At 69.5% G+C, this 57,235-nt stretch carries 53 protein-coding genes (2 of these 53 running past the window's edge); 12 read left to right on the plus strand and 41 right to left on the minus strand.

Annotation, left to right across the window (positions count from 1 at the left end; all coding sequences use genetic code 11):
• Positions 1-463 carry the 3' portion of a DUF4230 domain-containing protein gene (locus ABD830_RS13405; RefSeq protein WP_344987058.1) on the plus strand. It extends 209 nt beyond the left edge of the window, so 463 of the gene's 672 nt are visible here — the last part of the coding sequence; the start codon falls outside the window, past its left edge; it ends in the stop codon at positions 461-463.
• 161 nt (positions 464-624) lie between these two features.
• On the plus strand, positions 625-777 hold the full coding sequence (locus tag ABD830_RS13410; RefSeq protein ID WP_344987059.1) for a hypothetical protein: 153 nt from the start codon (positions 625-627) through the stop codon (positions 775-777).
• Positions 778-1,000: 223 nt separating this feature from the next.
• Here ABD830_RS13410 and ABD830_RS13415 read toward each other — a convergent pair whose 3' ends face one another.
• From ABD830_RS13415 to ABD830_RS13430, 4 genes are all read right to left on the minus strand, one after another.
• Positions 1,001-1,981: an NAD(P)-dependent alcohol dehydrogenase gene (locus ABD830_RS13415; RefSeq protein WP_344987060.1), complete on the minus strand. Its 981-nt coding sequence runs from the start codon at positions 1,979-1,981 to the stop codon at positions 1,001-1,003.
• Complete coding sequence (locus ABD830_RS13420) at positions 1,978-2,205, minus strand: helix-turn-helix transcriptional regulator (protein ID WP_344987061.1); 228 nt, start codon at positions 2,203-2,205, stop codon at positions 1,978-1,980. The genes ABD830_RS13415 and ABD830_RS13420 overlap by 4 nt, the downstream gene beginning before the upstream one ends.
• Positions 2,199-2,627 carry a hypothetical protein gene (locus ABD830_RS13425; protein WP_344987062.1) on the minus strand — a complete coding sequence of 143 codons (429 nt, stop codon included), beginning with the start codon at positions 2,625-2,627 and terminating at the stop codon, positions 2,199-2,201. Before ABD830_RS13425 ends, ABD830_RS13420 begins: the two co-directional genes overlap by 7 nt.
• A gap of 96 nt (positions 2,628-2,723) precedes the next feature.
• Positions 2,724-3,911, minus strand: a complete 1,188-nt coding sequence (locus ABD830_RS13430) for an acetyl-CoA C-acetyltransferase (RefSeq protein WP_344987063.1) — start codon at positions 3,909-3,911, stop codon at positions 2,724-2,726.
• Positions 3,912-3,995: 84 nt separating this feature from the next.
• Between ABD830_RS13430 and mce the strand changes: the two genes are divergently transcribed.
• The 3 genes from mce to ABD830_RS13445 all read left to right on the plus strand — a co-directional run bounded on the left by mce (position 3,996) and on the right by ABD830_RS13445 (position 7,148).
• A complete protein-coding gene (gene mce / locus ABD830_RS13435; protein WP_344987064.1) occupies positions 3,996-4,418 on the plus strand; it encodes a methylmalonyl-CoA epimerase in 423 nt (140 codons plus the stop codon).
• A 193-nt stretch (positions 4,419-4,611) separates the two neighbouring features.
• Positions 4,612-5,898, plus strand: a complete 1,287-nt coding sequence (locus tag ABD830_RS13440) for a DivIVA domain-containing protein (RefSeq protein WP_344987065.1) — start codon at positions 4,612-4,614, stop codon at positions 5,896-5,898.
• Between the two features lie 119 nt (positions 5,899-6,017).
• Positions 6,018-7,148 carry an AI-2E family transporter gene (locus tag ABD830_RS13445; RefSeq protein ID WP_344987066.1) on the plus strand — a complete coding sequence of 377 codons (1,131 nt, stop codon included), beginning with the start codon at positions 6,018-6,020 and terminating at the stop codon, positions 7,146-7,148.
• Positions 7,149-7,260: 112 nt separating this feature from the next.
• Here the strand turns inward: ABD830_RS13445 and ABD830_RS13450 are convergent, their stop codons facing one another.
• The 7 genes from ABD830_RS13450 to ABD830_RS13480 form a co-directional block, all read right to left on the minus strand.
• A complete protein-coding gene (locus tag ABD830_RS13450) occupies positions 7,261-8,046 on the minus strand; it encodes an alpha/beta fold hydrolase (RefSeq protein ID WP_344987067.1) in 786 nt (261 codons plus the stop codon).
• 111 nt (positions 8,047-8,157) lie between these two features.
• The gene (locus tag ABD830_RS13455) at positions 8,158-8,916 is read right to left on the minus strand and encodes an SDR family NAD(P)-dependent oxidoreductase (RefSeq protein WP_344987068.1); all 759 of its coding nucleotides are present in this window, start codon (positions 8,914-8,916) and stop codon (positions 8,158-8,160) included.
• 107 nt (positions 8,917-9,023) lie between these two features.
• On the minus strand, positions 9,024-15,323 hold the full coding sequence (locus tag ABD830_RS13460; protein ID WP_344987069.1) for an RHS repeat-associated core domain-containing protein: 6,300 nt from the start codon (positions 15,321-15,323) through the stop codon (positions 9,024-9,026).
• 64 nt (positions 15,324-15,387) lie between these two features.
• Positions 15,388-18,642 carry a LamG-like jellyroll fold domain-containing protein gene (locus tag ABD830_RS13465; RefSeq protein ID WP_344987070.1) on the minus strand — a complete coding sequence of 1,085 codons (3,255 nt, stop codon included), beginning with the start codon at positions 18,640-18,642 and terminating at the stop codon, positions 15,388-15,390.
• Positions 18,643-18,870: 228 nt separating this feature from the next.
• A complete protein-coding gene (locus ABD830_RS13470; RefSeq protein ID WP_344987071.1) occupies positions 18,871-19,578 on the minus strand; it encodes an alpha/beta hydrolase in 708 nt (235 codons plus the stop codon).
• A 100-nt stretch (positions 19,579-19,678) separates the two neighbouring features.
• Entirely contained in the window at positions 19,679-19,969 is a 291-nt protein-coding gene (locus ABD830_RS13475) for an ATP/GTP-binding protein (protein WP_344987072.1), read from the minus strand.
• Entirely contained in the window at positions 19,966-21,438 is a 1,473-nt protein-coding gene (locus ABD830_RS13480) for a 3-hydroxyacyl-CoA dehydrogenase family protein (protein ID WP_344987073.1), read from the minus strand. The genes ABD830_RS13475 and ABD830_RS13480 overlap by 4 nt, the downstream gene beginning before the upstream one ends.
• Positions 21,439-21,474: 36 nt before the next feature.
• On the opposite strand from ABD830_RS13480, the gene nucS reads away from it, so the two are divergent.
• The 3 genes from nucS to ABD830_RS13495 all read left to right on the plus strand — a co-directional run bounded on the left by nucS (position 21,475) and on the right by ABD830_RS13495 (position 24,452).
• Positions 21,475-22,137, plus strand: coding sequence for an endonuclease NucS (nucS, locus tag ABD830_RS13485; RefSeq protein WP_344987074.1), 663 nt, complete (start codon positions 21,475-21,477; stop codon positions 22,135-22,137).
• A gap of 155 nt (positions 22,138-22,292) precedes the next feature.
• A complete protein-coding gene (locus ABD830_RS13490) occupies positions 22,293-23,765 on the plus strand; it encodes an aldehyde dehydrogenase family protein (RefSeq protein ID WP_344987075.1) in 1,473 nt (490 codons plus the stop codon).
• Positions 23,766-23,828: 63 nt separating this feature from the next.
• Entirely contained in the window at positions 23,829-24,452 is a 624-nt protein-coding gene (locus tag ABD830_RS13495) for a TetR/AcrR family transcriptional regulator (protein ID WP_344987076.1), read from the plus strand.
• Between the two features lie 100 nt (positions 24,453-24,552).
• Here the strand turns inward: ABD830_RS13495 and ABD830_RS13500 are convergent, their stop codons facing one another.
• From ABD830_RS13500 to ABD830_RS13515, 4 genes are read right to left on the minus strand one after another with little or no spacing between them, the layout of a single operon-like run.
• Complete coding sequence (locus tag ABD830_RS13500) at positions 24,553-24,870, minus strand: STAS domain-containing protein (protein ID WP_344987077.1); 318 nt, start codon at positions 24,868-24,870, stop codon at positions 24,553-24,555.
• 57 nt (positions 24,871-24,927) lie between these two features.
• On the minus strand, positions 24,928-26,097 hold the full coding sequence (locus tag ABD830_RS13505) for a sensor histidine kinase (RefSeq protein WP_344987078.1): 1,170 nt from the start codon (positions 26,095-26,097) through the stop codon (positions 24,928-24,930).
• Complete coding sequence (locus tag ABD830_RS13510; protein ID WP_344987079.1) at positions 26,098-27,207, minus strand: ABC transporter permease; 1,110 nt, start codon at positions 27,205-27,207, stop codon at positions 26,098-26,100.
• The gene (locus ABD830_RS13515) at positions 27,204-28,103 is read right to left on the minus strand and encodes an ABC transporter ATP-binding protein (RefSeq protein ID WP_344987080.1); all 900 of its coding nucleotides are present in this window, start codon (positions 28,101-28,103) and stop codon (positions 27,204-27,206) included. The genes ABD830_RS13510 and ABD830_RS13515 overlap by 4 nt, the downstream gene beginning before the upstream one ends.
• A gap of 127 nt (positions 28,104-28,230) precedes the next feature.
• On the opposite strand from ABD830_RS13515, the gene ABD830_RS13520 reads away from it, so the two are divergent.
• Entirely contained in the window at positions 28,231-28,821 is a 591-nt protein-coding gene (locus ABD830_RS13520) for a cob(I)yrinic acid a,c-diamide adenosyltransferase (protein WP_344987081.1), read from the plus strand.
• Between the two features lie 8 nt (positions 28,822-28,829).
• Here the strand turns inward: ABD830_RS13520 and ABD830_RS13525 are convergent, their stop codons facing one another.
• From ABD830_RS13525 to thrC, 24 genes are all read right to left on the minus strand, one after another.
• Positions 28,830-29,207, minus strand: a complete 378-nt coding sequence (locus tag ABD830_RS13525; RefSeq protein WP_344987082.1) for a DUF2550 domain-containing protein — start codon at positions 29,205-29,207, stop codon at positions 28,830-28,832.
• A 116-nt stretch (positions 29,208-29,323) separates the two neighbouring features.
• Entirely contained in the window at positions 29,324-29,725 is a 402-nt protein-coding gene (locus tag ABD830_RS13530) for a F0F1 ATP synthase subunit epsilon (protein WP_344987083.1), read from the minus strand.
• Positions 29,726-29,791: 66 nt separating this feature from the next.
• Positions 29,792-31,240 carry a F0F1 ATP synthase subunit beta gene (atpD, locus tag ABD830_RS13535; protein WP_344987084.1) on the minus strand — a complete coding sequence of 483 codons (1,449 nt, stop codon included), beginning with the start codon at positions 31,238-31,240 and terminating at the stop codon, positions 29,792-29,794.
• Position 31,241: 1 nt separating this feature from the next.
• A complete protein-coding gene (locus tag ABD830_RS13540; RefSeq protein WP_344987085.1) occupies positions 31,242-32,144 on the minus strand; it encodes a F0F1 ATP synthase subunit gamma in 903 nt (300 codons plus the stop codon).
• 3 nt (positions 32,145-32,147) lie between these two features.
• A complete protein-coding gene (gene atpA, locus ABD830_RS13545; RefSeq protein WP_344987086.1) occupies positions 32,148-33,797 on the minus strand; it encodes a F0F1 ATP synthase subunit alpha in 1,650 nt (549 codons plus the stop codon).
• A gap of 23 nt (positions 33,798-33,820) precedes the next feature.
• Positions 33,821-34,630, minus strand: coding sequence for a F0F1 ATP synthase subunit delta (locus ABD830_RS13550; RefSeq protein ID WP_344987087.1), 810 nt, complete (start codon positions 34,628-34,630; stop codon positions 33,821-33,823).
• On the minus strand, positions 34,630-35,178 hold the full coding sequence (locus ABD830_RS13555) for a F0F1 ATP synthase subunit B (protein ID WP_344987677.1): 549 nt from the start codon (positions 35,176-35,178) through the stop codon (positions 34,630-34,632). The genes ABD830_RS13550 and ABD830_RS13555 overlap by 1 nt, the downstream gene beginning before the upstream one ends.
• A 34-nt stretch (positions 35,179-35,212) precedes the next feature.
• A complete protein-coding gene (gene atpE, locus ABD830_RS13560; protein WP_036327412.1) occupies positions 35,213-35,446 on the minus strand; it encodes an ATP synthase F0 subunit C in 234 nt (77 codons plus the stop codon).
• Between the two features lie 74 nt (positions 35,447-35,520).
• Positions 35,521-36,318 (minus strand): F0F1 ATP synthase subunit A, encoded by a 798-nt coding sequence (atpB, locus tag ABD830_RS13565; protein ID WP_344987088.1) that lies wholly within the window; start codon positions 36,316-36,318, stop codon positions 35,521-35,523.
• 67 nt (positions 36,319-36,385) lie between these two features.
• The gene (locus tag ABD830_RS13570; RefSeq protein ID WP_344987089.1) at positions 36,386-36,601 is read right to left on the minus strand and encodes an AtpZ/AtpI family protein; all 216 of its coding nucleotides are present in this window, start codon (positions 36,599-36,601) and stop codon (positions 36,386-36,388) included.
• A 66-nt stretch (positions 36,602-36,667) separates the two neighbouring features.
• Entirely contained in the window at positions 36,668-37,090 is a 423-nt protein-coding gene (locus tag ABD830_RS13575; protein ID WP_344987090.1) for a Cg1360 family ATP-synthase-associated protein, read from the minus strand.
• A gap of 130 nt (positions 37,091-37,220) precedes the next feature.
• On the minus strand, positions 37,221-38,510 hold the full coding sequence (locus tag ABD830_RS13580) for a glycosyltransferase family 4 protein (protein ID WP_344987091.1): 1,290 nt from the start codon (positions 38,508-38,510) through the stop codon (positions 37,221-37,223).
• Between the two features lie 57 nt (positions 38,511-38,567).
• Positions 38,568-39,833 (minus strand): serine hydroxymethyltransferase, encoded by a 1,266-nt coding sequence (locus ABD830_RS13585; protein ID WP_344987093.1) that lies wholly within the window; start codon positions 39,831-39,833, stop codon positions 38,568-38,570.
• A gap of 66 nt (positions 39,834-39,899) precedes the next feature.
• Complete coding sequence (locus ABD830_RS13590) at positions 39,900-40,274, minus strand: hypothetical protein (protein WP_344987094.1); 375 nt, start codon at positions 40,272-40,274, stop codon at positions 39,900-39,902.
• Entirely contained in the window at positions 40,274-41,851 is a 1,578-nt protein-coding gene (locus tag ABD830_RS13595) for a hypothetical protein (RefSeq protein ID WP_344987096.1), read from the minus strand. The genes ABD830_RS13590 and ABD830_RS13595 overlap by 1 nt, the downstream gene beginning before the upstream one ends.
• Before the next feature lie 89 nt (positions 41,852-41,940).
• Positions 41,941-42,588, minus strand: a complete 648-nt coding sequence (locus tag ABD830_RS13600; protein ID WP_344987097.1) for an L-threonylcarbamoyladenylate synthase — start codon at positions 42,586-42,588, stop codon at positions 41,941-41,943.
• Between the two features lie 33 nt (positions 42,589-42,621).
• On the minus strand, positions 42,622-43,476 hold the full coding sequence (prmC, locus tag ABD830_RS13605) for a peptide chain release factor N(5)-glutamine methyltransferase (RefSeq protein WP_344987098.1): 855 nt from the start codon (positions 43,474-43,476) through the stop codon (positions 42,622-42,624).
• Positions 43,473-44,525, minus strand: a complete 1,053-nt coding sequence (prfA, locus tag ABD830_RS13610) for a peptide chain release factor 1 (protein WP_344987100.1) — start codon at positions 44,523-44,525, stop codon at positions 43,473-43,475. Before prfA ends, prmC begins: the two co-directional genes overlap by 4 nt.
• 88 nt (positions 44,526-44,613) lie before the next feature.
• Positions 44,614-44,832 carry a 50S ribosomal protein L31 gene (gene rpmE, locus ABD830_RS13615; protein WP_043616312.1) on the minus strand — a complete coding sequence of 73 codons (219 nt, stop codon included), beginning with the start codon at positions 44,830-44,832 and terminating at the stop codon, positions 44,614-44,616.
• Positions 44,833-44,954: 122 nt separating this feature from the next.
• Entirely contained in the window at positions 44,955-45,590 is a 636-nt protein-coding gene (locus ABD830_RS13620) for a response regulator (RefSeq protein ID WP_344987102.1), read from the minus strand.
• 155 nt (positions 45,591-45,745) lie between these two features.
• Positions 45,746-47,011 carry a sensor histidine kinase gene (locus tag ABD830_RS13625; protein WP_344987103.1) on the minus strand — a complete coding sequence of 422 codons (1,266 nt, stop codon included), beginning with the start codon at positions 47,009-47,011 and terminating at the stop codon, positions 45,746-45,748.
• Between the two features lie 141 nt (positions 47,012-47,152).
• Positions 47,153-49,162, minus strand: a complete 2,010-nt coding sequence (gene rho, locus ABD830_RS13630; RefSeq protein WP_344987104.1) for a transcription termination factor Rho — start codon at positions 49,160-49,162, stop codon at positions 47,153-47,155.
• Positions 49,163-49,619: 457 nt separating this feature from the next.
• The gene (gene thrB / locus ABD830_RS13635) at positions 49,620-50,528 is read right to left on the minus strand and encodes a homoserine kinase (RefSeq protein ID WP_344987105.1); all 909 of its coding nucleotides are present in this window, start codon (positions 50,526-50,528) and stop codon (positions 49,620-49,622) included.
• Positions 50,529-50,550: 22 nt separating this feature from the next.
• Entirely contained in the window at positions 50,551-51,609 is a 1,059-nt protein-coding gene (thrC, locus tag ABD830_RS13640) for a threonine synthase (protein WP_344987106.1), read from the minus strand.
• A 240-nt stretch (positions 51,610-51,849) separates the two neighbouring features.
• Here thrC and ABD830_RS13645 point away from each other — a divergent pair, with 240 nt between their 5' ends.
• On the plus strand, positions 51,850-53,265 hold the full coding sequence (locus tag ABD830_RS13645; RefSeq protein WP_344987107.1) for a glycosyltransferase family 2 protein: 1,416 nt from the start codon (positions 51,850-51,852) through the stop codon (positions 53,263-53,265).
• Positions 53,266-53,345: 80 nt separating this feature from the next.
• Here ABD830_RS13645 and ABD830_RS13650 read toward each other — a convergent pair whose 3' ends face one another.
• A complete protein-coding gene (locus tag ABD830_RS13650) occupies positions 53,346-54,992 on the minus strand; it encodes a glycosyltransferase family 2 protein (protein ID WP_344987108.1) in 1,647 nt (548 codons plus the stop codon).
• The gene (locus tag ABD830_RS13655; RefSeq protein ID WP_344987109.1) at positions 54,989-56,062 is read right to left on the minus strand and encodes a glycosyltransferase family 2 protein; all 1,074 of its coding nucleotides are present in this window, start codon (positions 56,060-56,062) and stop codon (positions 54,989-54,991) included. The genes ABD830_RS13650 and ABD830_RS13655 overlap by 4 nt, the downstream gene beginning before the upstream one ends.
• 234 nt (positions 56,063-56,296) lie before the next feature.
• On the opposite strand from ABD830_RS13655, the gene ABD830_RS13660 reads away from it, so the two are divergent.
• Together ABD830_RS13660 and ABD830_RS13665 are read left to right on the plus strand one after the other, a co-directional pair.
• On the plus strand, positions 56,297-56,734 hold the full coding sequence (locus ABD830_RS13660) for a hypothetical protein (protein ID WP_344987110.1): 438 nt from the start codon (positions 56,297-56,299) through the stop codon (positions 56,732-56,734).
• On the plus strand, positions 56,731-57,235 hold the start of the coding sequence (locus tag ABD830_RS13665) for a glycosyltransferase family 2 protein (RefSeq protein ID WP_344987111.1). Its footprint extends 1,019 nt past the window's final position; 505 of the gene's 1,524 nt are visible here — the first part of the coding sequence; it begins with the start codon at positions 56,731-56,733; its stop codon lies beyond the right edge, outside the window. Before ABD830_RS13660 ends, ABD830_RS13665 begins: the two co-directional genes overlap by 4 nt.

The following is a 57,235-nucleotide window of genomic DNA, read 5'->3' on the forward strand; positions in this document are numbered from 1 at the left end:
CGCGACCGGGAACTTCCAGGTCGTCGTGGACCTGGAGAAGGACGCCAACTTCCTGCCCGACTCGATCAAGGGCACCCGCACGCTGTTCGTGGGTGCCGGCGGGGTGGACGCGTACGTGGACTTCTCCGGCCTGGCCACGAACGCGGTGACGGTCTCCGAGGACCGCACCCAGGCGACCGTGCGCCTGCCCCGGGCGCAACTGGAGAAGCCGAACCTGGACAACAGCCGGTCGTACGTGTACGCGCAGCAGCGCGGCCTGTTCGACCGGGTGCATGACTTCCTGTCCGGGTCGCCGAGCGATCAGCGTGAGCTGTACCTGCTGGCGGAGAAGAAGATCACCGAAGCGGCGGTCGCGAGCGACCTGCGCGCCCGCGCGGACGCCAACACCAAGGCGATGATGACGGGCCTGCTGAAATCGCTCGGTTTCACCAAGGTCACGGTGAAGTACACGGACGAGCCCTAGCTCCCTATGGGTGCCTTAGTGCCTCTGCGCACCCTCCTAAGGACCTCCCTATCTGCCCTTACGCCCTGAGATAGGGCATCCGCCCGATGTGTCGGGGAGGGCCTTAGGAGGAGTCTTAAGAGTGCAGGGAAGAAGAAGCACGAAACACAAGGGGCACTCGGATGAACGCCGAACTCGAATACTCCGTCATGCAGTACCGCGCCTCCGAACTCCGGCGGGCGGCCGCCGAGGAGCGGCGCGCGCGAGAGGCCGGCAAGGGCCTGCGGTCCGAGCGCCGTCACCGCTCGGTCCTCGCCAAGTTCCTCTCCTCATGACCTCCCACAAGCAGCCCGGCCGCAGCCTCCCTCGCGGCCGGGCTGAACAGCCCCCGTAAGGGGGCCGGCGTCACGGGTTCATGACGCGAGCGCCGCGATGCCCCGATCCCTTCCTGGTGGGACCGGGGCATCGCGCTATGCAAGGGCCAGATCACGCAGGACGGCCATCGCGCCCTCGCGCCACACCCAGTCCAGTGACCAGGACCTTCGCCATGCGGCGAGACTAACCGGCCGGTACGGTGATGACGGCTTTACCTCGCACCTGGCCGCGCAGCAGGAGACGGACGGCCTCAGGGGCCTCGCTCAGCGGGAAGGTCCTGTCGATGACGGGCGTGAACCGGCCGGCACCGGCGAGCTCCGCCAACTGCCGTAAGTCCGACTCCCGGGGGAACGCGAAGACCACGCGGAGCCGCCGGCGGGCGAAGGGCGCCAGCAGAGCGGTACGAAGCTGACGGTCCAGGCCCGACAGCCATCGCCCGCCGCCTTCGCCGCCGACGATGACCAGCGTTCCCCGAGGGGTCAGGGCGCGACGGAGACGGGACAGCGGGCGGTTGCCCGCCGTGTCGACGATGAGGTCGTAACGGCGTCGCCCGTCGGCGAAGTCCTCGCGCGTGTAGTCGACGACCTCCGCGGCGCCGATCGACCGTACGAGGTCCGCCTTCGCCGCGCTGCACACCCCGGTGACCTCCGCGCCGAACGCCTTGGCCAGCTGCACCGCGTACGTCCCCACTCCCCCGCCGGCCCCGATGACCAGGACCTGCTGTCCCGCCCGTACCCGTCCTTTGTCGCGCAGTGCCTGGAGGGCGGTGATGGCCGAGGTCGGGATGGCCGCCGCCGGCTCGAAGGCGAGGTTCTCCGGGATCGGCATGAGCCTGTCCTCGCGGGCGCACGCGTACTCGGCGAAAGCGCCGCCGCCACACGTGCCGAAGACGCGGTCGCCCGGCCGGAACCGGGTCACGTCCGCTCCCACCGACTCGACCGTGCCCGCGACGTCCGTGCCGAGCCCCCTGGTCTTGGGGGCGCGGAGTCCGATGGCGGGGCGCATCACGTACGGCACGCCTTCCATGAGATGCCAGACGCCCATGTCGAGGCCGGCCGCGTGCACGCGCACCAGGACGTCGCCCCGGCCGGGCTCCGGGCGCGCAGTGTCCACATATTTCAGGACGTCAGCGGGCCCATACGTGTCGCGAACGATCGCTTTCATGACGCTTCTCCGTCCGGATATTGGAACACGTCATCGAGCGGGGCCCCGAACACCCGCGCGATCTGGAACGCCATCTCGAGTGACGGCGAATAGCGGCCCTGCTCGATGGCGATGATGGTCTGGCGCGTCACCCCCACCCTCTCCGCCAGCTCCGCCTGCGTCATCTCACCGTGCGCGAACCGCAGGGCCCGGATCGAGTTGGTGACCTTGGTGGGCTTCACCATGACGGCAGGCCCCGGCGGTAGGCGACGATCTTCAGCACGGATCCGAGGACGCTCGACAGGACGAACGCCAGGTAGATCGCGTTCGCGATCCAGAAGTGGTCCACCTCGGCCATCGCCATCCCCAGGGCCGCGACGCCGCCCAGCACGAGGCACCACTGGCCGGTGTACTCGCCGTACCGATGGATCTCTCTGTCGCGCTGGTCCTTCTTGCCGACGTCCCTGGGGGAGGCCATCGAGACCGCGATGTTCAGCACGATCGTCACCGCGATCGCGCCTCCGATGCTCCACAGCAGCGTGGCCGCGTACGGCACGTCGGCGATGGGGATGCCCTGCGCCCTGCCCAGGATGATCACGACGTAGGCGCCGTAGGCGCAGGCCGAGACCACCGCCATGATCCACGCGCGTTTCTCTTCGGGTGCCATGGCTCGAATGTAAAACAACTCCGACTTGATGTCTAGAATTCTTTACATCACACGGCCGAAGAAGGGCGGCCGGATGACCGGCCGCCCGACAGACTCCTACCGCTTGGGGACGGTGATGAGCAGGGCGTCGCCCTGGCCGCCGCCGCCGCACAGGCCCGCGGCGCCGAGCCCGCCGCCCCTCCGCTGCAGCTCGTACGCCAGAGTCAGCACGATCCGCGCGCCCGACGCCCCGATCGGGTGGCCCAGGGCTATGCCGCCCCCGTTGACGTTCACCTTGTCGAGGGGGACGTCCAGCTCCTTGACGGACTGCAGGACCACGCTGGCGAAGGCCTCGTTGATCTCCACCAGGTCCAGGTCGCCGGCCGTCACGCCCTGCTTGGCCATCGCCTGCTTGATGGCGTTGGCCGGCTGGGACTGCAGGGAGGCGTCGGGGCCCGCGACGTTGCCGTGCCTGCCGATCTCGGCCAGCCACTCCAGGCCCAGCTCTTCCGCCTTGGACTTCGACATGACCACCACGGCGCACGCCCCGTCCGAGATCTGCGAGGCCGAGCCCGCCGTGATGGTGCCGTCCGCCGCGAAGGCCGGGCGGAGCCTGGCGAGGGTCTCCGGGGTCGTGTCGCCGCGTACGCCCTCGTCCTCGCGGACGATCAGCGGCTCGCCGCGGCGCTGCGGGATCTCCACGGGGACGATCTCGTCCTCGAAGACGCCGTTCTTGATGGCGGCGGCGGCCAGCTGGTGCGAGCGGGCCGACAGGGCGTCCTGCTCCTCGCGGCCGATGCCGAGCCGGGCGTTGTGGCGTTCCGTGGACTCCCCCATCGCGCACTGGTCGAACGCGCAGAACAGACCGTCGTGAGCCATCGAGTCCACGACGTCCGAGCCGCCGTACTTGACGCCCTTGCGCAGGCCCGGCAGGAGGTGGGGGGCGTTGGTCATGGACTCCATGCCGCCGGCCACCACGATGTCGAACTCGCCCGCGCGGATGAGCTGGTCGGCCAGGGCGATGGCGTCGAGGCCCGACAGGCACACCTTGTTGACGGTGATGGAGGGGACGGTCATCGGGATGCCCGCCTTGACGGCGGCCTGGCGGGAGGGGATCTGGCCGGCGCCGGCCTGGAGGACCTGGCCCATGATGACGTACTCGACCGCTTCCGGCGCCACTCCGGCGCGCTCCAGGGCCGCCTTGATGGCGATGCCCCCGAGCTCCACGGCCGGCAGCCCGGACAGGGATCCCAGCAGTTTGCCGATGGGAGTGCGAGCTCCGGCCACGATGACGGAACTGGACATGACAACGGCCTCCTACGCTCACGTCGGGTTCTTTGACACCATACCCACGAGTAGGCGGACGTCGGCTATGGAGGTGGACCACACATGTTCATGCGGATCGACCACATCGGGATCGCGTGCAGGAACCTCGAGGAGAAGATCGCGTTCTTCTCGGAGACGTTCGAGCTGACCGTCGTGGCCCGGGAGGTGAACGAGGAGCAGGGCGTCAAGGAGGCCATGCTGCACATCGCCGACGGCGAAGGCGGGGGCTCCTACATTCAGCTTCTGGAGCCTCTCTCAGACGACTCCCCCGTGGGAAAATTCCTGGCCAAGCGGGGGGAGGGCGTCCACCACGTGGCATTCGGCGTGCCCGACGTCGAGGACGCCATGGCTAAGATCAACGAGAAGGGTGTGAGGCTGCTGGACGAGCGTCCCAGGCACGGGTCGATGGGCTCGCAGATCGCGTTCCTGCACCCCAAGGACGTGGGAGGAATGCTGACGGAGTTGGTCCAGGCGGCCGAGCACTAGAAACGCCACAAAACACGCATATGTAACTAGTCACGCAGAAAGTTGGACGGGGCTTCGCAGGCGGCACCAGCGGAGTACGCTTGACCTTCCACCGGACATGGAGCCTGCCGCGAGGCACAGGCTCCTGGATCGGATGCCCCGAACCCCCCGTCCGGCCCGTGTAGCCGTCTCGACAACCCAGGATCGAGCCTCCATGCAGTCCGACATCGACGCCCAGCTCAACAACTTCTTCGAGGACGCCCCAGCACGCGAGTTCGACGTGGTGCTCCGTGGTTACGACCGGCATCAGGTCCACGACCATCTGAAGCAGCTTGACGGCGAGCTACGGCAGGCCCGCGAGCAGGTCACGAGCCTGCAGCGCGATCTGTCCGACTCCCAGCGCCAGCTGCAGGAGCAGGAGCGCCCGACCTACTCCGGCCTCGGCGCCCGCATCGAGCAGCTGCTCCGCCTGGCCGAGGAGCAGGCCACCGAGCTCGTGCAGGCCGCCAGGTCCGAGGCCAACGAGATCAAGGCCGCCGCCAAGGTCGAGGCCGCCGACCTGCGCGCCGCCGCCGAGGCGGAGGCCGCGGACAAGCGTGCCCAGGCCACCCGCGAGAGCGACGAGATGCGCACCGCGGCCGAGCGGGACGCCGATGAGATCCGCTCCACCGCGCGCCGCGAGGCCGACGAGCTGACCAACACCACCGAGCGCGAGGTCGCCAAGCTGCGGGCCACGGCCGACCACGAGGTGGCGGAGAAGCGGGCCGACGCCGAGCGCGAGATCGCCAAGCTCCGCACCACCACCGAGCGCGAGGTCGCCCAGCTGCGGGCCTCGACCAAGCGCGAGCGCGACGAGGTGCTCACCACCGCCAAGCGGCAGGCCGACGAGATGCGCGCGCAGGCCCAGCGGGTGCTGGAGGAGTCCGAGGCCAAGCGGGCGCAGGACGAGGCCGAGTTCGAGATCCAGCTCGCCTCCCGCCGCGAGGAGGCCGAGCGCCAGGAGGCCGAGCGCCACGCCACGGCGCAGGCCGCCACGCAGAAGCTGGTCGCCGAGGCCGAGCAGCGGGCCGCCACCGCCGAGTCGCGGGCCACCAAGGCCACCCAGCAGGCCGAGCAGACCCGCCGCGAGGCCGACCTGCACGCCAAGCAGCTCGTCGCGAACGCCCGCAAGAGCGCGGAGACCATCGTCACCGAGGCCAAGTCGAGCGCCGAGACGATCGTCACCGAGGCCAAGACCGAGGCCGAGCGCACCCGCACGGCGATGCAGCGCCAGGTCGACGAGCTCACCCGCCAGCGCGACAGCATCACCAGCCACCTGGCCCAGCTGCGCCAGCTGCTCGGTGGCGCCGCCCTGCCGGGCATGGAGCCGGAGCCCGCGGTCACGGCCGCCCCGCCGAAGCCCGCGCTCGCCGCGCCCTCCGTCGTCGAGGCCCCGGTCGCGTCGCCCGCCCCCAAGGTGGAGACCAAGTCCGAGGACGACGCCGAATGGTGGCAGGAGTAGCGGCCCGGTCGACCACAGGGCTGCACACGGGGGCTGAATAGCAGGCAGGAGAGAGCCTGGCGACCTGATGGTCGCTAGGCTCTCTCTTTGCCATCAGCTTGCCTTCCCTGGGAGTCACCTTGTCCGCGGATACCGAGCCCACTGCCGCCGCGACGCGTCCGAAGACCGCGGAGAACCGGGCTCAGGAGAGCGACGACGCCGCGCAACCGTACGGACTGCCCGGGAAGCCGCTCGCCCGGGGCCCCTTCCTGTTCGGGCTGGTCGGCGGGCTCGGGGTGCTGACGGCGATCGCGATCGCCCAGATGGTCGTCCAGTCCCTGAGCACGATCATCCTGGTCGTGGTGGCGATGTTCCTCGCCGTCGGCCTGAACCCCGCCGTCGAGGCCCTCCAGAGGCGCGGCCTGGCCAGGCGGGGCGCGATCTCGATCGTGTTCGCCGGGGTCATCGTGGCGTTCGCGCTGTTCGGCCTGGCCGTGGTGCCGCCGGTGAGCCAGCAGCTGTCGGAGTTCGTGGCGGCGGTGCCCGGCTACGTCGCCGAGCTCGGCAAGAATCCCACGTTGCACCAGCTCGACGCGGACTACCAGATCCTGGCGCAGCTCAAGACGTTCGTGACGACCACGCTGGGGCCCTCGCTCGCCACCGGGATCATGGGCGCGGGGCTCGTGGTGCTGAACGGCGTGTACACCACGGTGACGCTGCTGGTGCTCATGCTCTACTTCCTCGGCTCACTGAACACGATCAAGGGCTACCTGCTCAAGCTCGTACCGGCCTCCCGCAGGGAGCGGACGCGGGCGATCAGCGAGCAGATCCTCACCGGCATCGGCGGGTACGTCGCCGGCAACGTGCTGATCTCGGTCATCGCGGGCGTCCTGGCCTGGGTCTTCCTGTCCGTCGCAGGCGTCCAGTACGCACTCGCGCTCGCCCTGGTCGTGGCGTTGACGGACCTGATCCCGCTGGTGGGCGCCACGCTCGGCGCGGTGCTCGTCACCGGCGTCGCGTTCCTGCAGTCGGTGCCCGCCGGCATCGCCTGTGCGATCTTCTTCCTGGTCTACCAGCAGGTCGAGAACTACTTCATCTACCCGAGGGTGATGAAGCGCTCGGTGGACGTGACGCCGGCCGTGACCGTGATCGCCGCGCTGTTCGGCGGCGCACTGCTGGGCATCGTCGGCGCGCTGCTGGCCATCCCGGTGGCCGCGGCGATCTCGCTGATCATCCGGGAGATCGTGGTGCCGCGCCAGGAGCGCGCCTGACGCCCCTCGATGCAAGGGGCGTCATCGTGCACCAGCCGTGCCCGAAGAAGCCGCCCCGCTCCGGCTGAGGCGCGCACGAACGCGCCCGCCGAGAAGAGGACCGGGCAGGTGGTCAGGAGCGGGAGCCGCCGAGGTCGGTGTCGATGAACTCGGCCACCGCCGCGTTGAACGCCTCGGGCTGCTCGACGGCGCTCAGATGGCCGGCCTTCGGGATGATCTCCAGCCGCCCGTCGGGCACGGCCCGCACCATCGCCTCGGCCTCGGCGGGCGGCGCCAGCTCGTCCTCCTCCCCCACGACAGCGAGCAGCGGCACCTTCAGCGTGCCCAGCGTGTCGAAGGAGTCGGGCCGGGCGGCCATGGCCCGCTGCGCCCAGGCGACGGCGCCCGGCGGCGCGGACTGCACCAGCCCCTTGACCCGCCCGAACACCATGGCCCGCCGCTCCTTGGTCGTCGGCCCGATGAGCCCGGGAAGCACCTCGCTGACCAGCACCTCGCTGCCGTCGGCGAGCACGGCCTGGGCGATGCGTTCCCTGTTGTCCCTCGCCGCGGGCGGGTCGGCGCCGGCCTTGGTGTCGGCCAGGATCACGCCGAGCACCCGGTCGGCGTGGCGGCGGCAGAACGCCATGGTCACGTAGCCGCCCATGGACAGCCCGCCGACCACCGCCCTGTCGATGCCCTCGTCGTCGAGCAGCCTGGCGACGTCGTCGGCCATCAGGTCGACGGACGGTTCGTCGTCGCCCAGCCGTGAACCGCCGAAGCCGCGCAAGTCCGGTGTGATGACCCGGCATGCCTTGGCCAGCCCTTCCCGCTGGGCCAGCCACATGGCCGACGACAGCGGGAACGCGTGAAGCAGCACAACCGGGAGCCCGGTCCCGGACGATCTCGTGTAGAGCTGCACGGACCACACGGTAACCCGGTTCACGGCGGCAAGCACTCAATGTCGCATGCCGATATCACCCATAACTATCACCCATAACGCTGACCGCTTCCGTAAAACAGCCATAACGACCTATATGGCCGTTGCGCCGCCGTCCACGAACAGCACCTGACCCGTCATGTACGCCGAAGCCGAGCTGGCCAGGAACACCGCCGGCTGAGCCATCTCCTCCACCGTCCCCCAGCGCCGCATGGGCACACTGGCGACCGTGGCGGCCCCGGCGCTCTCGTCCTCCCAGAGGTTGCGGTTGAGGTCGGTGGCCGTCCACCCGGGGCACAGGGCGTTGACCCGCACCCCCGACTGGGCCCACTCCACGGCCAGCGTCTTCGTCAACGCCACCAGCCCGGCCTTGGCGGCGGCGTAGGGCGCCAGGAAGGGCGCGCCGAGCGCCGCCACGGAGGCCACGTTGATGACCGTGCCCTCGCCCCGCGCCAGCAGGTGGGGGGCGACCGTGTGGCAGACGACCATGGCCGAGTCGAGGTTGAGACGCATGAGCTTGTCCCACCCCGACAGCCGCAGGTCCTTGAACTCGACGAGGAAGTTGGAGCCGCCCGCGTTGTTGACCACGATGTCGAGGTGCCCGAGCCCGTCGATCGCCACGGCCACGGCCGCGGTGGCGGCGTCGCGGTCGGTGAGGTCGGCCGGGATGACGACCGCGCGCCTGCCCCGCGCCTCGACCTCCTTGCCCACTTCGGCCAGGGCCTCGGCCGACCGGGACACGAGAGCCACGTCGGCCCCCGCCTCGGCGTACGCGAGCGCGATGGCCCGCCCGATCCCCTTCGACGCCCCGGTGACCAGAGCCTGCTTCCCGCTGAGATCGAACGCGCCCACATTGCCTCCTCAAGTCATGACCGAACAAGATTCTAGGGACATGGCACCCAAGAACGCCACCGGCGCGGAACCGTGAGGGTCCCGCGCCGGTGTCCGATCAGTAGGGGCTAACCTCCCAGCCCCCAGATGATGATGTCGAGCGCGTCGGCGATTCCGCTCTTGTCCAGATACTGGTTGACCTTGAAGCCGGTTTCGGCGATCGTGCCCGTCCTCGTGTTCTCGGGCTCGATCTTCTCCGGTCTGAAGATCTGCCGCTCACCCTGGCCGGAACCACCGGGTCGGGCCGCAGGCGGCGGTCCGTCCGGATACATCCGGCCGTCGCGGTAGACGGTGTAGGACTGGGTTGGCTGGGTCGAGCCGTCGTTGCGGTAGATCTGACTCGGCCGTGGCTGCATCGGCTGCCGACTGTCTCTGGGGGGCGCCTGCCGCTGCTGCGCCCTGTGGCTGGTCGGCCGCTGCGCCGGACGCTGCCGTGCCCGCTGGATCCCGCTGGGGAGCCGGCCGGCCCGCCTGTTGCGCGTCCTGGCCGCCGCCGCGGCCCGGCGCTTCGCCGCCGCCTCAGCGGCCTTCCTCTTCGCCTCTCTTCTCGCCGCTGCCGCGGCCCGCCGCTGCGCCCGTGCCGTCGCCGCCTTCCTGGCCCTCTCGGCCGCCCTCTTCTTGGCCTGTTCCTGGAGCTTCTTCCTGGCCGCGGCCGCGGCCTTCTTCCGGGCCGCTTCCAAGGCCCGCTTCTTGGCCTCAGCCGCGGCTCTCCTCCTGGCCTCCGCCAGCGCCCGGCGCCGCGCCGCCGCGATGGCGGCCCGCCTGGCCGCCGCACGCGCCGCCGCGATGGCGGCCCGCCTGGCGGCGGCCATCGCGAGCCTCCTGGCGATGATCTGCGCCGAGACCCTGACCACGACGATGGCGACGAACCAGAACAGCTGGCCGTCGGGGTCGCTCATGGTGACGGGGCTGTTGTTGGCGTAGGCATAGGCGTTGAGCTGCTGCGGGTTCTGCTCCTCCATGACGGGGTCGACCGACAGGAAGCGCCCGTTCTTGGGGTCGTACTCGCGGGCGCCGAGGTGGACCAGCCCGGTGGTGGCGTCCTGCGTGCCTCCCACGAATCCGCGCTGCCCCGGCCAGAACGCCGGTGGCGATCCCCGGTTCTCGCCGAACGGCGTCGTCCTCCGTACGGCCAGCTCCCCGGTCCCGGCGTTCACCGCCGCCTGCGCGGTGCCCTGGTGGTCGTTGAGCAAGAAGTAGACCTGGTTGTCCGGCGTGCGCACCGCGATGGGCTCGCCACCGATGGTGTAGTAGCGGGTCTGCTCGACGGCGTCCTTGGCGAAGTCGAAGCGCAGCTCCATGTCGTCGATGTAGAGCGTGGCGTCGGTCGGCGTCTTGCGGATCAGCCGGTCGCCCTCCGCGTTGTACACGAAGGACGTCGTCTTGCCCGCCTCCGTCACCGACTCCAGGTTGCCCTCGGCGTCCCAGACCAGGGCCTGGTCGGAGTTGCCGACCTTGCGCCTGGTGGTGTTGCCCGCGGCGTCGTACTCGAAGAGGTCCGACCCGACGGTCTGGAGTGCGTGCGGCTGCTTGGCTCCCGCGGCCGGGTAGGTGGAGGTACGCGTGGTCTCACCCGCGCCACCCCAAGCGTGCTTGATCTCCTTGGTCCGGTTGCCGGTGGCGTCGTACTCGTAGCTGACCGCGTACGGGGCCACGCCGCCGATCTTGTCCGACTGCGGGGTGCCGGCGGCGCAGTCGTCGGTGGCCGTCCAGGCCGAGGTCATGCGGCGCAGGTGGTCGTACTTGAAGCACTGCGTGTCCTGGCCGCTCGCGCCCTTGTCGGCGATCTTGGTGATGTTGCCGACCGCGTCGTAGGTGTAGTTGAGGTCCAGGTCGGTCGCCGCGGCGCCCTCCCTGTCCACCCGCATCCTGGACATCCTGCGGGTGGCCTCGTCATGGGTGTAGGTGAGCCAGGTCTTCTTGCCTCCGGTGCTCAGCTCCGTCTGCAGGGTCTCGCCCAGCTTGGAGTAGCGGGTCGCGGTCACGTACGTGGACAGGCCACTGACCTTGGTCGGCTGGCTGAGCTCGTCGTAGGTGTAGACAACCTGCTCGTCCGCCAGACCGCCCGCGGCCGGGAAGCTGACCGACTGGACCTGGTCGTCGATGGTGTAGCGGGTGTTGAGCTGGTAGGAACCGGCCAGCTTGCCCTCCCGCTCGGGGATGGTGACGGTCTCGCGCAGCGTGCGGTAGTCGGAGTCGATGGCGTTGATCTCGGCCTTGTACGCCTGCCCGCCCACATAGCGGATGCTGGCGTTCATGTGGCCCTTGGCCAGCGCGTCGTACTGCCACTCGGCGAGCAGCGTGCCTGTCTGGGAGCCCTCGCGCAGTTCCTTCTTGCGGCCCAGCACGTCGTAGACGTAGTACAACGTCTTGCCGCGCGAGTCAGTGGTGCTGACCAGCTCGTCGGCGTCGTTGTACGTCATCGTGGTGGCGCCCTTGTCGGGGTCCTCCATCTTGATCTCGCGGCCGCGCATGTCGTAATGGTGGCGCCACACGTTGCCCGCCGCGTCGGTCACCGTGGACAGCCGTCCGGCGTGATCGTAGGTGTACTTGGTGGACTCGTACTCGCCCGTCGGGGTGGTGCCCTTGTACTGGCGCAACTCGATGAGCCGGTCCTCGGCGTCGCCGATGCGGGTCGAGGCGGTGCCTCCGGGCGGCGGCGTCACGTGGATCCGGTCGCCCTGCTGCGTGGTGCTGACCCGGTACTTCTCCTGGCCCTTCGCCTTGAGGATCTGCGCGTTGACGTCCCCGGTGCCGTCGAAGGTCACCACGACCTGGTTGGGCACGTCCGTGTCGGCCACGCCGAGCAGGTCGGTGGAGGGCGCCCCGGTGGCGAAGTAGCCGGTGTTGGACTTGGCCGCCTCGCCGAGCGAGTTGTAGATGGTGTCGGTGATCGTGCGCCCGTCACGCAGCGCAGGGTCCTGCGTCTGCTCGTCGCGGGGCGCGGGCTCCTGGGTCTGGCGCTTGCGCATCAGGCCGTCGTACAGCTCGTGACTGGCGCTGTAGGTGCCGTCCGCGTTCAGCGTCTTCGTGGTGACGAAGCTGGGACCGTCAGTGCGCATCAGGTAGGCGTACTCGGTGCTGGGCGACTGATTGGCCGCCTTGCTGCGGTCGGGCTGCCAGACCTTGACCAGGCGGCCGAGCGCGTCGTACTCCATGTCGATGCGGCGGTTGTTCGCGTCGATCTCGGCGGACGGCTCCCCCCAGGCCGGTTCGAGCAGGGTGCGCTCGACGTGGCCCAGCTGGTTGGTCTCCGTGATCTCGGTCGGGGGCGCGCCCGCCGACGGGGTGTAGGTGGTGGTGGACTTGGTGCCGACCGCGTCGGTCTCGCTGGTCTCGCGACCGTAGGCGTCGTAGGTGTGGGTGCTCTCCACGATCGTCGCGCCGTCCCCAGAGACGGTGTTCTCGACCGTGGTCACGTCGCCCTTGCTCGGTGCCTGGCCGTACGCCTTGTTGTCGTACTGGACCTTCTGGTCGGAGATGATGTCACCGGCGGCCAGCGTGGACACTGTGGTGCCACAGCTGGCGGCGACCTTCTGGATCCGGCTCGTATAGTCGAGCATCCAGCTGGTGTCGTTGCGGGCGTAGGTGTAGCGGGTGCACTGGTCGTCGTCGGTCGTGGCCAGGTCGCCCTTCTCCTCCACCTGGGTGAGCAGGCCCTTGGTGTCGTACGAGCGCTCCTCGCCGGTACGCCGCCACTTGCCTCCTTCCAGCGCGGTACGGGCGACCATGGACTTGGGCTCGACCACGTACGCGGCCTTGGTGATGCCGTCCTGCGTGGACTCGGCGGTCTTGACGGACCAGGGCTCCTCGAGCGTGGCGCTCAGGATGGCCCCGCCGTCGCCGTCGTAGACGATCTCCTCGCGCTCGAAGCCCGCCAGCTGGTCGAGATCGGCGAGCTTGACGCCCTCGGAGTCCGTGACCTGCGCGCTGCGCTTGGAGCCGTCGGCCTGCTTGTCACCGTCCATGCCCCGGAAGTACCGGAACTCCGTCAGCGTGCGCTTGGTGTCCTGCCCGTCGCCCTGGCGCACCCGCACCCGGCCATAGCCCCGGTAGTCGGACCACGAGCGGTGCTCGGGCTTGACGAGGGCGTTCTCGGCGTAGTGCCAGGCGGTCCCGTCGAGGTACTCGTAGTCGGTGACGACATTGGAGGCACCGCCGACGCGGTCCACCTCGGTCGTCTGGGTGACCACGTACTTGTGGAACCAGTCGTTGACCTCGGCCTCGTTCGGCGGTGACCAGCGCTGCGGGAAGCAGCGCCTGGTGTTCTTGTCGGCGGCGGGCACGTCGCCGGGCTTGCAGTCGGCGGCGGAGTAGTTGACGCGCAGCTCACCACCGGACTCGTTGTTCACGGCCTGCACGCGCCACTTCACGAGCGGGGCGCGGCCCTCGTTGGCGTCCACCCGGTTGGGGAGCTGGACGCCGGTGAACGTGACCTTGGGCAGCGTGATCGTGCCGCCCACGTGACCGCTCTGCTGGACCGACGCCAGCCACAGCGCCGGGCTCATGCCGTCGCCCGAGGCGGGGAACTGGTGCGTCAGGGTCCAGGAGTCCACCGCGCAGTACTGCGCGCCCGAGCATTTGGCGGGGTCGGTGTTGAGGATCTGGGTGGTGACCTTGGTCAGGCGCTTGCGGGTGAAGAACGTCGGCGCCAGGCGGTCGGTGCACTTCACACCGGAGTCACAGATCTGGTCGAACGGGACGTCCGGCCAGCTGCTGGCGGTCTCCTTCTTGAGCTGGTCGGCGGCGCAGGTGATGGTGCCGCTGGGCAGGCAGCGCTCGGCCACGTCGAAGACGACGCGGGCGGCGGGAGCCTTGGTGAACAGCTCGTTCTGCAGGTAGCCGTAGTCGATGCGGGTGAGGTAGCCCGCGCGGTCGTACACGGTGCCCTGTTCGGGCTTCATGTTACGGCCGTAATAGTTCTTCTCCTGCGCGTACCAGTACGTGGTGGCGTTGCCGTGGGTGTCCACCGCGTAGTCGAGGTTCCACCGGTACGCCTGCTGGCACCATGCGTTGGCCGGGGTGCTGTTGTAGCAGGGCTCCCCGCTGTTGTTGCCGAACACCGGCACCGTCTGCACCGACTTCGTCTCCGGCTTGCCGGTGGCCCAGCCGGGCAGCCGGTTCAGGCCGAAGGTGTACTGGGTGCCGTCGGCACCGGTGACCCTCCAGTACTCGCCGTTGTTGTCGCCGTTGGTGGCCCCGGTGAGGTACTCGATCCGGGTGCCGTCGTCGCGCTTGGGCCGCCACTGCTTGCTTGTGGCGTCCTTGATCAGCTCGACGGCCGAGTTGCCGAGCGACAGGGTGACGTTCTCCCCGTCCCAGCAAAGATCGCCGGTCTTCTTGCCGTCGACCATGCAGGACTTGTAGCGGCGCTCGACGTAGCCGCTGGGGTTCAGCTCGAAACCCTCACCGACCCACGACGTCTGGTTGTTGGTGGAGGCGGTGCGGCCGTCCACGCTCTGGGAGGAGTAGTCGATCGACAGCTCCGGCTCGTCGCCGCCCAGCGCGGGAGGGGTACGCAGGTCGTAGTCCCAGTTGAAGTCGCCGGACTGGGCGCCGACGCTCCAGCTCGCCGACGGCGCGAGCGAGGTGGCGGAGTGGTCACCGGCCTGGCCGGAGGCGGCGGCCGTGACCGCGTACAGGCCGGCTGGCTCGAACTCGGCGGTGATCGTGCCGGCCTTCGGGTCGTTCTCGCTCTTGACCGGCTGGGGCGCTGCGCAGCCGTCGGCCCCGGTCAGTGCGCATTCCTCCAGCTTGACCACGCGGAGCCGGGCGCCGTAGTCGCCGCCGTAGGCGTACTGGAAGCCGGAATAGTCGATCTGCAGGCGGGTCTTCTTGCCGGACGCTGCCTTGAGGCTCGCTCCCTGGCCGGGCGATACGCGCATCGCGAGGCCGAGCAGCTTGGAGTCAAGGAGTTCGACGCGTACCGGGTCGGAGGTCTCGGCCTTGGCGGCGGCAGCGCCCTTCTGCGGGGCCAGCTTCACGGGGAAGCCGGTCGCCGCCAGGGTGCCGGTGCCGCCCAGCTCCGCCGCCTGGGGTTTGGGCCAGGTGACGCCTGGTGGTGCCTTCCACGCCTGTTTCTCGACGGGATCGGCCAGCGTGGGCAGGACCGGGACTTTCGTGCCCTTGACCGGCTTCTCGTTCTGCACCGAGGGAGCCGGCCGGGACGCGGCCTGCGCGGGCATGACGTACGTGAGAGGGACGACGACGGCGATGGAGAGCACGGCCGCGAGCCTGCGGGGCCAGGGCGACTCGGGCTTCGGCTCCAGGAATCGGTTCCAGTAAGGGTCGGGATTGTCGGGTTCGTCGGGTTGTTGAGCTCGGTTCCAGCGGGATTCGGGCAGGTCTAACTCACTCGGCAGATCCATGAACCTCTCCCAGTCGAGGGTGCTATCGGGGCTTACTGGGTGGCTAAGGGTGCGGAATCGGGAGTTACTGTGCGGCCAGTTGGGCGATCTGCTCGGCGCTGAGCGCGCCGTCATACGTGCGGACGTCGTCCACGGCTCCTGGCCAGTAGCCGGTGAAGGCGCCCGCGGTCTTGGTCCGGCCCAGCTGCAGCGCGCTGGTGGCGTTCCACGCGCTGACGTGGTCGGTGACGGTGGTGGCGGAAAGCTGGCCGTTGACGTAGATGCGCAGCTCACCGGCGAGCGCGTCGTAGACGCCGGCGATGTGGGTCCACTCCAGCGGGTTGGGGATGGCGTCGGAGCGGGTGCGTACGAGGGCGGCGGTGTCGGTGTCGGCGGCCCGCATGCCGAGGGTCCACCGGCCCTGCTCCTTGTCGAAGCCGAGCTGGAACCCGGCCGTCCTGCTGCCCGGCTGGGCCACGGCCGCGGTGTCGGCGGTCGGCAGGTAGTCGAGCTGCGTCCAGGCGGCGACGGTGAAGCTCGACTTGGTGTTGACGGCGGCGGCGGTGGTCTGGGCGTAGCCGTTGACGCCGTCGAGCGCGAGCGCGCCGTCCAGCCAGCCGGAGGTCCACGACGCGCCCCCGCCCAGCGTCGCGGCCGTGGACCGGCCCGAGGACTCGGCGGCCGACGTGCCCGTCTCCTCGTCCAGCTTCCAGTGGCCGACCAGCGTGGCGGCGCTGTTGACCAGGTCGGCGACCTCGTCGGCGAACATGGCCCGGCCGTAGACGCGGACCTCGTCCACGTCGCCCGGCCAGTACTCCGCCGCGGCGCCGTTGACCTTGCCCCTGCCGATGGTGAGCGGCCCGGTGGCGTTCCACGGCTGGGTGAAGGCGACCGTGGACTCCAGCTTGCCGTTGACGTAGAGCGAGATCTGGCCCGCCGCGGAGTCGTACACGCCGGTCAGATGGGTCCACTCGTTGAGCCTCGGGGCGGCCGCGGAGAGTGCCTTGACGGTCGCGGCGCCGTCGGCGTCAGCGCCGGCGCGGGTCAGCGCCCAGCGGTCGTCGGACTTGGAGTACTGGAGCGCGAAGCCGCCTGTCCTCGTGCCCTCCTGGGTGACGACGGTGGCGGTGGCGGCGTTGCCGGTCAGGCGGGCCCAGGCGGTGACGGTGAAGTTGCGGCTGGTGTCGGCCGCCGGGCCGGAAGCCTGCGCGTACGTGTTGGCCAGGCGCAGCCCCATGCCCGTCTTGCCGGTCGTCCACGTGGCCCCGTAGAGGGTGGCGGGGTGGGCGTTCGCGGCGTCGGCGGCCACGGTGCCCTCGCCCTCGTCCAGCGCCCAGTGTCCGCTCGGGGCCTTGCCCCCGTTGACGTTGAAGACGTACGTGCGGATCGGGCCGAGCTGACCCGCGCGGTCCTTGCTGCGGACCGACAGGACGTTGGGGCCGTCGTGGCGCGGGGTGAGCGCGATCGTGGCCTTGCCGTCCGCGCCGGGGGCGACCTCCGTCTTGGGCGTGGTGTCGAGCCCGTAGACGTACGTGGCCACGTCGGTGACGCCGTTGGGGTCGAACGTGAACGTGCCCGCCAGGCCGACGCCGTCGCTCCAGGTCTCCTCGGGGAACTGGGGCGAGGTCACGATCGGTTCCCTGCCGGGAGCCGTGGCGTCCACCGTGGCCTCACACCAGGGGCTCCAGGCGCTGGTGGCCTTGCCGTCCTCAGCGCGTACGTGCCAGCGGATGAGCGCGCCGTCGGCGTACAGGCTGGTCGGGATCGTGGCGTAGTAGGCGGAGCCGGACGAGCCTGTCGAGGTGACGTACTCGCCGGTCTTCGTCCCGGCGGCGTTGTACCACTCGAAGCGGCCCTTGACCGAGTTGTCGGCGTCCTTCAGCTTGGCCCAGAGCTTCGGCGTGGCCGTGCTGATGATCGGGCGCCCCTCGCCGGAGACGCAGGCGCCGCCCGGATCGGACCACGTGTCCGCGGCCACCGGGTCGGTCGGGATCGAGTTGTACTCGATGACGGCGACCGGGTTGTTCTTGAACTTCTTCCAGGCGTACACGTCGGTCTCGCTGGTGGCGTAGAGCCCGATGGTCATGCTGGACCATTTCTTGGCGGCGGCGTCGGCGGCCCACGACGTGACGTCGAACTCCACACCGCCGGGCAGGCAGGACGCGCCCCAGCCCTTGGCCACGTTCACCGTGGAGAGCAACCTGGTCTTCGTCGGCGGGTTGCTCCAGGTGGTGCTCTTGCTGATCGCGCTGGTCCCCCAGGCCTCCACCTTGCGGGCGTCGCAGGAGTACGACCACGTCTCATACGTACGCAGCGTCGCCTTGATGATCTGCTTGCCGTGGATGGTGGCGCCGGTGGCCATCTGGAAGAACGAGCGGTTCGTCTGGGTAGAGCTGATCTTGCCGACGCGGGCGACGTCGCTGGAATTGAGGTAGTTGGAGTTGGGCCAGTTCTTCCAGATCGCCGTCCACGAGCCGCGCGAGGCCGAGAAGTACGGGTCCAGATAGACGGGGAACTTGGTCTTCGGATCCGCCAGCATCTTCCTGTCCGGCTTCAGCCGGAGCTGCCTGCCCGCCAGTTCCACGCCCATCGTGGCCTGCTTGGCCTCCGGAGAGCGGCCTTCCTTGAGCGCCTGCGGGCTCGTGATCCCTTCCGAGTCCCACATCTTCGGCGTGGGCGCGATGAAGATCGTCCCTCCGCCGTTGTCGAGGGCTTCCAGGTTGCCCGCCGCATCCGCCTTCAGCGACAGCTCCTTGGTGGCGAGCGGGTACGTCAGGTCGGTCAGCTTCGCCGCCGCCTCCCGCGACTTGACCACCAGCAGGTGTGCGAAGCCGTCCACGTCCGCGGTGACCTGGAGATCGACACCCGGCATGACCTCCGGGTAGGTGGCGGTGTCGCCGTTCAGTACGGGCTTGGGGAGGGTGCCCTTCCAGCCGAGTTCCAGGGTCTTGGCGCCGCGGGACAGGCGGGCGAGCGGGGCGGTGCCGCCGCCGGAGAACGTCATGCCGGCCGCCGCCGCGACCGGCTCCACCGCGCCGTCGGGGCGCAGGCGGAGCGTCGTGTCCACGGGGACCCAGCCGTCGGCCTTGCGCACGCGTACCGGGCGGGCGTACTGCTCCAGGGTGAACGTGCCGTCGGGCTTGGCCCAGACCTGGCGGGTCTCGTTGCGCAGCGACGCGACCTCGACCGGCTTGCCGTCGGCGCGGGCGAGCGCGAGCGCCGACTCCTCGGCCGGCTGGACGACGGCGGGCGCCGGATCCTCGGGCGGTTGGACCGCGGCGGGTGCCGACTCCCCGGGCGGTTGGACCGCGGCGGGCGCCGGATCCGGTATCGCCAACATCGTGAAAGCCAACGCCGCCGTAACCAACCCACGCACTGCCCGCATACGTCCTCGCCCAAGGTGAGCAGGGGTTACGCGCGAAACGGAACACCCGTCCGGCGTCTCCACGATCTTCGGTTGACGATCGGATTGTCACCTTGGGGGTGGGACAGGTCTAGGGTTTTGCTCATTCTGCTCAAAATTTCCTTCAGCATCACGATGCACTCGGAAATTTCCGCCAGAGCGCGCTCAGACCTCCGTCGGGAGCGGCCAGGCGGCCGGGTTGACCCGCCTGACGATCTCGTTCAGGGCGATGCGGACGTACGGTTCGCCCACCCACAGATGCTTGGCGCCGTCGACCCCGATGACCTCGGCCTGCGGCACCCTCGCGAACCGCTCGCGGGCCTCGTCGGGCCGGAGGTAGTCGTCGAACTCGGGCACCAGCGCCACCAGCGGCCGCCCGAACCGCGCCCAGGCGTCCAGGTCGTCATCGGTGGCCCTGTGCAGCGGCGGCGAGAGCAGGATGGCCCCCTCGACCAGCGGGTCGTGCGCCCACTTCAGCGTCAGCTCGGTGCCGAACGACCAGCCGACCACCCACACGCGTGGCAGGTCGTGGTACTCGGCGTACTCGAGCGCCGCCGAGACGTCGAACCGCTCCCCCTCGCCCCCGTCGAACGTGCCCTCCGAGGTGCCGCGCTCGGAGGAGGTGCCCCGGGTGTTGAAGCGCAGCACGGCCAGGTCGGCGAGGGCGGGCAGCCGGTTGGCGGCCTTCTTGTAGACGTGGCTGTCCATGAACCCGCCGTGCGTGGGCAGCGGGTGCAGGGTCACCAGCGTCGCCACAGGGGGACGGTCGAGTGGCAGGGCCAGCTCGCCCACCAGGGTCAGGCCGTCGCCCGTGTGCAGTTCGATCGGCTCGCGCCGGGCAGGCAGCACGGTCGCCGCGCGAATCTCCTCCATGGATGCCTTTCACTGCTAATGAGAAATCTGCGGACAAACTGCCGCTACGGTCTCTACCAGGCACGACGGTAGGGCGGCAGCCTACCGAGCAGGTTTCTTGTCAGTAACGGCTCCTGCCGGGGCCGCGGTCGAGTCTCTTACGCCAGCAGGCCGGGTGCCAGTGGCGCCGCTCCTCGTCGCCTCCCGGCCAGTTGGGCCAGGCGACGAGGTGCGGCTGGCCGCTGCGGATCTCCTGGTCGCAGCCCGGACACCGGTAGTTCTTGGTCGAGGACGCGCCGGTGAGCATACGTACCTTCCACTCGCCGTCGGGCCATTCCTCCACTTTGTCCAGCCCGGTGGGGAAACCGAAGGGACGGGAGGACTCCCTTCGGCGGGCGCGGCGGGGGCTCATCGGCGCGGGAACTCACTCACGTCGGCGGTGACGAGCTGGTCGAGCAGCGACGCGGGCGCGAAGGCGGGCTCGCGGTATTCGGTGTAGAGGGCTCTCAGCCCGTCTCTGACCCTGGCCAGGCCGAAGGACTCCAGCATCTCGAAGGGCCCGGCGGGATAGCCGCAGCCCAGCCGCATGGCCGCGTCGATGTCCTCGATCGAGGCGTACCCCGCGTCGTACATCCGGACGGCGTCGTTCAGGAAGGGGAAGAGCAGGGCGTCCACCACGAACCCCGCCCGGTCCTTGCACGGCACCGGCGTCAGGCCGACGATCTTCATCAGGTCCCTGGCGGCGGTCGCGGCGCGCTCCGAGGTGAGCGCCGTCGAGGCGAGCTCGGCCACCTGCTCGCCGACGAGGTGCACGCCGACCATCCTGGCGGGGTCGGGCAGGCGTACGGCGTGCTCGATCACCGGGCGGTCGGCGAGGCAGAGCACGACGTCGGGGTCCTCGGACGGCTTGAACCCGGCCGCCCGCAGCCGCTCCGCGAGCCCGTCCCCCTCGTCCTCGTACCCGACGACCTTGAACGTGCCGAGCCTGGACCTCGCCTGCTCCCTGTGCGGCGCTCCGCCGTCGTACGCACCGGATTCGCCGTAGAAGCCGCGACCCGACTTGCGGCCCAGCAGCCCCGCGGTGACCAGCTCGCGCAGCAGCGGCGAGGGCGCGTGCCGCCGGTCGCGCGTCTCGTCGAACAGCACCCCCATCACCTCGTACGCGGTGTCGAGCCCGATCAGGTCGAGCAGCCCGAACGGCCCCATGGGCAGGCCCACGCCCAGCCGCATCGCGGCGTCGATGTCGTCGCGCCCGGCCACGCCCAGCTCCATCAGCGCGGCGGCGTGGTTCAGATAGGGCAGGAGCAGCCGGTTGACCACGAACCCGGCCCTGTCGCCCACCGCCACGGCCGTCTTGCCGAGCCTGCCCGCCAGCGCCGTGACGTCCGCCACCACGCCGGGCTCGGTCACCACCGTCCCCACCACCTCGACCAGCTTCATCACCGGCGCGGGGTTGAAGAAGTGCATGCCGACCACCCGGCCGGGGCGGCCGGTGGCGGCGGCGATGGCGGTGACGGACAGCGAGGAGGTGTTGGTGGCGAGCACGGTCCCGGGCTCGCAGATCCGGTCGAGGTCCTTGAACAGCGAGATCTTGTAGTCGAGGATCTCGGGAATCGCCTCGACCACCAGATCGACGTCCCGCAGGTCCTCGCGCGAGGTGGTCAGCGTGATGCGGCCCAGGATCTCGTCCCGCTGCTCCGGCGCCAGCCTCCCCTTGTCGACGGCCTTCCCGGTGGAGCGCTCGAGATGCCCGCGGCCCCTGGCCAGCGCCTCGGCGTCGGCCTCGACCCCGATCACGCGCAGCCCGGCCCGCGCGAACACCTCCGCGATCCCGGCCCCCATCGTGCCGAGCCCGACAACTCCCACCCGTTCGAACGCCATGCGTCCAGTTTTCCAGAGCCGCTAAGGTGGGGCGTCATGCGGCTGGTCATCGCGCGATGCAGCGTGGATTACATCGGACGGCTCACGGCACACCTGCCGATGGCGCCCAGGCTTGTACTGATCAAGGCGGACGGGAGCGTGAGCATTCACGCCGACGACCGCGCCTTCAAGCCGCTCAACTGGATGAACCCGCCGTGCAAGCTCAAGGAGGACGGCGAGACCTGGACAGTCACCCACGGCAAGACCGGCGAGAAGCTGGTGCTGACGATGGCCGAGATCCTCCACGACTCCAGCCACGAACTCGGCGTCGACCCCGGGCTGATCAAGGACGGGGTGGAGGCCCACCTGCAGGAGCTGCTCGCCGAGCACATCACGACGCTGGGGGACGGCTATTCGCTGGTCCGGCGGGAGTACATGACGGCGATCGGGCCGGTCGACATCCTGTGCCGCGACGCGCTGGGGGCGACGGTGGCGGTGGAGATCAAGCGGCGGGGGGAGATCGACGGGGTCGAGCAGCTCACCCGCTACCTTGAGCTGCTCAATCGCGACCCGCTGCTGGCTCCCGTACGCGGCGTCTTCGCCGCCCAGGAGATCAAGCCCCAGGCGCGCGTCCTCGCCACGGACCGCGGCATCGACTGCGTCACCCTCGACTACGACGCTCTGCGCGGCATCGAACCCGAGAACCCGACCCTTTTCTGACCTGCTACGGCCGCGCCCGGCTCCGACCCCAGGGCGCGGCCGGACGCACCACAGCGCCGAGCACCCCCACGACAGTCACGCACCACGAACGGGCCAGGGTCAGCCGAGGGTGGCCGACCTAGTAAGCGATGGCTTACCGGATTATCGTGGGCTCCATGACGACGCTGACGTTCGACTCACTCAACCCGGCGACAGGCGAGATCGTCGGCAGTCATCCCAAGCACACCCCCGACGCCGTCCACGAAGTCGTCGGCCGGGCGGAGGAGGCGGCCAGGTGGTGGGCCGCCATCGGGCCGGACGAGCGCAAGAGACGGTTGCTGGACTACAAGGCGATCATCACCCAGAACCTCAAGGACCTCGCCCGGCTGGTCCATGAGGAGACCGGCAAACCGGTGGGCGACGCCACGCTCGAGATCGTGCTGGCCATCACCCACCTCGACTGGGCCGCGCGCAACGCGTACAAGGTCCTGCGCCGCCGCCGCGTCAGCACCGGCATGATCGGCCTCAACCTGGCCGCCACGCTCGAATACCTCCCTCTCGGCGTCGTCGGGGTGATCGGCCCGTGGAACTACCCGGCCTTCACCCCCATGGGCTCCATCGCCTACGCGCTGGCGGCCGGCAACGCCGTCGTGTTCAAGCCCAGCGAGTTCACCCCGGGCACCGGCGTACGGCTGGCCGAGCTGTTCGCCGTGGCGGTGCCGGAGCAGCCGGTGTTCCAGACCGTGACAGGGCTGGGCGAGACCGGGGCGGCGCTGGCCGGCGATCCGAGGGTCAAGAAGGTGGCGTTCACCGGCTCTACGGCCACCGCCAAGCGCGTGATGGCCGCCTGTGCCGAGAACCTCACGCCCATCGTGGCCGAGTGCGGCGGCAAGGACGCGTTCATCGTGGACGCCGACGCCGACCTCGCGAAGGCCGCCGACGCCTGCCTGTGGGGCGCGATGTCGAACGCGGGGCAGACCTGCGCGGGCGTCGAGCGCGTCTACGTCGTCGAAGAGGTCTATGAAAGTTTCATGCGCGAGCTGTCCGACCGGGTGACAAAGGTGAAGGCCGGCGAGAACTACGGCCCGATCACGATGCCGGGACAGGTGGACATCATCAAGCGGCACATCGACGATGCCGCCAAATCCGGAAAAGTCGTGGCCGGCGGCCCCGGCTCCGTACGCGCCCCGTACGTGGACCCCGTGATCGTCGAGGACGTGCCCGAGGACTCCCCCGCCGTGCGCGAGGAGACGTTCGGCCCGACCATCACCGTACGCCGCACCCGCGACGCCCAGGAGGCCCTCGAGCTGGCCAACGCCTCCGCGTACGGCCTGGGCGGGACCGTCTTCTCCCGGAACGCGCGCAGGGCCATGCAGCTCGCCCGCGCGATGCGTACCGGAATGACCGCCATCAACTCGGTCATCTCGTTCGCCGGCGTGCCGGCGCTGCCGTTCGGCGGAGTGGGCGACTCGGGGTTCGGGCGGATCCACGGGGCCGACGGTCTGCGCGAGTTCACCAGGCCCAAAGCCATCTCCCGGCAGCGCTTCGCGATGCCCGGGATGAACCTGACATCGTTCGCCCGGGGACCCGCGGAACTTGAGCGGCTGATCAGACTTGTCACGTTCTTGCACGGCCGACGTAAAAGATAATCTTCTTACCCTTTCCCAAAACGGATCATCCGTCCATAATTGTGTGCTCTGGGGGCCACGATCATGTTGGACGGGTGGAATGTGAACCGGTCTTACCGGGGAATGTCAGCTGAGCAAAGACTGGCAGACAGACGCGAGCGGCTCATGACGGCCGCGTACACGCTATACGCCAAGCCAGGGTTCACCGCGACGACCATCGAAAGGCTGTGCTCGGAGGCGAGGATCTCCAATCGCGCCTTCTACGAATGTTTCGGCGGACGCGAGGAGCTCCTTCAGGCGTTACACGAGCGCTGCGTGGACGAGAGCCTGGCGGTCGTGACCAAAGCCGTCCAGGAGGCCCCGAAGACGCTTGACGACAGAGTCAAGGCCGGGATCCAGGCCTACATCGAGTTCACCACGGCCGACTGGCGGCGGGCCCGCATCATGCACATCGAGGTGCGCCGGTCCGGAGATGTCCTGACACAGTCGCGTCAGCGCGCGGTGGACGCGTTCGCGCGCCTCGTCGAGGAGGCGTCGGCCGATTTCGTGGAGGCCACCGGCATGAATCGGCGATTGGTGGCGCTCGGCGTAGTTGGAGCGCTGCAAGAGCTGCTCATCGAATGGCTGCACGCGAACGAGCAACCGTCGATCGACGAACTCGCCGACGTCGCGGTGCACATCTTCACAAGGAGCCTCGGCAAGCCCTGACTATTCGGTAACCCCCATTTCCAGAGGGTCCGAAATCTACATTTTGGCTACATAGAAAGAGCGGGCAACGGCTGATCGTCGCCCGCTCCGATATGTCACATCAGGCCACCGCGGCAGCGGGAACCTCTACATGCAGAACCCGATTCAGCCGGGTCACCGCGAGTATCCGCATGATCCTCGGTGGCACCCCCCGAAGAACAAGGCGGCGTTGCACGCTCAGCGCGCGCCGATGCGAGCCCACCAGCACTCCGAGACCGGTCGCGTCGATCATCTCCAGCTTGGAGAGATCCAGGATCAGGTCACCCTCGCCGGAGTCGAGAGCCTCGTGCAGCCGCTCCCGCACCCCGGCAGAGGTGCCGGCGTCGAGCCTGGCACCGATCCGTACCACCTGGGCGCTCGGATTGCCACGGACTCGCATGCCACCTCCCCATTTCATCTGCAGAGCGCTCATCGAGCCGAACCCTGTAGGTCTCCCCTACCCATCCAGCGGAAGTGACACGACTGCTTTCAGCAGGAACTCTCCGTCTTCCGTCGGGTGCGCGCTCACCTTGCCGCCCACGGCCGCCAGCCGCTCCCCCATGCCCGTCAGCCCGCTGCCCAGGTCCCTGGAGTGCCTGCGCGCCACGCCGTCGTTGCGTACGCTCAGCTCCGCCTCCTGCGCGGTGAAGCGGATCGTGATGTCGCAGAACGTCGCGGTGCTGTGCTTGAGCACGTTGGTCACCGCCTCGCGCACCGCGTAGGCGAACACCGGCGCCACGCCGTCAGGCAGCTCGCCATAGGGCATACGGAGCTCGCAGCGGACGCCCGCCGCTTCGAGCACTCCTTTCACGCTATTCAGCTCGGCGGTCAAGTCAAGCTCACGGTAGCCGCGCACGGCCTGCCGCAGCTCTCTGAGCGCCTTCCTGGTCAGGGCGTTCACCTCGGCCATCTCGGCCTTGGCCGCCCCCGCGTCCAGGTCCGACAGCCGTACGGCCAGCTCCGTCTTGACCGCGATCGCGGAGAGCTGGTGCCCCACGAGGTCGTGCAGATCTCGGGCGAAGCGCAGCCGCTCCTCGGCCAGCGCCAGCCGCGTGTGCGCCTCCCGCCCCTCATGAGCCTGTACGGCGAGCGTCCAGATCCAGACCCACATCCTGTTGGACAGCGGCACTATCGCGCACCACATCCCGTAGAGCAGCGCGCACAGGACGAGACCCGCGCCCACGGGCATGTCGAAGCCCATGACAGCTGTCCCCGTGGCCAGGGACAGGCCGCCGAGTACGACGCCGGCCGCCCACGCGCCCGCCGCCATCCACCAGGACGTTCGCTTGGGGACCTCCAGCGTGGCGACGCCCAACCAGCACATGAGCACGAAACCCCAGCCGAACGGGTCGGCCCCGCCCGCGACCGCCGCGACCAGCGCGAGCACCCCCGCCACCGCCACCTGCCTGGTGGGGTAGCGGCGATGGTCCAGCATCTCGTCGAGTAAGCGGACGCAGCACCATGTGAAGCAGATCGCGGCGATCACCGCGGGCACCGCGCGCCACCACTGGAACCTTCCGTCACCGATCGAGAGCGCGGTCGCCATGGCGATGAACAACCACATCACGAGGAAGTTGGAGATCAACACCTTCCAGGTGAGGCGGCGTGCCCGCTGGATGTCGTCCATCTACCGTGCGCGCAGCACGTCGCCGAGCTTGAGCCTGGCTCCGGACCGCAGCACGGCCCGCTGGTAGACCTTGGCGCCGAAGCCGAGCACCGCGAGCACGGCCAGCACCATGGCCGCCATCGACATCCCCGCCTGCCACAGGGGCACCTCGGTCGCGGCCATCCGGACCGGCATGACCATGGAGGAGAACGGCGGCACGTACGACACGACCGTGGCCAGCGTGCCGGTCGGGTCGTTGGTGGCGTAGAAGGCCACGAAGTACGTGATCATGATGGTCATGGTCAGCGGCGTCATCACGGTGCTCACCTCCTCCTGGCGCGAGACCAGCGAGGCGAACGCGGCCGCCAGCGTGGCGAAGAACGCGTACCCGAGGATGAACCACACCAGGACCCCCGCCACCAGCCCCGGCATCCCGGGCGGGAAGTCGGAGGCGAGCCCGGAGACCGTGGCCGCGCCGAGACCCACGGCCAGGATGGTGACCAGGTTGATCAGGCCGACCACGCCCAGACCGATGATCTTGCCGGCGAGCAGCTGCCACGGCCTGAGCGTGGCGAAAAGGATCTCCACGATCCTGCTGCTCTTCTCCTCCACCACGCCCATGGCCACCATCGTGACCTGCCCCATGAGAAGCATGAAGAGCACCAGGACGAGCACCACGGCGATCCCGGTGCGGGCCGCCTCATAGCGCGTGTCGGCGCCCACCGACTCCATCTTCAGCGGCGGGATCGACACACCGGCGGCGCCGAGCCGCACCTCGCGGTTGACGCTCTGCAGCAGCACGCCGAGCCGGCTGTCGATCTCGCCGTCCGTCAGCACCTTCGTGCCGCCGACCAGCGCCGCGTCCACGTCCCCGTCGAGCACGGCCTGCTTGGCGGCGGCCTCGTCGGGGAAGCTGCGCCACTCGAACTTCATCTCCGGCGCGGCGGCCTGCAGCGGCAGCTGCTGGGAGTTGACGGTGCCCAGCGTGTACGACTTCGTCCCGCCCATCACCTTGGGCGCGAAGGACAGCGCCGCCACCAGCAGCGCGGTGATGAGCAGGCCGATCGCGAACGACCTGCTCCGCACGCGGGTGCTGATCTCCCGCCGCGCGACCAGCATCAGTCCGTTCACGCCACGGCCTCCTTGAAGATCTCGGTGAGGGTCGGACGTTCGACCCCGAAGTGCTCGACGTGGCCGGCCTTCACAGCGCGCCGCAGGATCTCCTGGTCGTCGCCGTCGACGTCGGTGCAGAGGACGTGCCTGTCGCCGGTCACGGTGACCGTGCCGGGCAGGCCGTCCGCCCAGCCGGGTGACGGGTCGCGTACGACGACGCGCAGCGTGTTGCCCTCGGCCGCCCGCAGGTCGGCCACCGTGCCCGTGGCCACCATCCGGCCCGCCGACACGATGCCCACCGAGTCGCACAGCCGCTCGACCAGCTCCAGCTGGTGGCTCGAGAAGATCACCGGAACGCCGCTCCTGCACCGCTCCTGCAGAGCCGTGGCCAGCGCGTCCACCGCGATCGGGTCGAGGCCGGAGAACGGCTCGTCCAGCACCAGCACCTCCGGGTCGTGCACCAGCGCCACGGCCAGCTGCACCCGCTGCTGGTTGCCCAGCGAGAGCGCCTGCACGGCGTCGCTCCTGCGCTCGGTCAGCCCGAGGCGTTCCAGCAACTCGTCCGTGGCCTTCCTGGCTGCGGCGGGGCCGAGCCCGTGCAGGCGGCCGAAGTACTCGATCTGCTCGGCGACCCGCATCTTCTGGTAGAGCCCTCGTTCCTCGGGCATGTAGCCGAAGCGCCGCCGGTCGTCGTAGCCGAGCGGTCTGTCCTGCCAGCTCACCGAGCCGGAGTCGGGCTGGAGCACACCCATGACGATGCGCATCGTCGTCGTCTTGCCGGCGCCGTTCGCGCCCACGAACCCGAACATCTCGCCGGGCCGTACCGTGAAGCTGATCCCGTCCAGGGCGACCTTGCCTTCGGGGGCGCCGGGCCCGCCTCCGAAGCGCTTGCGCAGCTCGCTGATCTCGAGCATCAGGTCATCTCCTCTGTCATGGGTCAATCGTGGCGTGGGCGGTGTTCGCCCTGCTAGTCGTGGAAATCACGGCCCCGGTATGGATCCCGCGTCCCTTTCAGATGACATTTGTCATTACGCTGATGCCATGACGCGCGCCGACAAGGACAAGCCCGTCGTCCTCTCCCGCATCTACACCCGCGCGGGCGACGACGGCACCACCGCGCTGAGCGACATGAGCAGGGCGTCCAAGACCGATTCCCGGCTGGCCGCCTATGCCGACGTGGAGGAGGCCAACGCCCACCTGGGGCTCGCGCTCTCGTTCGGCACCCTGCCGGCGGAGCTCGTGGCGGTTCTCGTCCGGGTCCAGAACGAGCTGTTCGACGTGGGGGCCGACCTGGCCACGCCGGTCGTGGAGAATCCGGAGTTCCCGCCGCTGCGGGTGGAGCAGTCGTACATCGACCGGCTGGAGGAGCAGTGCGACCGCCTCAACGCCGATCTCAAGCCCCTGCGCAGCTTCGTGCTGCCCGGTGGCGAGCCCGCCACAGCCGCGCTGCACGTGGCCAGGGTGACGGTCCGCAGGGCTGAGCGCACCACGTGGGCGGCCCTGCAGGCCCATGACGACATGAACGCGCTGACGGCGAAATACCTCAACCGCCTGTCGGACCTGCTCTTCATCGCCTGCCGGGTCGCCCACGCGGGCAACGAGATCCTCTGGAAGCCGGGCGGCACCCGCTAAGCGGGCCGTCAGGCGACATCCAGGTACGCGCTGGGCGGCGCGGACTCCAGCCACGCCAGGAAGCCGGTCAAGGCGTCGGCGCTCATCGCGAGGGAGATCCCCCGGGTCGTGCCCCCGCAGTCGACAGCGAAAAGCCCGCCGTCGATCTCACGGCGGGCGGAAACGACGAGGCCGCGCCTCGCGATCGCGTGGCGCGGCCTCAGTCGGACGCCCAAGAGCGGAATCCAATGGAGCTCTCCGTCGGCGTAGCGGGCTACCCCGCTCTGCCAGCCACGGTCGCCCACGCGGAGCCGACAGGGCACACTGCCGCGCGCGCGGGCCAGCGTGACGCCACGCAGGACGATGAGGGCGGCAAAAGCTACGAGAATCAGAACCGTCGCTACCATGCCGCCCCCCAAAGTTTCTCTGAACCAACAAGAAATCTGCCTGTTGGCCTGCCGCCCCGCTGCTCCGCCTGATCAAGGCCGCAGTGGCAGTCCACCCAGCAGATTTCTCACTGGTATTAAACCTCTTCGCCCGCCGCGCGAAGCCGGGCCCTGGCACGTTTGACCTCGAGAGCCGCGTCGGCGTCTTCCTGGTTGGCCTCGACCGAGGCCTGGGCCCGGTCGAGAGCGTCGCGGGCAGCCGCGACGTCGACCTCGGAACCGAGCTCGGCCACCTCGGCGAGCACGGACACCTCGTCGTCGGCCACGGAGATGAAGCCACCGTGCACGGCCGCCACGAGGTCGCCCTCGCCCTCCCGCTTCACGCGCAGCACGCCGCCCTCGACGAGAACGCCGAGCACAGGTGCGTGTTGCGGCATAATACCGATCTCGCCGTCCACGGTCTTGGCAATCACCATGTCGGCCTCGCCCGACCAGATCTCACGCTCGGGTGAGACAACCCCTACTCGCAGCTTGGCCACTTTTGTAGGTTCCTTTCCGATCCGTGGTGGTGCGGCACTGAACACCGCACCACCACCTGGGGCGATTTACCGGCGCTCGAGTTCCTTGGCCTTGGCCACGGCCTGCTCGATGCCACCGACCATGAAGAACGCCTGCTCAGGCAGGTGGTCGTACTCACCCGCGCACAGGCCCTTGAAGGAGGCGATGGTCTCGTCCAGCGGGACGGTCTCGCCCGGCTGGCCGGTGAACGCCTCGGCGGCGTACATCGGGTGTGACAGGAAGCGCTCGATGCGACGGGCCCGCTGGACGGTGACCTTGTCCTCTTCGGACAGCTCGTCGATACCGAGGATCGCGATGATGTCCTGGAGCTCGCGGTACTTCTGCAGGATCCGCTTGGTCTCCTGGGCCACCCGGTAGTGCTCCTCGCCCACGATCTGCGGGTCGAGGATCCGGGAGGTGGAGTCGAGCGGGTCCACCGCGGGGTAGATGCCCTTCTCCGAGATCGGCCGCGAGAGAACGGTCTGCGCGTCGAGGTGCGCGAACGCGTTGTGCGGCGCCGGGTCGGTGATGTCGTCCGCGGGCACGTAGATCGCCTGCATGGAGGTGATCGAGTGACCGCGCGTCGAGGTGATGCGCTCCTGGAGCACACCCATCTCGTCGGCCAGCGTGGGCTGGTAACCCACGGCGGACGGCATACGGCCGAGCAGCGTGGAGACCTCGGAACCGGCCTGCGTGAAGCGGAAGATGTTGTCGATGAACAGCAGCACGTCCTGCTTCTGCACATCGCGGAAGTACTCCGCCATGGTCAGCGCCGACAGGGCGACCCGCAGACGGGTGCCCGGCGGCTCGTCCATCTGACCGAAGACGAGCGCGGTGTCCTTGAGGACGTCCGCCTCCTCCATCTCCAGCCAGAGGTCGTTGCCCTCACGGGTGCGCTCGCCCACACCGGCGAAGCACGAGGTGCCACCGAAGTTGCGGGCGACTCGGCGGATCATCTCCTGGATGAGGACGGTCTTGCCCACACCCGCGCCGCCGAACAGACCGATCTTTCCACCCTGCACGTACGGGGTGAGCAGGTCGATGACCTTGATACCCGTGACGAGCAGCTCGGTGCGCGACTCGAGCTGGTCGAACGCCGGCGACGGCCGGTGGATGCCCCACCGCTCGTTGATCTTGAGCGACGAGGTGGGCACGTCGAGCGTCTCGCCCAGCGCGTTCCACACGTGGCCCTTGACGACGTCGCCGACCGGCACCGAGATCGGGGCGCCGGTGTCCTGGACCGCCTGGCCGCGGACCAGGCCGTCGGTGGGCTGCATGGAGATGGTCCGGACCAGGTTGTCACCCAGGTGCTGGGCGACCTCCAGGGTCAGGGTCTTGGTCTCGCCGCCGAGGGTCACCTCGACCTTGAGAGCGTTATAGATCTCCGGCATCGCCTCGACGGGGAACTCCACGTCGACGACGGCGCCGGTGACACGGGCCACGCGGCCCGTGCCGGCCGCCGCGGCCTCTACGTTTTCAACAGCCTCTGCAGTCATTTCACTCTTTCCCCGCTGCGGCGTCAGCGAGCGCGTTGGCGCCACCGACGATCTCGCTGATTTCCTGGGTGATCTCCGCCTGGCGAGCCTGGTTCATCTCCTGGGTGAGCACCCGCATGAGCTCGTTGGCGTTGTCGGTCGCGGACTTCATCGCGCGACGCCGCGCGGCCTCCTCCGAGGCCGCGGACTGCAGCAGCGCGGTGAAGATCCGAGACTCCACGTAACGCGGCAGCAGCGACTCCAGCACGTCGGCAGCGGTCGGCTCGAACTCGAAGTACGGCGGGATCGCGGTGGCCTCGGTCGCCTCGGTCTCCTCGACCTCCAGCGGCAGGACCCGCTTGACCACGACGTTCTGGGTCAGCATCGAGACGAACTCGGTCGAGACGATGTGGATCTCGTCGATCCCGTTCTCGTCCTTGAACGAGTCGATCAGCGTCTGCGCGATCTCCTTGGCGTCGGCGTAGGCCGGGCTCCTGGAGAAGCCGACCCACTGGCCGCCCATGTCACGACCGCGGAAGGAGTGCCAGGTGACACCCTTGCGCCCGGTGACGAACGGGATCACGGTCAGGCCGCGGCTCTCCAGCAGCCCGCGCAGGGCCTCGGCCTCGCGCAGCGCGTTGGCGTTGAAGCCGCCGCAGAACCCGCTGTCGCTGGTGACGATGAGGACGCCCGCCTTGGTGGGGTTCTCCTTCGCCACGGTCAGCGGATGGTCGACGCTGGCCGCGTTGCTGACGACGCCGGTGACGGCGCGAGTGATCTCGCGCTCGTACGGCAGCGCCGCCTGCATCCGCTGCTGCGCCTTCACGATCCGTGAAGAGGCGATGAGCTCCTGGGCGCGCGTGATCTTCGCGGTCGACTTGACCGAGCTGATCCGCCGCCGCAGCAGCCTTAGCTGGGCACCCATGTCCTACTTCTTCTCCGCCGGACGGACGACCTTCTTGATCTTCTCCTGGCCGACCTCCCCGGCCTCCAGCGGAGCCACCGGCTCGTCCTTGACCAGCAGCTCACCCGACGAGGTGGTGAAGCCCTTCTTGAAGTCCGTGATGGCGTCCTTCAGAGAGGTCACCGTGTCATCCGTGAGTTCCCTGGTCTCGCGGATGGTGTCGAAGATGCCCTTGTGCGAGGACTGGATGTAGTCCAGGAACTCCTGCTCGAAGCGGCGGACGTCCTCGATCGGCACGTCGTCCAGCTCGCCCGTGGTGCCCGCCCAGATCGAGGCCACCTCGCGCTCCAGCGAGAACGGGCTGTACTGGGGCTGCTTGAGCAGCTCGACCAGCCGCTGACCGCGCTCCAGCTGAGCCTTGGAGGCCGCGTCCAGGTCGGAGGCGAAGGCCGCGAAGGCCTCCAGGTCACGGTACTGCGAAAGGGACAGACGCAGCGTGCCCGCGACCTTCCGCATCGCCTTGGCCTGCGCGGAGCCACCGACTCGGGACACCGAGACGCCGACGTTGATGGCGGGCCGCACACCGGCGTTGAACAGGTCGGTCTCGAGGAAGACCTGGCCGTCGGTGATGGAGATGACGTTGGTCGGGATGAACGCCGAGACGTCGTTGCCCTTGGTCTCGATGACCGGCAGACCGGTCATGGAGCCACCGCCCATGTCGTCGGAGAGCTTGGCGCAGCGCTCCAGCAGACGGGAGTGAAGGTAGAAGACGTCGCCGGGGAAGGCCTCACGGCCCGGCGGGCGACGCAGCAGCAGCGAGACGGCGCGGTAAGCGTCCGCCTGCTTGGTCAGGTCGTCGAAGACGATCAGGACGTGCTTGCCCTGGTACATCCAGTGCTGACCGATCGCCGAGCCGGCGTACGGCGCGATGTACTTGTAGCCAGCGGGGTCGGAGGCAGGGGCGGCGACGATGGTGGTGTACTCCATCGCGCCGGCCTCCTCCAGGCGAGCGCGAACCTGCGCGATGGTCGAGCCCTTCTGGCCGACCGCGACGTAGACGCAGCGGACCTGCTTGGTCGGGTCGCCGGAGGCCCAGTTCTCGCGCTGGTTGAGGATCGTGTCGACGGCGATCGCCGTCTTGCCGGTGCCGCGGTCACCGATGATCAGCTGGCGCTGACCACGGCCGATCGCGGTCATGGCGTCGATCGCCTTGATGCCGGTGGCCAGCGACTCCTTCACGGGCTGCCGCTGGACGACGGTGGGGGCCTGAAGCTCGAGGGCACGAATGGCCTCGGCCTCGATGGCGCCCTTGCCGTCGAGCGGGTTGCCCAGGGGGTCGACCACGCGGCCGAGGAAGTTGTCGCCGACGGGCACGGACAGGACCTCGCCCGTCCGACGGACCGTCTGGCCCTCCTCGATGCCGCTGAAGTCGCCCAGGATCACGGCACCGATCTCGCGGGTGTCGAGGTTAAGTGCCAGGCCGCGCGTGCCGTTCTCGAACTCGAGCAGCTCGTTAGCCATCGCCGAGGGAAGGCCGGAGACATGGGCAATGCCGTCGCCGGCGTCGACGACGGTCCCGATCTCCTCGCGCGCGGCGCCTTCCGGTTCGTACGCCTGGACGAAGCGCTCAAGCGCGTCCCGGATCTCGTCCGGCCGGATCGTAAGCTCCGCCATCTCTACTCTGTCTCCCTATTCGCCTAGCCGGCCAACCGGCGGCGGACTTCTTCGATTCGTCCCACAATGGTGGTGTCGATGATCTCGTCGCCGATGCGGACCGAGAACCCACCGAGCACTCGCTTGTCCACCTCGACGTTCAGGTGCACGTCACGGCCGTAGGAGGAGCTCAGCCACGCCGCCAGGCGCTGCTTCTGCCCCTCGGTCAGCTCGACCGCGCTGCGCACCACCGCCACGAGGCGCTGGCGCTGCGCGGCCACGAGGTGACCGGCCTCCTCCAGCCCTGCTTCCAGGCTACGCCCGCGCGGATGCACCGCGACCTGCGTGATCAGGCGCAGGGTGGTCGGAGCCACCTTGCCGCCGAGCAGGTCGCGCAGCAGCTGCTCCTTGCCCGACGCGGGCGCCGCCTGGTCGGCGAGCGCACGGCGCAGGTCGGGGTTGGCGGCGACGACGCGACCGAAGCGGAAGAGCTCGTCCTCCACGTCGTCGAGCCTGGACTGGCTCTCCGCCTCAGCGGCCGCGGCGACGACGCCGAGCCGCTCGAGCACGTCGGCCAGGTCACCGGCGCGCGACCACCTGGCCGCGACCGCGGCCTCGGTGGTGGCCAGCGCCGCCTCGTTGACCTTGCCCCCGAGCAGCGCGCGCACGGTGGCCGCCTTCTGCTCGGCGGGCCTGGCCGGGTCGGACAGAGCGCGGCGCAGGCCGTGCTCCCGGTCGAGCAGATCCGCGACCGCGAACAGCTCGTCGGAGAGCGCACCGAGGTCGGCACTGCCGGCGACCGCGTTGAACCGCTCCTCGACCTCGGCCAGCGACGTCCTGCTCAGACCACGCATCAGCGCACCGCCTGCGGCGAGGACTCCAGCTCGTCGAGGAACCGGTCGACGATGCGGCTCTGCCGGACCTCGTCCTCAAGGGACTCGCCGACGATGCGGCCGGCCAGATCGGTCGACAGGCGACCGATCTCGGCACGGAGCTGCGAGAAGGCGGCCTGGCGGTCCGCCTCGATCTGCGCGTGGGCCGCCTCGACGAGGCGACGGGCCTCGGCCTGCGCCTCCTCGCGGAGCTCGGCCTTGATCTGCGCGGCCTGCTCGCGAGCCTCCTCGCGAAGCCGGGCCGCCTCGTGCCTGGCCTCGGCCAGCTGGTCGCGGTACTGCTGCTGCAGGGCCTGCGCCTCGGCCTGGGCCTCCTCGGCCCGCTTGATGCCACCCTCGATCGCGTCGGTCCGCTCAGCCAGCGTCTTCTGGATGCGCGGCATGAGGATCTTGCCGACGACGAAGAGGATGACGAAGAACGAGAAGACACCGACGACGAGCTCGTAGGCGTGCGGGATGAGAGGGTTGGATGCCCCCTCCTCGGCGAGGAGCGTAGCTGCCTTGTACATCATGAGTGCAGCCTTTCGTCAGAAGGGCGGCGCGTTACTTGATGCCCTGGAAGATGAACGGCGCGACCAGACCGATCAGGGCGAGGGCCTCGGTGAGGACGAAGCCGAGGAGCATGTTCTGGCGGATCAGGCCGTACGCCTCCGGCTGGCGGGCGATGGCCTGCACGCCCTGGCCGAAGATGATGCCGACGCCGATGCCGGGGCCGATGGCGGCGAGACCGTAACCGATGGCGGTGACGTTGCCGGAGACCTCAGCGAGAACGCTCATTACTGTTATTCCTTTACTGGACGGCCGGTGAAGCGGAGTCCTCACCGGTCATGGATATTCCGGTATGTGGGTTCTCAGTGCTCTGGGTGCAGCGAGCCACCGATGTACATGGCGGCCAGCATCGCGAACAGGAACGCTTGCAGGAACTGGATGAACATCTCGAAGCCCGTGAGGATGATGGTCATGACCACGCCGATCACGCCCACCCCGGCGCCGAGCGGCGTCAGCTTCTCGAAGAGGAACCAGAAGCCGACCATGCTGAAGAAGGCCAGCAGCATGTGGCCGGCGAACATGTTGGCGAAGAGTCGGACCGCGTGCGTGAACGGCGCGATGATCAAATTCGACAGGAACTCGATCGGCGACAGCAGCACGTAGATCGGCTTCGGCAGCCCAGGGGGGAACATCATGTTCTTGAAGTAGCCGACCGCTCCCTGGTGCTTCATGCCCAGGTAGACCTTGAGCACGTAGATCGAGAGCGCGAGCACCGCCGGGAAGGCGATGTGCGAGGCCACCGGGAACTGGAGTATCGGGATGACACCCATGATGTTCCAGAGCAGGACCGTGAAGAAGAGCGTCACCAGCAGGCCCATCCACCGGTCGGCGTCCTTGCCCAGGAAGGGCCGGGCGACCTGGTCGCGGACGAACATGTAGCCGTACTCGGCGACGTTCTGGATGCCCCGCGGCACAACCTTGGGGTTGGCGAAGGCCGCCCAGAGGAAACCGACCACGAGGATCACGGACAGCATCGCGAGAAGAACCGGCTTGGTGAACCAGTCCACCCCCGGGATGATGGGGGGAAGATTGAACAGCTCTTCCGGAGTCGGTGCCCCGAACTGGTCGGATGGCGGAGCGAGGAGCGTCAGCGTACTCACGCGGCGTTCCCTTCAACGTGGTAGTGGATCACAAGAGTTTCCTCAGCGAAGTGATCGCTGTGTCGGGCTAGCGACCGAACTTCCGGTAGACCAGATAGCCGGAGAGCACAACCCCAAGGACGACGCCTATGGGGAAGAGCGCGGACAGGCTCAACCACCGGTCCAGCAACCACCCGAGGCCGCCGTAGAAGGCCATCCCGGCAAGCAGATAGCTGGGGACTGACCACATGGCGTCGGCGAAGTCGCGACCGTCTTCTTCGGGTCGGCGTTTCTGTGCGCTCATCGCGGCCTTGACAATAGCAGGCAAGTAGAGGACTAGTCATATCGGACCCCGTCCCTTTACCTGCTTTCATGAGTCGCCCTTTCCGGGGACCCTGGCTTCGGGGTCGACGTAGAGCATCTTGGTCTTCATGAACGCGCGCACTTCGAAGCCCGTCCAGACGAGCGTGCAGACCACGACCGACCAGGCGAAAGTCTGGGTGTTCCAGGCCGTGGTGTCGCGGAAGGAGACCAGCACGGCCATGATGGCGAGCACCTTGACGAGATAGCTGACCATCGCTGCGATCGCCATCATCTGGGGGGAGACCCGTGCGGCATAGGACACCGCTACCACGCTGATGCTGAAGAAAACCCCGACGAGCAGAGCTCCGATGGCCGCGCCCAGCGCTCCCTTGCCGCCACTCGTCAGGAGCGAGACGGCCACGGCGACCACCCCGACCAGCGAGGTCGGAATCGCGGCGCTCTTGAGTACGCGCACGTCGTTGGCCTGCATTGGTGCTCCATCAGCAAGTTGTCAAGCGAGCGTTTGCTACCTCCAGAGCCGGTGCATCTGGAGTCCCTGCTCGTGAAAGATATCACAAGCTCACGGAAGACCGCTTTTACCTGCCGTTTCTAGTTCGCGATCAAGAACGGCTCGGAAAGGCCGGAATGACCGGTTTTCCCTCGGCGCTGGCGCGCTCCTGCGAGGAGCTGCCGGAGGGCGGCGACTGCCGCTTGACCTGCGGATCCTGCGGCAGGATCGGCGGCATCGGGCCAGTGGGCGGGCCGCCGTCGTCGTCGGGATCGTCGGGCGTCGCGGTGTGCGCACCGCCCCTGCCCCGCCAGCGCGGCATCGCCATCAGGATCAGCACGGCGATCGCGAGCACGATGACCGCCGGGAAGATCAGGACGGGCACGCCGACCCAGGACAGGCCCACGACGAGGAACGAGAACAGGAACGTCCACGCGTACATGATCAGCACGGAACGCCGGTGCGAGTGGCCGATGTCCATCAGCCGGTGGTGCAGGTGACCGCGGTCGGGCGCGAACGGCGACAGGCCCTGTGACGTGCGCCGTACGACCGCGGTTATCAGGTCGATGAGCGGCAGCACCAGGACGGCCGCCGGGATCAGCAGCGGGACCACCACCGGGAACTCGTTCATGTCCGAGATCGCCGTGGTGTCGACCGGCGTCACGGTGACGATCGAGGAGGCGAGCACCAGTCCGATCAGCATGGCCCCGGTGTCGCCCATGAAGATCTTCGCGGGATGGAAGTTGTGCGGCAGGAAGCCCAGGCACGTGCCGATGAGGACGGCGACGATGGCCGCCGTGGCGGTGATGTTACTCCCGGAGATCTTCTGCGAGATGATGATCGAATAGACCCATGTTGCCATGGCCGCGATGCACACGATCCCGGCCGCCAGCCCGTCGAGCCCGTCGACGAAGTTGACCGCGTTGATCGTCACCACCACGACCAGGATGGTGATGACCGTGCTGAGCGTGTAGTCGACGCTGGTCGGGCCGCCCCATGCCTCGGGCAGCGGGATGGAGGTCAGCCGCATATTGAAGAAGACCAGCACCCCGGCCGCCGCGACCTGCCCGGCGAGCTTGATGAAGGCGTCCATGCCCCACCAGTCGTCGAGGAAGCCGGTGAACGTGATGAGCCCGCCCGCGATGATCAGGGCGGCCACGGGTTGGGCGCCGGTGCCCGCCAGCGCCTCGCTCGAATGGGTGAGCTGGCCGGCCAGCAGCAACCCCACGACCAGCCCGCCGTACATGGCCAGGCCGCCCAGTCTGGGCGTCGGCGTGGTGTGCACGTCACGATCGCGAATCTCCGGCATGGCGCCGATGCGGATGGCAAAGCGGCGCACCAGCGGAACCAGCAGGTACGTGACCGCCGCCGATATGAGCGCCATGAACAGGTATTCGCGCACGAACCTAGTTTCCCGGATCCTCCGGCCTGCTGAGGCCGGAAAACGACACAGACCCGCTTAATATTCGCTGAGATATGGCTGATGGATGGCCAGAAGCGCCGAGACTCTTTCCCGAATCTCCGCAGCTCTGCCCGGCTGGCGCACTGCCCTGGTCACCAGGGTGCCCACCTCCTTGAGCTCCTGGGACCCCATGCCCTGGGTGGTCACGCACGGCGTGCCGACGCGGATCCCCGACGTGACGGCCGCCGGCTCGGGATCGTACGGGATCACGTTCCGGTTGAGCGTGATCCCCGCGCGGGCGCACCTGCGCTCGGCCTCGGCGCCGGACACGTCCAGGTCACGCAGGTCGATCAGGGCCAGATGGGTGTCCGTGCCACCGGACACGGCCCGCATCCCCTCCCCCGCCAGCGCTTCCGCCAGCGCCTGCGCGTTCACGACCACGCGTCTTGCGTAGTCGGCGAACTCCGGCCGCATCGCCTCCGCGAACGCCACCGCCTTGGCCGCCACCACGTGCATCAGCGGCCCGCCCTGGATGAACGGGTACACCGCCCGGTCGATCTTCGGGGCCAGCTCCTCCGTGCACAGGATGGCACCGCCGCGCGGCCCGCGCAGCGCCTTGTGGGTGGTGAGCGTCACGACGTCCGCGTGCGGCACCGCCGACGGGATCGCGCCGCCCGCCATCAGCCCGATCGTGTGCGCGACGTCGGCCAGCAGCCAGGCCCCCACCTCGTCCGCGATGCAGCGGAACACCGTGAAGTCGATCAGTCTCGGGTACGCCGTGGCGCCGCACACGATGAGCTTGGGCTGGTGCCGCAGGGCCAGGTCCCTGACTTCGTCGTAGTCGATGAGCTCGGTGTCACGTCGCACCCCGTACGACACGACGTTGAACCATTTTCCGGAGAAGTTCACCTTGGAACCGTGGGTGAAATGGCCGCCGTGCGGCAGGGCCATGGCCAGCATCGTGTCGCCGGGCTGCAGCAGCGCGGCGTAGGCGGCGAGGTTCGCCGAGGCGCCGGAGTGCGGCTGGACGTTGGCGTGCTCCGCCCCGAACAGCTCGCGCGCCCGCTGCACCGCCAGCCGCTCGGCCCGGTCCACGACCTCGCAACCGCCGTAGTAGCGCCTGCCCGGGTAACCCTCGGCGTACTTGTTGGTGAGGGTCGAGCCCATCGCGGCCAGAACGGCGGGCGAGGTGAAGTTCTCGCTCGCGACCAGCTGGAGGTTGCCCCGCTGCCGGTCCAGCTCGTCGAGCAGCACCTGGGCGAGCTCCGGGTCCTGCTTCCGCAGGAGCCCGAAGTCGGGGCCGTAGTAGGGTTCTCCACCCATTTCCCCACTGTACGACCTGATGTCCGTTTCACCCAGCCTCAGGGGGTGGCGCGCGCCTGGTGTGCGCTACTGGAACGCGTGGGGCGCGTTGGCCGTGGTCGGGATCCATCTGGGGGTGTCGGCCGCCTCGTCGCTGATGGTCGTCAGCACGTTGTGGCGGTAGACGGCGAGCCTGTTGCGCCACTCGCGGATGTCCTGGACGTAGCGCTCCCCCACGGGGGCGTCCCACGTCTGAGGGCTCTTGGCCAGGCCGTACGCCTTGTCAAGTGCCGTTCTGAGTGCCTCCAGCTGGGGCAGGACGGTGTTCCACGCCACGACCAGGCGTTGGTAGTCGGGGTTGAACTCCCAGGCCCTCTGCGGGTCGTCCAGGGCTCCTGAGGCGCTGACCGGCGGGGTCTCGTTGGGGTCCCTTGGCTTGGGCGCCGGGGGGTCGACGTACATCACGCGCTCCTTTCCGGCGTGCCCGGGTCGATCTCGCCCTGCGGGCCGTCCGGCCGGATGTCCCTGGGGGCCCACTCGCCCCTGCCGTACTCGCCCGGCGGGACCTCGACCGAGGGCATGTCGAGGGGCTGGATGTCGCGGTGGTGCTCCACGACCGTCCCCAGCGCGTCCAGGCTGGGCGGTGTGACGTCCACGGAGACGACGTCGCTGCCGTCGTTCGCCCAGGCGGCGACGTTCGATGCCGCGGTGTCCCGCCCGTACGCGATCTGCATCTGGATCGAGGGGTTGGTCGGCGGGACGGAGACGGGCGCCCCTCGGCCTCCCGTCGTCTGGCCGTCCTTCTGACCGGCCCCACCTTGACCGGCCCCATCTTGACCGGCCCCATCTTGACCGGCGCCGTCGCCCGATGGGCTGTCGGGTGCGGTGCTTCCTGGCGTGGTGTCGCCGTTGGAGGCGCAGGCGTCGTCGTTCGTGCCGGCGGTGGGGGCCGTGCCGTCCGTCGGTGTGGTGTCGTGGCCGGACGTCTCCGACAGACCCGGCATGTCCAGCGGTGGGATCTCGCGGTGGTGGCCCACCACCGTCTTCAGCGCGTCCGGGCCAGGCGGGTCGGTGCCGGCGGAGACCACGTCGCTGCCGTCGTTCGCCCAGGCGTTGACGTCGGCCGTGTGGGTGGTCGCGGTGTCGGCGGGGAGGTGCGGCATGTCCGCCGGCTGCACCTTGTCGGCGTTCTCGAGCAGGTCCTCCAGTTGCTCGGCCGTGGGCGGGTCGATGGGGATCTGCAGGACCTTGACGCCGTCGACCTCCACGATCTGCGGCTTGGTCACGTCCTGGTGGTCCTGGGCCGGGGTGCCGGTCGTCGCACCGCCGTCGGCCTCGGCGCCGCGGTCGCGCCGGCTGTCCAGGGCGTCGTCCTTGGGCTGATCAGTGGGCAGGTCGACGGACTGGTCGCCGGTCCTGCGGTCGGTCCCGGCATCCTGGTCGGCTCCGGTGTCCTGGCCGGTCCCTGTGTCCTTGGCGCCGTCGCACGTTTTCCCGTCACCATCGGCATCCGTCTTGCCGTCGGCGTCCGCCTTGGGCTGATCACCCGTCTTGCCGTCCGCGTCCGCCTTGGGCCGATCACCCGTCTTGCCGTCCGCGTCCGCCTTGGGCCGATCACCCGTCTTGCCATCGGCGTCCGCCTTGGGCCGATCACCCGTCTTGCCGTCCGCGTCCGCCTTGGGACCGTCTCCGGTCCTGGTCTCCTCGCCCGTCTTGGTGTCGTCGTTCTTCGGCGGGGTCCCGTCGGACCGCGGATTGTCGTACTTGTTCTGGTCCCCGCGCACATCCTTGGGCTCGTCGCCCCGCGGCCGGTCGACCCGTTTCTCCAGCACCCCGAGCCGGACGTTGACGTCCTTGACCATCGTGTCAGCCGAATCCGCGACCTGGGCGGGGCGGTGGGTGGTCACGGCGGACAGCCCGGCCCGGTGCATGGCGAGCCTGACCCGGTCCTCGGCCGCACGCAGCTGCGTGGCCGCGTGTTTCACCTCGGCCAGCAGGTCGCGGACCAGCTTGGGATCCATGCCGTCGAACTTGCCCATGGGCCACTCCCGGACGTAATCGCCGCTCCGGGGCTCACCGTAATGTCGGCCGGAGCGCGATCGCAGCCGGGATAAGCAGACGGTATACGTCAGTCCTCGGTGGCGACGTACCCGATGATGCCGCGCAGCTTCTCCACCGGGATCGCCCCGCGACGCAGCAGCCTGGGCACGGCCGTGGTGAGGTCGAGGATGGTGGAGGGCGTGTTGTCGGTGGTCTTGCCGCCGTCGAGGTAGACGTCGACCGAGTCCCCGAGCTGCTCCTCCGCCTCGTCCGCCGTGGTGGCGGCGGGGGCGCCGGAGCGGTTGGCGCTGGAGACGGCCATGGGGCCGGTCTCCTTGAGCAGGTCGAGCGCCACCGGGTGGAGCGGCATGCGTACGGCCACCGTGCCCTTGGTCTCCCCCAGGTCCCAGGAAAGGGCCCTGTTGGCCTTGCAGATGAGCGTGAGCGGCCCGGGCCAGAAGGCGTCTATCAGATCCTGCCCGTACGGCCCGAGGTCGTCTATGAGCGCTGTGGCGGCTCTGACGGTGCCCACGAGCACGGGCGGCGGCATCTCGCGGCCCCGCCCCTTGGCGTCGAGCAGCGCGGTGACCGCCGACGGCGTGAAGGCGTCGGCGCCGATGCCGTAGACGGTGTCGGTCGGCAGCACCACGAGGTCGCCACGGCGCACGGACGACGCGGCCTCCATCAGGCCAACGGTGCGTTGCTCCAGGTCGGAGCAGTCAAAACGTCTGGACACGATCTTATCGCCTCGCTCCCGCTCGCATAGATCCTAGTCCTGGCCCAGCCGAGCCGTGACGAAGCGGTCTCTTCTGGTGAGGTCCTGCCGAAGGCGCACGTCACGCCAGCCGTGGTCCTCGGGGAACGTCAGGTAGACCGCCCTGCCCTGCTCGTCGGCGTGCTCCACGGCCACCCAGCCGCCCGGCCGCAGCAGCCGGCGGGCCGTGCGCTCGACCGCGCGCACCTCGCCGAGCCCGTCGTCGCCGGAGCCGTACAGCGCCCTGGAAGGGTCGTAGTCGCGCACCTCGGGGTCGCGCGGGATCGCGCCGGGCGGGATGTAGGGCGGGTTGGAGATGACCAGGTCGACCTTGCCGTTGAGCTCGGGCAGCGCCTCCGCGAGGTCCTCGGGGTGCAGGTGGGTGCGGCCCTGGCCGTGCTCGGAGATGTTGCGCTTGGCCCAGGTGTACGCCCCGGGGTCGACCTCCACGGCGTGGACCTCGGCCAGCGCCACCTCCTGCGCGATCGAGAGCGCGATCGCACCGGAGCCGGTGCCGAGGTCGACCACGAGCGGGGCGGTCACGTCCATCTCGCGCAGCGTCTCGATGGCCCAGCCGGCCACCACCTCGGTCTCAGGCCGCGGCACGAACACGCCGGGCCCGACCGCGAGCTCCAGATAGCGGAAGTAGGCGTGGCCGGTGATGTGCTGCAGCGGCTCGCGGGCCTCCCGCCTGGCCACGCCCTCCCAGAACAGCGCGTCGAAGTCGGCGTCCTTGACCGTGTGGAGCTCGCTCCTGCGCACGCCGTGGACGAACGCCGCGATCTCCTCAGCGTCGGTGCGCGGTGAGGGAACACCTGCCTCGGCCAGCCGAGCGGTGGCGAGGGCGATCTCGTCCAGCAGAAATGTCATGAGTGTTGTGCGAGCTTCTCCGCCATCTCGGCGTCGATGAGGGCCTGGGTGACGGCGTTGAGCTCGCCGTCGAGAACCTGGTCGAGGTTATACGCCTTGAAGCCGACCCGGTGGTCGGAGATGCGGTTTTCCGGGAAGTTGTAGGTACGGACGCGCTCGGAGCGGTCGACCGTGCGGACCTGCGACTTGCGCTCGGCCTGCGCGGCGGCCTCGGCCTGCTCCTGCGCCATGGCCAGCAGGCGGGCGCGCAGGATGCGCAGGGCCGACTCCTTGTTCTGGAGCTGGCTCTTCTCGTTCTGGCACGAGACGACCACGCCGGTGGGCAGGTGGGTGATGCGGACCGCCGAGTCGGTGGTGTTGACGCTCTGGCCGCCGGGGCCGCTGGAACGGTAGACGTCGATGCGCAGGTCGTTGGGGTCGATCTGGACGTCGACCTCCTCCGCCTCCGGGTAGACGAGCACGCCCGCGGCGCTGGTGTGGATGCGGCCCTGCGACTCGGTGACGGGCACCCGCTGCACGCGGTGGACGCCGCCCTCGTACTTGAGCCTGGACCACACGCCCTCGTCGCCCTTGGCCCTGATGCCGACCGTGACGTCTTTGTAGCCGCCCAGGTCGGAGGGCTGGCTGTCGATGACCTCGGTCTTCCAGCCGAGGCGCTCGGCGTATCTCAGGTACATCCGCAGCAGGTCGCCCGCGAACAGCGCGGACTCCTCGCCGCCCTCGCCCGCCTTGATCTCCATGATGATGTCCTTGTCATCGTTGGGATCGCGCGGGATCAGCAGGTGCCTGAGCTTCTCCTCCAGCTGGGGGATGCGCTCCTCGATCTCGGCGGCCTCGGCCGCGAACGCCTCGTCCTCACCGGCCAGCTCCTTGGCGGCGCTCAGGTCCTCGCGGGCCGACTCGAGCTCGCGATAGGTGCCGATGACCGGCGTGAGCTGCGAGTAGCGCCTGCCCAGGGTGCGGGCCTTGTTCTGGTCGGCGTGCACGGCGGGGTCGGCGAGCTGCACCTCCAGCTCGGAATACTCCTTGAGCAACTCGTCGAGGTTCACCGTGGGTCCTTACGTCTGGTTGGGGCCGTTCCACACCAACAACGCCGACCCGGCGCACGGAAGTGCGTCCGGGCCGGCGTCGGTGAAGCTACTTGCCCGTGGCCTTCTTGCCGAAGCGCTTCTCGAAGCGGGCCACCCGGCCGCCGGTGTCCAGGATCTTCTGCTTGCCGGTGTAGAACGGGTGGCAGGCAGAGCAGACGTCGGCGTGGATGACGCCGTTCTTGGCGGTGCTACGGGTGGTGAACGTGTTACCGCAGGAGCAGGACACCTGCGTCACGTGGTAGTCAGGGTGGATGTCGCGCTTCATCGCTGTCCTTTCGGGGTGCGGCCGCCGGGTCGCCATCACGCACGGCGTGAACCGGAGCCGCAAAATGGTCAGCTACCAGTGTGCCAGATCGTCCAACCATCCCAGGCCATCGTGCATTCCCGTCAGCGGCCCAGGTATGTCAGGACGGCCAGCACGCGGCGGTGATCCTCGGGCGCGGGTCCCAGGGCCAGTTTGGCGAAAATGCCGGAGATGTGCTTCTCCACGGCGCCTTCCGTGACCACCAGCCTGGTGGCGATGGCGGTGTTGGAGCGGCCCTCGGCCATCAGGGCGAGCACCTCGCGCTCGCGGGGCGAGAGCGAGTCGAGCGGGGCTCCGCGGCGCTGGCGGCTCAGCAGCTGCACCACGACCTCGGGGTCGATGACCGTGCCGCCGGCGGCGACCTGGCGTACCGCCTCCAGGAACTCGGCCACGTCGGCGACCCGCTCCTTCAGCAGGTAGCCGACGGCCCTGCCGATGAGGTCTCCCGCGTATCTCTCCTCGACGTACTGGGAGAGGACCAGGATCGGGAAGTCGGGTACGGCCGCCCGTACCTGCAGCGCCGCGCGCAGGCCCTCGTCGGTGTGGGTGGGCGGCATGCGTACGTCGACGATCGCGAGGTCGGGCTCGTGCTCCAGGACGGCGGAGACCAGCGCGGACCCGTCCGAGACGGCCGCGACGGTCTCGATGCCGCCGTCGGCGAGCAGCCGCGCGAGCCCCTCACGCAGCAGTACGGAGTCCTCGGCGATGACCACGCGCATGGCCACATGACTACAGTGGACAGCGTTCAGCTGTCCACTGCAGGCCGCGGCGTGTGCGCCTACAGTGGACAGCGTTCAGCTGTCCACTGCAGGCCGCGGCGTGTGCGCCTACCATTCGGAGCGCGTCTCCGCACGGGAGAGCGCTGACGGACCGGCTACCACTCGCAGGGGAGCTCCGCACGCACGAGCGTGGGACCGCCCACAGGGCTGTGCAGGACGAGCATGCCGTCGATGGTGGCCGCCCGGTCGGCCAGCCCGGCCAGGCCGCCACCGGGGCACAAGAGCGCCCCGCCGATGCCGTTGTCCCACACGTCGACGACCACGCCGCGATGGTCCCTGAGCACCGTCACCGACGCCTCGGTGGCGCCTGAGTGCTTGGCCATGTTGGCCAGCGTCTCGGCCACGATGAAGTACGCGATGCTCTCGACGGCCGCGGGCGGCCGTTCGCCCAGCTCGACCGAGACGTCCACGTGGATGGGCGCCCGCGCGGCCAGCCCCGAAAGGGCCGCGTCGAGGCCGCGGTCGCTCAGGATGGCCGGATGGATGCCCCTCGCCAGGTTGCGCAGCTCGGCGATGGCCGCCTTCGTGCCGGCGTGGGCCTGGGCGATGAGCGCCCTGGCCACCTCGGGCTCGCTGTCGAACTTCGACTGCGCCCGCCCCAGGTCCACCGCCACCGACAGCAGCCGCTGCTGCGCGCCGTCGTGCAGGTCGCGCTCGATCCTGCGCCGCTCCGCCTCGGCCGCGTCGATCCCCCTGGCCCTGCTCGCCCGCAGCCGCTCCTCCTGGCTGCCGCCGAGCAGCACCGTCGCCAGCGTCCCGTGCAGCCAGGCCATCCCCCGCACCATGTACGCCGCCACCACGAACAGCAGCGCCCCGAACACCGCGGCCACGAAGGCCCCTGGCCAGCTGTCGATGGTCAGGTCACTGGAGAAGCCCGTCGCCACCGACAGGAACATCAGGACGGGCTGGACGAGCAGCATGCCTGACGCCGTCCACAGGGCCACGGACAGGGCCGTCTCGACCAGGCCGAGCGGGAGCAGCATCAGCAGGTAGCCGAGGTCCTGCCAGGTGGCCGCGTCCGTCAGCAGCCACCTGATGTGCGCGCCGACCCCACGTTCCGGCCTGGCACGGTACGGGTCGGCGATCTTGACGCCGAACGCCGCGCGCATCAGCCGCCGCTCCAGCATCGCACCGCCCCGCCACATGAGCACGGTCGCCATCATCAGCGGCACGCCCACCCAGACGACCGTCAGCGCGAGCGAGACGGGCACGGTCACGGCCAGCACGGCGAACCAGCCGAAGCCGAGCACCCCGGCGAGGCCCAGGTACGGCGCCGCCCGCCACGTCATCGGATCGACCACGATGCCCAAGGGGCCCTTGGGACCGAACGGCACCCGGTCCTTCAACGCGACTGATGGCATGTCCCAAGAGTGCACGCGAGAAGGGCAGGAGTGAATGTGGGTGGCTTCCGTTGCCGAGGTAGGGCTAACCCCCGCCCCGGCGCGGCACGGAGAAGGGGCGGCAGGGAGAAATCCCTGCCGCCCCTTCAGTACCAGGAGCCGCTAGTCGCGGTCGTTGCTCACCGTGGTCTTCTGGACCTGCAGGAGGAACTCCGCGTTGGACTTGGTCTCCTTCATCTTCTCCAGCAGCAGCTCGAGCGCCTGCTGCATGTCCAGAGCGTGCAGCACCCGCCGCAGCTTCCAGACGATCTGGAGCTCTTCCTTGCCCATGAGGATCTCTTCCTTACGCGTGCCGGACGCGTCCACGTCCACCGCGGGGAAGATCCGCTTGTCGGCCAAGGAGCGGTTGAGCTTGAGCTCGGCGTTGCCGGTGCCCTTGAACTCCTCGAAGATGACCTCGTCCATCTTGGACCCGGTCTCGACCAGGGCCGTGGCGAGGATCGTCAGCGAGCCGCCGTTCTCGATGTTGCGGGCGGCGCCGAAGAACCGCTTGGGCGGGTAGAGCGCCGTGGAGTCGACACCACCCGACAGGATGCGACCGGACGCCGGGGCCGCCAGGTTGTAGGCGCGGCCGAGGCGGGTGATCGAGTCGAGCAGGACGACCACGTCGTGGCCCAGCTCCACCAGGCGCTTGGCCCGCTCGATGGCGAGCTCGGCGACCGTGGTGTGGTCCTCGGCGGGACGGTCGAAGGTCGAGTGGATGACCTCGCCCTTGACCGACCGCTGCATGTCGGTGACCTCTTCAGGCCGCTCGTCCACGAGCACGACCATCAGGTGGCACTCGGGGTTGTTGCGGGTGATCGCGTTGGCGATGGCCTGCAGCACCATCGTCTTACCGGCCTTGGGCGGCGAGACGATGAGGCCGCGCTGGCCCTTGCCGATCGGTGAGACGAGGTCGATGATCCGCGTGGTGAGGATGTTCGGCTCGGTCTCGAGGCGCAGGCGCTCCTGCGGGTAGAGCGGCGTCAGCTTGTTGAAGTCGGGCCGGTTGCGGGCCTGCTCCGGGTCCATGCCGTTGACGGTGTCGAGGCGGACCAGGGCGTTGAACTTCTCGCGCCGCTCGCCCTCGCGGGGCTGCCTGACGGCGCCGGTGACGACGTCGCCCTTGCGCAGGCCGTTGCGGCGGATCTGGGCGAGCGAGACGTAGACGTCGTTGCTGCCCGGCAGGTAGCCGCTGGTCCTGACGAACGCGTAGTTGTCGAGGATGTCGAGGATGCCGGCGATCGGAATGAGCACGTCGTCGTCGCCGATGACGGGCTCGCCGCCGCCCTCGAAGCGGTCGCGGCCACGGCCACGGTTGCGCTCCCTGAAGCGGCCCCTGCGCCCGCGGCCACGCTCGTCGTCGTCGCCGCCCCGCTGGTCACCGCGCTGGTCACCGCGCTGGTCGCCCCGCTGGTCACCGCGGCCGCCCGAGTCGGCGGCGCGCTCGCGCTGCTCGCCGCGCCCGCCGTCGCGGCCGCTGTCGGCACGGCCGCCCTCACCGCGGTCGCCACGGTCCCCACGGTCCCCGCGGTCCCCGCGGTCACTACGGTCGCTGCTGGAACGGTCGCTGCCGGAGCGGTCGCCCCGCTCGCGGCGCTCGCCGCGGCTGCGGCGCTCGCGACGGCTCTCGCCGCGCTCGCCCCTCGTGTCGTTCTGTCCGCTCTCCACGACCTGGGCCTGCTGCTCGACGACCGGCTCCGCCGGGGCGGCAGCGGCGACGGGCTCAGGAGCCGAGGCCACGGGCTCCGCCGGCTGCGCGGCGGGCTGCGGGGTGGCCTCCTCGGCCGGCTTGGCGCGGGAACGTTCCCTGCGCGTACGGGTGGGGCGCTCGGCGGCAGGCGCCGCGTCAGCCGCGGCAGGAGCCTCGGCCGCCGGGGCCGGTGCGCCTTCGCCGGAACCGCCACCCTGCTTCTCCTGGATGGCCGCGATGAGCTGGCTCTTCCGCATGCGCCCGGTCCCGCTGATGCCCAGCTCCGCTGCCATCTTCTGCAGCTCGGGCAGCACCTTGGCGGACAGGCCGGTGCCGGAGCGACGCGCACGTGTGGTCTTGGCCGGTGCGCGGGTGGGGGTGTCGCCGGACGCCGGCTCTGCGCCTGATGCGTCGGAGAGGAGTTCGGTGGTGTCGCTCAACTAAAAGGTCCTTCCCAGGGGTCGGGCGCCGGTTTCGTTCTGCCGGGCGTCCCGGAGGTGCTTGCGATCCGGCGGGACAGACCGGGTCGGGGTGCACGCTGCGATCTTCGGCCGCCGCTGTGGACGGTCGCCACTCTTGGGGAGGGGCTCGTCCAAGCCGCCACATGGCCGTGGCGCGTGGCTGACACCCCCCAGATTGCTGTCGCCAACCAGATGTCGATGTGTCTCGAACGCGCAGATCCCCATCGTCGCCGCCTCGTTATGAGCCAACCGGGTGTGGGCCAACCGGAGGTGACGGATTCCGGGGAGACAGCCGCGCTGCTCACGCCTCGCGACGTGAAGCATGATGCAGCGATGTGTGGCTGACAAGCACGCACCCACCAAGGGGGCATCTGGTGCGGCTACCAGCCTAACATCACCAGCGCACACGGCTATTCCCTGAAGGTCTAAAGAGGCATCAGCGTGTCTCGGGGAACTGAACGTCCGCACCAATCGGGTCGACGTCCATTTGCTGGATGTGCCAGTCATTACCCACTTCTGGCGCGATCAAATCCTGCGTATCCGATGTCGAAAACGCAAGAACAGTGGGACCCGCTCCCGAGACGACCGCGGGCACGCCCGCAGCACGGAGACGTTCTACCAGATCCGCGGTGTCCTGCATCGCAGGCGCGCGATAGTGCTGATGGAGTCGATCTTCGGTGGCCGCGAGCAGAAGCCCTGGCTCCGGCCGCTGGGTCAGCGCTGCGATCAGCAGCGCGGCCCGGCCGGCGTTGAACGATGCGTCCTTGTGGGGCACGTCCTTCGGCAACAGTCCCCGTGCGGTCTCCGTGGCCAGCCGCGTCGACGGAACGACGACGACCGGGCGGATGCGCTCGTCGGGGACCAGTTTCACCATATGCGGCGTCCCCGTGTGGTCAGACCAGGCCACGGTCAGCCCACCGGCCAGGCAGGGGGCGACGTTGTCCGGATGGCCCTCCATCTCGGTGGCCAGCGCGAAAACCTCGCCGTCGGAAAGTTGTTCGCCCTTAGCCAAATCGCGGGCGGCCAGGATGCCCGCGCAGACGGCCGCCGAGGAGGACCCCAGTCCACGCGCGTGCGGGATCCTGTTACGGCAGCGCAGGCGGATCCCGTCGGGCTGGGTCGCCCCCATGCGGTCGAACGCCGCCCGCATCGCCTTGACGACCAGGTGCCCCTCGCCGAGATCGACCTCCCCGGCGCCCTCGCCCTCGACGATCACGCGGGTCCCGGGCTCGTCGGTGAGCGTGGCCTCGACGTCGTCGTACAGGCTCAGTGCCAGCCCGAGCGCGTCGAACCCGGGCCCCAGGTTCGCCGAGGTCGCGGGCACGCGAATCTGAACCGTCCTCAACTCTGCCTCCCCGTGCTCGCCGTCAGGCGAGGTTGAGCGCCGCCGCGGCGGCGTGGACGTCGATGGGGATGACGACGGGCGCGGGCGCGCCCGAGATCGCCCAGTCGGGGTCCTTCAGCCCGTTGCCGGTGACCGTGCAGACGATGCGCTGACCCGGATCGACGAGCCCCTGCGCGTGGGCCTGCAGGAGCCCGGCGACGCTGGCGGCGGAGGCCAGCTCGACGAAGACGCCCTCTTCCTGCGCCAGCAGCTTGTACGCCGCCGCGATCTGCCGGTCGGTCACCGCCTGGATGACGCCGCCCGACTCGTCGCGGGCCTCGGTGGCCAGCGACCAGGAGGCCGGATTGCCGATGCGGATGGCGGTGGCGATCGTGTGCGGATGGGCGACGGGCGCGCCCTGCACGATGGGCGCCGAGCCGCTGGCCTGGAAGCCGAACATGCGCGGCCGCTTGGTCGACACCCCGTCGGCCGCGTATTCCTGATAGCCCATCCAGTACGCCGAGATGTTGCCCGCGTTGCCCACCGGGATGCAGTGGATGTCCGGTGCGTCACCCAGCGTGTCGACGATCTCGAACGCGGCCGTCTTCTGCCCTTGGAGCCGGAACGGGTTGACCGAGTTGACCAGCGCGATCGGGTAGCTGGACGACAGCTTGCGGGTCATCTCCAGGCAGTCGTCGAACGACCCCTCGACCTGCAGCAGCGTGGCCCCGTGGACGAGCGCCTGGGCGAGCTTGCCCATGGCGATCTTCCCCCGCGGCACCAGCACGGCGCAGGTCAGCCCGGCGCGAACGGCGTAGGCCGCCGCGGAGGCCGAGGTGTTGCCCGTGGAGGCGCAGATGACCGCCTTGGCCCCCTCTTCGACCGCCTTGCTGATGGCCATGGTCATGCCGCGGTCCTTGAAGCTGCCCGTCGGGTTGGCGCCCTCGACCTTGAGATAGACGTCGCAGCCCGTAAGAGCGGACACGCGGTGCGCCGGCACCAGCGGCGTCCCGCCTTCGAGCAGCGTGATTACGGGCGTCTTGGAACTGACGGGAAGACGCTCGCGGTATTCCTCGATGAGGCCTCGCCACGACCTGCTCATGATGGCTCCCTACCTGCGGTGTTCGGCACAGAGTGTACGGGGTGCGGGAGACCGGCGCGGAGCCGTGTCCACCGGCCGGACACATCCATTGGACAGGCGCACTATTCAGGAAATTCTCAGCATCTCCCGATAAGGTCTCGGCAGGGGGTCACCACCATGGACGCGCGTCCTGCTTTGAGGCAGAACGACTATTCACCGATAGCGGCGCCGGAGCTCGGCGCCTGGTCACCCGCCCTTTCCGTGAGCGTGGTGATACCGGCTCACGGCGGGCAGGACAAGCTCGACCTGTCGCTGGCGGCGCTGGCGGCGCAGACGTACCCGGACCATCTCATGGAGGTCCTGGTCGTCGACGACGGCAGCGAGCCTCCCATCCGGCTGCCCGAGATCCGCCCGGTCAACACCCGCATCGTACGGGTGCGTGACGGCTGGGGCATCTCCAACGCCGTCAACACCGGCGCCAAGGCCGCCGACGGTGAGATCATCCAGCGGCTCGACGCCGACATGGTGCCCTGCCGCGAGCACATCGAGGCGCTGGCCCGTTGGCACCACGTGACGGACTACCTGGTCACGATCGGGATGAAGAAGTTCGTGGAGCCGCCGCAGGTCACGCCGCGCCAGGTGTACCAGGCTGGACGACTGGGAGAGCTGTTCGACCTGGCCGGGGCCGTGTCGAGCTCCACCGAGGCGACGATCGCGAAGACCGACGGGCTGCGCAAGAGCCGCAATCCGTATCACGTGTGCACAGGGCCGACCTTCGCCCTTCCCCGGGAGATCTTCCACGCCGTGGGCGGTCTCGACCCGACCGTGGCACGCGGGGAGGACACCGAGTTCTCCTACCGGCTGGCCATGCACGGCGTGGTGTTCGTGCCGGACATGGACGCGCAGGCCGTGCACCTGGGGCTGCCCGCGCAGCACCGCGACAGGGAACGCGCCGTGCGGGCCGTGGAGCCGTACCTGGCGCACCGGATCCCGCTCCGCAGGGACCTGCGCAAGGACCAGGGGCGGCGGTGGCTGGTGCCGTACGTGGAGATCGTGCTCGACGTCACGGACACCTCGGAGTCGGTGGTGCGGCAGGCGGTGGCGGCGGCGCTGGACGGCAAGCTGCAGGACGTGGTGGTGACGCTGGTGGCGCCGTGGTCGCGGCTGAGCTCCTCGCGCCGTTCCGTCCTGTCGGATCCGTGCTTCGAGATGCGGCTGATGCGCGACCTGTTCGCGCACGACGAACGCATCCGCCTGATCGACGAGGCCGCCCCGACGCCCGCTCCCACGCCGTTCCGCTACCGCGGGCCGGTGGACGTGCCGCTGCACCGGGTGACGCTGGAGCGCATGATCGAGTCGGTGCAGAAGGACCTCACGGGCGTTCTGGTCGTCGACCTGCCCGACGGCCGCACGGCGCGCCTGGAGCGCACCTCGGCCCTCGGCCGCGCCGTCCTCCTCACCGACCCCGGAGCGGACCTGGACGACGTCATCGCCACCACCCACGGGGTACGCCACGAGGGCCCGGACCGTTTCTGGCCCGCCCCCAAGCAGCCCGAACCAGTGACCATCCCGGCGCCGCCCGTGCCTGAGCCCGTGCCTGCGCCTGTGACGGTGTCCGTGGCGCCCACGGAGAAGACGCTGCTGCGCCGCCTGAAGTCCGCCCTCCGCCCCAACTGACCGGCCGCGCACCACCGCGCGGGGCGGGCCAAAGGGCGCGACACAGGCGTACAGCCCAGCGGGCGGCGCGGCACAGGCGGTCAGCCGCGCAGGCGTTTGCGCAGGGCGCGTTTCATCGTCGTCGACACCACGATACGGAAGCTCTGCTGGGCGCGGCCGGCGGCGGCAAGCTGGCGGCGTAACGTGCCGACCTCGCGCCGCAGCTCCACCGCCGACTTGCGCCAGCGCTGCGCCTCGTCCCTCCACTTGGCCACCTGCGCCCGCAGCCGCTCGGCCTCCTTGGCCAGCCGGGCCGCCTCGGCCTGGGCCTCCAGCCGGGCCCGGTACGCCCCCCGCCGCCCGAGCAGGGGCGCGGCCTCGGTGGTGAACCCGTACGTCTCGCCCTCCACCCAGGAGACGCCCGCCACCGTGTCCACCACGTCGTCGAGGTCCTCCCCCGGAGTCGCCAGGATGCGGGCCCTGGCGAAGGCGGACGCGCGTTCCAGGCGGGCCGCGACGACGCCCCGGGACGACTCGTGGAGCAGCACGTTCACCAGGCCCAGGCCCTCCTCGCGGGCCAGGTCGAGCAGGCGGGCGAGCGAGTCCTCGCCGGGGATCCAGCCGGGCGGCAGGCGCAGGACGAAGGGCACGGCCGGGTCGGCCGACTCCGTGACGGACAGGGTCACCCGTCCCTCGTACCGGTAATGGCCGTGGACCAGCACCAGGTCGAGATCGGGGTCCTCCAGCGGTGCGCGGTGGTCGTGCTCGAGGGTGTCCCAGGGGCCGACGAGGAGCACGGACAGGTCGGGCACGGTGCCGGCGAGCAGCGCGTCCACCGTGGCCCGTACCGATTCGTAGCCCGCCGTGCCGTCCACCGCCACGGTCACGTACGGGACCTTCCACTGCCGCCCGGGATGCCCGCGCAGCCAGCGGTACGACGGGATGCGATCGGCCACGAACGCGTGGCTTACCCGGTCGATCGGCTGCTTGTCGCGCATTCGCATCGTGGGCCCGAGGTGGTACGCGCGGGCCGCGGGCTCCGGCACGAAGACCGCGCCCACCTGGCTGAGCCGGTAGCCCATCTCGGTGTCCTGGCCCAGGATCAGCTCGTCGTCCATCAGGCCCGCCGCCTCGACGAGCCCGGCGTTGACGGAGGTCGCGCCCCCGACGTGCAGGCTGAACGGGCGCTGGGGGTTGTCGGTGAGGCCGTCGGTGCGTTCGACCAGGTCGACGATCCAGCTGTGCGGCTCGGCGGGCTCGAAGTGCTCCTCCAGGTCTGGCGGAAGCTCGGCGGGCAGTTCCGCGTCGGTGAACCTGATGTAACCGGTCACGACGAGATAGGGGGCGGCGTGGTGCCAGCGCATGTGGGCCTCGATCGCACCCGGGGTGAGCACCACGTCGGAGTCGAGCCAGTGGATCACGTCGCCCGTCGCCTGGGCCAGGCCGGCGTTGCGGGCGCTCGCGCGTCCCGGCTCCGCGCAGACGATCAGGCGCGTGTCCCTGGGACGGACGGAGGGCAGGCGCAGCGGGGGCGCGCTGGCGTTGTCGACGACGACGACCTCGGTCAGCTCCGCCGGGTACGTCTGCCCGGCGAGCGCGGCCAGCGCCAGGTCGAGCTTGTCCTGCCCGCCGTAGGCCGGGATGACGACGCTGAGCTTGAGCTCCGGGGTGAAGTCGCCGAGGAGCGGCTCGAGGATCCGGTAGTCGTTGCCGCGTACCCTCGCGGACCCGGCGACACTCGTCGTCATGCGGCTTCCATCAGCAGGCTCGGGCGGAAACCTCGCCACTGGTTGACGGCCACCTTGAGGAAGTGGGCCAGCGGTAGCTGCCAGGTGTGCTCGTCGCTGAGCCCTCTGCGCAGGACATAGCCGAGTCCGTGGGTGCGGTAGACGCGCGCACCGGCCTTTTGCGCCGCTTTCAGGAATTCAAGATCGACAGCCCGCGGTAAGCCGGGAAATCCACCTATTTCCTGAAATTTCTCTCGAGACACCAAGATCGTCCCACCTGCCACGTGATCGGCCCAAACCTCGCTCGGATACGCCGCTCCACTGGCGAACGTCGTACGCCGGACCGTCGCCCGTAACGGCTCCAGATAGAAGAACTCCGCCGTCGTCCCCACCACGTCGGCCCCCGAGTACGACAGCGCCATGAACAGATCGCCCAGGTGGCGGGCCCCGTACCAGTCGTCGTCATCCCATTTGGCCAGGTAGTCGCCGCTCGCGAGGGCCGCCGTCCGGTTGAGCACCTCGCCGAACGGCACGGACTCCGGCGCCTCGACCCATCTGACGGGCAGCGAGCAGGACTCGACCGGCTCGCGCACCTCCTCGAACCCCACCCCGTGCAGCCCGAGCAGCACCTCGACCTCGACGTCCCGCTGCGCCTCCATCTGGGCCAGCGCCGCCCCCACCAGCCTTGACCGCTTGCTTGACATGACAATGCTGATCTTGGGCTTGGCGGCGGGGTGCGCGAGGCGGCGCAGGCGTACGCTGTGCTCCTCCCTGCGCAGGTCGGCCAGCGAACGCGGGCCGCCGTCGGCCGCGTGAGCGAGCCAGTCACGGTCGGTGAGCAGCGCGGCGAGGTCGGCGGGCACCCAGGGCGCGGCCTGGTCGGCGGTCATCGGGATCCCGGCCGCGGCCAGGCACAGCAGGCCGTCCAGGGGGACCTCGGCGGCGGGCCACTCGATCTCCAGGCCGCGGAGCGGGCGCAGCGCCGGCACGTCGGGTGGCTGCCCCTCGACCGCCCAGCCGCCGTCTGACCAGTGCAGGCGGGCCAGCCCCTTCTCCGGCGTGCGCGCGAAGCCGCAAGGGGTGATGGACATAAGCCTCCTTGAGACTCGGTCGGCGCCCACCTTACGCCGGTTTTACTGACAAGTAGACCCGTCCACCACATTCGGCAGCCCCTGCGCCGCAGGTGAAGAGGAGATCATTCTCAGTTTTCCTCCAGGAACCTGTGGCACGGTAGGGATCGGTGTTTATTAAGGTGTCAATAATCCCGTCTTGTCCGTGACGCCTCTGATGTCCGTCAAGCGTTGAACTACGAAAGGTATGCGCGGATGCTCTCGCCCCGCCGACTGGCGGCGACCGCCGCAATCCTTGCCGCTCTGGCCGTCGGTGTGCTCGCCCTGCTCGTCATCGCCGACCTGATCACCCTCGGCGCGGCCGCGGCCACGGTGGCCTTCCTGGTCGCGCTGGCGGCTCTCGCGTTTCTCACGCTCACCGTGCGCCGCCTCGACGGCAAGGCGCACCGGATCGACCTGCGGATCAAGAAGTACGAGGCGGAGCTGGCACGGACCACCACCGCGCTGAAGAAGATCGAGACCAGGCTGGACGTCCTGGTGCAGGCCGTCGAGGACTCGGCCGCGCGGCGGGCCGACGACCTGGGCGCGATCCTGGCCTCGCTCGGGGAGGACCGGGTGAACGCCATGGCCCGGGCGCGAGAGGTGGAGGAGCTGCGCGACGAGGTTCGCGCGCTGGCCAGGGACTCCGTATGACGCGGATCAGGCACAACGACTACGGGGGGCTGCGGCCGCCCGCGCTGGGGGCGTGGGAGCCCTCGCTGCGGGTCTCGGTGGTCATCCCGGCCTACAACTGCGCGGAGGCGCTGGGGCGGACGGTCCCGGCGCTCGCGCGGCAGACGTACCCGGCCGAACTCATGGAAGTGGTGGTCGCGGACGACGGGAGCGAACCCCCGCTCGACGTGCCGGGCGCACGGGTCGTACGGGTCGCCGACGGGTGGGGGCGCGGCGCCGCCCGGCAGACGGGGCAGCTCGCGGCCACCGGGGACGTGATCCACTGGCTCGACTCCGACATGCTCCTCTCGGACGACCACATCGAGGCGCACATGCGCTGGCACCACCTGATCGACCACGCGGTGGTGATCGGGGAAACCCGGTTCGTGGAGCAGCCGGGCGAGGAGGGCGTCCAGTCCGAGTACACGGCCAAGACCCTGGAGTCCTCCAGGCGGCTCAAGGACGCCGGCGCGAGCGCGTATC

It is taken from the genome of Nonomuraea helvata, from assembly GCF_039535785.1.
Classification (GTDB): Bacteria; Actinomycetota; Actinomycetes; order Streptosporangiales; family Streptosporangiaceae; genus Nonomuraea; species Nonomuraea helvata.

Coding starts and splice junctions, on each gene's coding strand:
- ABD830_RS13515 (WP_344987080.1), bottom strand. CDS start 28,103: ATGCTCGAGATCAGCGAGCTGCGCAAGCGCTTCGGAGGCGGGCCCGGC.
- ABD830_RS13505 (WP_344987078.1), bottom strand. CDS start 26,097: ATGGACGACATCCAGCGGGCACGCCGCCTCACCTGGAAGGTGTTGATC.
- ABD830_RS13520 (WP_344987081.1), top strand. CDS start 28,231: ATGACGCGCGCCGACAAGGACAAGCCCGTCGTCCTCTCCCGCATCTAC.
- ABD830_RS13475 (WP_344987072.1), bottom strand. CDS start 19,969: ATGAGCCCCCGCCGCGCCCGCCGAAGGGAGTCCTCCCGTCCCTTCGGT.
- ABD830_RS13555 (WP_344987677.1), bottom strand. CDS start 35,178: ATGTACAAGGCAGCTACGCTCCTCGCCGAGGAGGGGGCATCCAACCCT.
- ABD830_RS13540 (WP_344987085.1), bottom strand. CDS start 32,144: ATGGGTGCCCAGCTAAGGCTGCTGCGGCGGCGGATCAGCTCGGTCAAG.
- ABD830_RS13415 (WP_344987060.1), bottom strand. CDS start 1,981: ATGAAAGCGATCGTTCGCGACACGTATGGGCCCGCTGACGTCCTGAAA.
- nucS (WP_344987074.1), top strand. CDS start 21,475: ATGCGGCTGGTCATCGCGCGATGCAGCGTGGATTACATCGGACGGCTC.
- ABD830_RS13465 (WP_344987070.1), bottom strand. CDS start 18,642: ATGTTGGCGATACCGGATCCGGCGCCCGCCGCGGTCCAACCGCCCGGG.
- atpA (WP_344987086.1), bottom strand. CDS start 33,797: ATGGCGGAGCTTACGATCCGGCCGGACGAGATCCGGGACGCGCTTGAG.
- ABD830_RS13500 (WP_344987077.1), bottom strand. CDS start 24,870: ATGCGAGTCCGTGGCAATCCGAGCGCCCAGGTGGTACGGATCGGTGCC.
- ABD830_RS13490 (WP_344987075.1), top strand. CDS start 22,293: ATGACGACGCTGACGTTCGACTCACTCAACCCGGCGACAGGCGAGATC.
- ABD830_RS13425 (WP_344987062.1), bottom strand. CDS start 2,627: ATGGCACCCGAAGAGAAACGCGCGTGGATCATGGCGGTGGTCTCGGCC.
- ABD830_RS13570 (WP_344987089.1), bottom strand. CDS start 36,601: ATGAGCGCACAGAAACGCCGACCCGAAGAAGACGGTCGCGACTTCGCC.
- ABD830_RS13655 (WP_344987109.1), bottom strand. CDS start 56,062: ATGTCCATCACCCCTTGCGGCTTCGCGCGCACGCCGGAGAAGGGGCTG.
- ABD830_RS13480 (WP_344987073.1), bottom strand. CDS start 21,438: ATGGCGTTCGAACGGGTGGGAGTTGTCGGGCTCGGCACGATGGGGGCC.
- ABD830_RS13595 (WP_344987096.1), bottom strand. CDS start 41,851: ATGGGCAAGTTCGACGGCATGGATCCCAAGCTGGTCCGCGACCTGCTG.
- ABD830_RS13430 (WP_344987063.1), bottom strand. CDS start 3,911: ATGTCCAGTTCCGTCATCGTGGCCGGAGCTCGCACTCCCATCGGCAAA.
- ABD830_RS13470 (WP_344987071.1), bottom strand. CDS start 19,578: ATGGAGGAGATTCGCGCGGCGACCGTGCTGCCTGCCCGGCGCGAGCCG.
- ABD830_RS13585 (WP_344987093.1), bottom strand. CDS start 39,833: ATGGGTGGAGAACCCTACTACGGCCCCGACTTCGGGCTCCTGCGGAAG.
- ABD830_RS13495 (WP_344987076.1), top strand. CDS start 23,829: ATGTTGGACGGGTGGAATGTGAACCGGTCTTACCGGGGAATGTCAGCT.
- ABD830_RS13525 (WP_344987082.1), bottom strand. CDS start 29,207: ATGGTAGCGACGGTTCTGATTCTCGTAGCTTTTGCCGCCCTCATCGTC.
- ABD830_RS13460 (WP_344987069.1), bottom strand. CDS start 15,323: ATGGATCTGCCGAGTGAGTTAGACCTGCCCGAATCCCGCTGGAACCGA.
- ABD830_RS13590 (WP_344987094.1), bottom strand. CDS start 40,274: ATGTACGTCGACCCCCCGGCGCCCAAGCCAAGGGACCCCAACGAGACC.
- ABD830_RS13420 (WP_344987061.1), bottom strand. CDS start 2,205: ATGGTGAAGCCCACCAAGGTCACCAACTCGATCCGGGCCCTGCGGTTC.
- ABD830_RS13625 (WP_344987103.1), bottom strand. CDS start 47,011: ATGCCATCAGTCGCGTTGAAGGACCGGGTGCCGTTCGGTCCCAAGGGC.
- prmC (WP_344987098.1), bottom strand. CDS start 43,476: ATGACATTTCTGCTGGACGAGATCGCCCTCGCCACCGCTCGGCTGGCC.
- ABD830_RS13550 (WP_344987087.1), bottom strand. CDS start 34,630: ATGCGTGGTCTGAGCAGGACGTCGCTGGCCGAGGTCGAGGAGCGGTTC.
- atpD (WP_344987084.1), bottom strand. CDS start 31,240: ATGACTGCAGAGGCTGTTGAAAACGTAGAGGCCGCGGCGGCCGGCACG.
- ABD830_RS13660 (WP_344987110.1), top strand. CDS start 56,297: ATGCTCTCGCCCCGCCGACTGGCGGCGACCGCCGCAATCCTTGCCGCT.
- ABD830_RS13620 (WP_344987102.1), bottom strand. CDS start 45,590: ATGCGCGTGGTCATCGCCGAGGACTCCGTACTGCTGCGTGAGGGGCTC.
- mce (WP_344987064.1), top strand. CDS start 3,996: ATGTTCATGCGGATCGACCACATCGGGATCGCGTGCAGGAACCTCGAG.
- ABD830_RS13410 (WP_344987059.1), top strand. CDS start 625: ATGAACGCCGAACTCGAATACTCCGTCATGCAGTACCGCGCCTCCGAA.
- ABD830_RS13650 (WP_344987108.1), bottom strand. CDS start 54,992: ATGACGACGAGTGTCGCCGGGTCCGCGAGGGTACGCGGCAACGACTAC.
- thrC (WP_344987106.1), bottom strand. CDS start 51,609: ATGAGCAGGTCGTGGCGAGGCCTCATCGAGGAATACCGCGAGCGTCTT.
- ABD830_RS13575 (WP_344987090.1), bottom strand. CDS start 37,090: ATGCAGGCCAACGACGTGCGCGTACTCAAGAGCGCCGCGATTCCGACC.
- atpE (WP_036327412.1), bottom strand. CDS start 35,446: ATGAGCGTTCTCGCTGAGGTCTCCGGCAACGTCACCGCCATCGGTTAC.
- ABD830_RS13440 (WP_344987065.1), top strand. CDS start 4,612: ATGCAGTCCGACATCGACGCCCAGCTCAACAACTTCTTCGAGGACGCC.
- rpmE (WP_043616312.1), bottom strand. CDS start 44,832: ATGAAGCGCGACATCCACCCTGACTACCACGTGACGCAGGTGTCCTGC.